Source organism: Hyphomonas sp. (assembly GCF_041689225.1).
Lineage (GTDB): Bacteria > Pseudomonadota > Alphaproteobacteria > Caulobacterales > Hyphomonadaceae > Hyphomonas.
On sequence record NZ_JBDNGN010000168.1, the window covers coordinates 56,234 to 97,634 of the forward strand.

Here is a 41,401-nt window from a genome sequence, read left to right on the forward strand (position 1 = left end):
GCTGACGACCGTCGCCTCCGCCGTATACGGCTCAATCGAATATTGTGCTGCGCTTGCAGCCGGGCACGCCCCGGAAAAGTGGATTGGCGTCGATTGCTGCGAATACCACAGAACCTGGACCAAACAGGCCAGGCCGCAACTCGATCATTCGTTCTGTGTCGATGATACGGCGCTCACAGCCGCTGCCCTGAAAGAAGGACTTGGGGTTGGATACCTGCCCTGTTTCATGGGTGACAGAGAGCCGACACTCGTCAGGTTTCGTGAACCTGAAAAACGACACGAACTTGGATTGTGGCTGCTCTATCACAGCGATTTGCGAAGCACGAAACGCGTGATCCTTTTCAGGCAGCATATGCGACGCGAGATGGAGAGAATCAGCACCCTGTTCGAAGGCACGGCGCCCACGGCAACAAAGCTTTAAGCTGTCGTCATCGAGATGATGTCGACGCCTGTACGTTTGCCCCACGAAGCACCCTCGGCATGGTGGCATAGACTCCTTCTTTTCCTCCCCCTCTCCGCCTGCGCGTATAATACGCCGCGATGCCAGCCTTCACCGTCCTCACACCGATGCTGGGCCTCCCTTGGTACCTGCTGCCGTTCTGGCCGCTGGTCTTCTGGCGCATCCAGCGCCTGAAGGCATAGTTCCGAGCGAACGGCGGACCAGGCTCGCAAATGCTCTGGGGTGTGATGTGGACTGGCCGTGTCGTGATCATCCGTCTGTCGGATGACCTGTCCGGGCAACGTTCGTATACTTTTCGTGCACCCGTATCGGGAAAGCTGAACAGCGCTTTGATCGGGGAATTGCCCGCGTCAAATCCGTGTCCCCGGCAACCGCCGGGGCCTCAGGCCATCCTGTCCGGAACTGTTGCACGAGATCCCGACCTGCGCCGGGAATACGGGTTCAATATTCCCGACACCTGACCCGGATTCAGCCTCAAAATCCCATCCCCCGAATGCAAGCGCCCCCACAGGCGTCAAACCTGCAGGGGCGTTCAAATATGAAAGAAACAAGCCTGTATGAGGATCAGGAACTCAGCGCGGCGATGGCGTCATCAATCGTGGCGCGTGGCTTGTCGAGGATGGCGGCGATCTGCGCGCGCTGCTCGATGGCCAGCCAGAGGCCGAGCACTTCGACATCCACGACGCGCCATTCGCCATTACGCTCCATCACGCGCCAGCGGACGGTCGTCGGGTCTTCGCCCTTCTGCGTCACACGCGTTTCGACAACCGAGTCTTTCTCGTTGCGGTCAACCGAGCCGATCACGTCGACCTTGGCATTCTTCAGCTTGTTCTTCTGGTTCTCCAACGTGCCGACGAGGAATTTCTCGAACGCGGCCGTGAAGCGCGCTTGTTCATCCTCGGTCAAACGACGCGAGTGCTTGCCCAGTGTGAACCGGGCAATGGCCTGGATGTCCAAGGCCTCCGTCAGCGGTCCTGCGCCAGTCTGGGTGTTGGAAATCTGGGTGGCCGTTCCGGCGATCAGGGCCTCGGCTTCGGGGCTCGCCTGTGTGGAAAGCGCCATTATGGCGAAACTGGTCGATACGATAAGCGTGCGCAACATTGTGTCTTGTCCTTCAAGTCAGACTTTTCTGATCTGCCTTGTAGATATGGTTCGCCGCCCCCTTTTGTTCCCTCAGTCTCCATATAGGTGCCATTCCGGACTTGCATGAGGCCGCCATTGAGATTCTGGAAAGCATCCGCACGGATTCCGCAAAGTGTGACTTTTGCGCTACATTTTTCGCGATCTGGTGGAGAATGGTGCGGACGGCCGGGCTTGAACCGGCAAGGCCTTGCGGCCGACAGATTTTAAGTCTGCTGCGTTTACCAATTTCGCCACGCCCGCACTGGCTTGCCTGAGTATTCGCGCCCGCCTGTCTTGGCAAGCGGGCGCCCGGCTCAGCTCACCCGTTCGAACACCGCGGCCAGCCCCTGACCGCCGCCGATACACATGGTTTCGAGGCCATAGCGCGACTTCCGCCGCTCCATCTCGCGCAGCATCGTGGTCAGGATCCGCACACCCGTCGCGCCGACCGGATGGCCGAGCGAAATGCCCGAGCCATTGACGTTCAGCCGGTCCATGTCGTCTTCGCCCAGCCCCAACGCCTTGGTGCAGGCGAGCACCTGCGAAGCGAACGCCTCATTGAGTTCGATCAGATCGAGGTCCTTGAGCTCCAGCCCGGCCTTTTCCAGCGCCTTCTGGCTCGATGGCACCGGCCCGATACCCATGACTTCCGGCCCGACGCCCGCGACCGACCAGGAGACCAGCCGTCCCAGCGGCTTCAGGCCATACTTCTCCGCCATCTCGCGCGTACAGACGATACAAGCGGCGGCACCATCATTCTGGCCGGACGCATTGCCCGCCGTAACTGTTGCTTCAGGATCAGTTCGGCCCTGGATCGCCCGCAGGGACGACAGTTTTTCCAACGTCGAGTCAGCGCGGATATGCTCGTCCTCGGATACGATTGTATCGGCCTTGCGGCCTTTCACTGTGAACGGCACGATCTCGCTAGCGAACTTACCGCTTTTCTGCGCCGCAGCCGCTTTCATGTGCGAGTTGAAGGCATATTCGTCCTGCGCAGCCCGGCTGATCTGATAGTCGCGGCGGAGGTTCTCGGCCGTCTCGATCATGCCGCCCGGAACCGGGTGGAACTTGCCCCCCGCCGTATAACGTCCGCGTGAGAGGCCATCATGCAGCATCAGGCCTTCACCCTTGATATCCCAGCGCATATCGATGGAAAAGAAGGGCGCATTCGACATGCTTTCGGCCCCGCCCGCGATGACCAGATCATTCGCGCCGGTTGCCACCTGCATCACGCCATTGATCACCGCCTGCAGGCCCGAGCCGCAGCGCCGGTCGATCTGGTAGCCGCCGGTCGATGTCGTCAGGCCCGCATCGAGCGCCACCATCCGGCCGAATGCCGGCGCTTCCATGGTCGGATAGCATTGCGCGAAGATACAGTCCTCGACAGCCTCCGCCGGCAGCTTGGTACGCGCCATCAATTCACGGATGACATGGCTCGCCATATCGTGCGCATGGACCGTCTTGAATGCGCCGCTAAAACCGCCGACTGCCGTGCGAAGCGGCTCACAGATTACAACATCTCTCATGGGATCGTCCTATTGATCTAGTTCAGGCCGCGGCCGCGTTCGGTGACCTGCTTGCGCGCCGCTTCAACGCTTTCGGCGGTGACATTTGCGGCGTGCGCGGCGGAGCGGCGGATCTCTTCCTTCAGCGCTTCGCCGAATGGCATGGCAAAGCCGTCATCGATCATCTTCTTGTAGCCGCGCAGAAGGACCGGATCACAGCTGGTCATCTCGTGTGCCAGCTTGCGAGCGGCGGGCAGCAGGTCGTCGGCCTTGTAGACGCGATTGACGAGGCCCCAGCGTTCGGCGGTTTCCGCATCAAGGAAGTTGCCGGAGAAGGAGAGTTCCTTGGCGCGGCTTATGCCGATCAGGCGCGATAGTTTCTGCGACAGGCCCCAACCCGGCATGATCCCCACGCGGGCATGCGTGTCGGCAAACTTGGCATTCTCCGATGCCAGCAGGACATCGCACATGAGGGCGAGTTCGAAGCCGCCGGTGATCGCAAACCCGTTGATTGCGCCAATGACCGGCCACGGATAGGCGCCAATCGCCTTGGCGATATCGATCTCGCCGCCATCAGCGCCGAGGGCGAAGCCCTTTTCGCCGGCTTCCTTGAGGTCGACGCCCGCCGTGAATGCCCGGCCCGCGCCGGTCAGGACGACCGCGCGAATGTCTTTGTCCGCCGCAAGCGCGGTGAACGTGCGCGAGATTTCCGCGCGCAGGGTCCGGCTCAGCGCATTCAGCGAGTCAGGCCGGTTCAGGGTGACAATCGCAACCGCTCCGTCGCGTTCAACTGTGATGATATTCTCGGCCATGCAGGCATTCCTTCCAGTCTTCGTTTCGAGTGTGCAGCGGGTGCCCGTCAGGCCTTCCGTTTGCGGAAAATGTTTACGACGGCAATGACCAGCGCGATGAGGGCGATTGCCGCAGCCATGTAAAATAGTTCGAATTTCAGCGGGGTCAGCCAGGCCTTGGTGTCGAGCGCATCAGCGGCGCCGGACAGAGCGAGCGCCTGGACCGTATTCTCGGTCAGGTCGACAATCGCCGTCGCCAGTGCAGGCAGCGCAGCAATCCGCCCATACTTGCCAAAGAACCGTAGCGCCATCGCGGCCAAGAATCCGCCATAAGCGACCGGGAAGGCCGTATCGAGAAATATGGTCACTCGGAAATGCGCCGAACGTTGGGCCTCGCTCAGGCCCGCGATCAGGGTTCGGCTGCGCTCCCCATTGGCAATCGTGTCGAGGAATGTGCCCCCAACCGCTTCAGCGAAGATGCTGAAACCCAACCAAATCAGGATCGCCGCGACAAACAGCCCCCAGATCACGGGCGTTCGCTTCAGGAGTGTCGTCACTTCGCGTCCTCCACGATGCGTTCGGGTTTGACGCCGGTTGCCGCGATGATGGCTTCAAGCCGCTGCGTCACCTCAGAAATCAGGTCTTCACGGATCGTGCTGGCGACGAGATGTACGCCATTGTCGCCGACAGACCGGAACCACGGATAGGAGCCGAAGGCCACCTCCGGAATTTCCTGCGCCAGTGCGCCGAGTGGTTCGGCGATATCACCTTCACGCAGGCCAAGCCCCCGGATTGTGACCTTGTGAACGACCGCGCCGGTGCGCAGGCGGTGGCCGATGTCTTCCAGCATAGCCCGGGCCACCTGCGGCACACCTGCCAGTGTGAAGACATTCTCCATCTGGAAGCCGGGCGCGCCGGACACAGGATTGGAAACCAGTTGCGCACCGTGAGGAATGCGCGCCATGCGGCGGCGCGCGGGCGTGAACTCCGTCTTCATCTCGGCACAACGCTCTGCCAGCATGGCGATGACCTCGGGATGCTCGTCGATCCCGACGCCAAAAGCGGCCGCAATCGCGTCCGCCGTGATGTCATCATGCGTCGGGCCAATACCGCCGGTCGTGAAGACGTAAGTATAAGCTGCGCGCAGCTCGTTCACCGCCGTCACGATGCTTTCCTGGAAATCAGACACCGTGCGCGATTCATGCACCTGGATGCCCAAAGGCGCGAGATACTTCGCAATCTGCTGCAGGTTGATATCCCGGGTACGCCCGGACAGGAGTTCATCGCCGATCAACAACACGGCAGCAGTGGGTGAAGGCTGGGTCATCGCACTCACATCGCGCAGTGTGGCCTATTCCACAAGCGCGTCATAAACAACGTGCGCCGAATTCCGACGAAAATCCACTTCCGGTCCGTTCCAGCTAAAGCGCTGGATCATTCCGATGAAGAAGAGATCGTTCTCCGGATCAATCCAGAACCATGTGCCTGCTGCCCCGCCCCAGAAATATGAACCGGCAGCTTGCGCCATCTCTGACGCTTCAGGGTCGAGGACCAAACCGACGTTCAGCCCAAACCCGAGGCCATCGGTCTTGAGGTTTTGCTGAGCGCCATCAGAAAACAGTTTGGCGCCGTCTGGCAACATATTGGTGCGCATCAGATCCACCGTCTCCGGCTTCAGAATACGCACGCCGTCCAGTTCACCGCCGTTCAGCAGCATCTGGCAGAACCGCGTATAGTCTTCCATCGTGCCGACAAGGCCGCCACCACCGGACTCCATCCCGATCGTTTCCTTGCGGAACTGCACCGTCGGCCGGTCATATTTCACGAGACCGAGTTCAGGCTGGTCCGGAACATAGCCGAAGGCATCGCTGAAGCGGTCAAGATCATCGGCCGGGACGTAAAAGCCCGTATCCGTCATGCGAAGCGGTTCAAACAGGCGGGTGTCCAGGAACTCGCCGAACCGCATGCCCGAGATTTGCTGGACGACATAGCCCTGCACGTCGACCGATGCGCTATAGGACCATTTTGTCCCCGGCTGGAACAGCAGCGGCACGTCCGCCACCTTGTCGATGAACGTATCCAGATCGGGAGACTGCATGATCGCCTGGTCCCGGAACATGTTGTTCGCCACGTCGTCTCCGAACAGGCCATAGGCAAATCCGGCGGTATGCGTCATCACTTCCCGCATCGTTGGAATGTGGTCCGGATCGGTCAAAAGCGGCGCGCCCGCCTCGTCGACACCGGTCATCACTTTCAGGTTCGCGAATTCAGGCACGAACTTCGTCACGGGATCGTCCAGCGTGAACGCGCCTTCCTCGTACAGCATCAACAGCGCGACGCCGGTAATCGGCTTCGACATGGAATAGATGCGATAGATCGTGTCCTCGGTGATGGGGGCACTGTCTTCGACGCGGCGCACACCCGCCTGCATATCGCTGACGATTTCACCGTGCTGCACAAGGCGCGTGGCAATGCCTTTGACGTGGCCAAGCGCAACTTCATTCGCCATCGCTGCTTCCAGCGCAGCGATTCCTTCCGGTGTAAAACCGCCTGGTTCGGTCAGGGATAATGTGCTGGCGGGCTCGGCAGCTGGCGCACTGGTACAGGCACCCAGACCAAGAGCCCCTGCTAAACCGAAGCAGACTGCAGCCGATACAAAACGTGTTGCCAATGCCATGACTTTCTCTCCCGCACAGATTTTGCGCGCATGGTTAGTGAGATGGCGCCCGCCTGCAAGCCGAACCTCGGGTAAGGCTTCGCTGATTTGACCGCGATCAGCTTCAAACCGCCATGAAAGGTGGAAATTTCGGCCACAATCTGCCACATAAGGAAACAGATATCTGAAAGCACGATCCATGAACGATATAACAGCTCTCCTGCCCATGCGCACTGGCGAAATCCGCATCCATGATGCGGAAGGTTTTGAAGGCATGCGCAAGGCGGGCCGCCAGGTGGCCGAATGCCTCGACATGTTGGTTGGTGAGGTCAAACCGGGCGTCACCACGAAGCATCTCGACGACCTCGTGCGCGAATTCGTCCTCGATCACGGCGCCCAATCCGCGACGATCGGCTATCGCGGCTACCGCCACGCCTCCTGCATCTCGGTGAACCATGTGATCTGCCACGGCATTCCGGGCGCGAAACCGCTAAAGGAAGGTGACATCGCCAATATCGACGTGACTTGCATTCTCGATGGCTGGCACGGCGACCATTCGCGCATGTATGCCGTCGGCGGTGTGAAGCGGAAAGCCGAACGCCTGATGGACGTGACCTATGAAGCCATGATGGCCGGTATCAACGCCGTGAAGCCCGGCGCACGTTTCGGCGACATTGGCGGTGCCATCTCCGAAATCGCCCATCTCAACCGGATGTCAGTCGTTGAGGATTTCTGCGGGCATGGCTTGGGCCGCCTTTTCCATGACGAGCCGAATGTTGTTCATTCGTCCGCCTATGGCACGGGCCCGGAACTGAAGCCCGGCATGTTCTTCACCGTTGAACCGATGCTGAATATCGGTCGCAAGGATGCTGCCATCCTGCCGGATGGCTGGACCGCCGTGACACGGGACCGCCAATTGTCGGCCCAGTTCGAGCACTCGATTGGTGTGACGGAGACCGGGTTCGAAATCTTCACCCAGTCGCCGAAGGGCCTGCACACGCCCCACACGGTCAAGCAATAGGCCATGCCGGGGGGCGACGGCCAGCCGACCCCAAACCCCATTGGCAAGGCCATCGCGAACGCCTGCGCGGAAAATTGCTGAAACGCGGCGCCGGCGCGCTGGAAGATTATGATGTGTTGGAAGTCATCCTCATGGCGTTCATTCCCCGCCGAAACGTCAAGCCCATCGCCAAAGCGCTGATGACGCGGTTCGGCAGCCTGTCGGGCGTGCTGGCGGCACCCTCCACCGATCTCGTCAAGATCGACGGCATCGGTGAAACGGTGGACGCCTATCTCAAGGCGATCGCCGAATTGCAATCGCGTGCATCCCGCGAAGAGATAAGGAAACGCCCCGCCATCTCGTCCTGGTCGGCGCTGATGTCCTATGTCCGCAAGGAATTGCAGCATGAAGGCCGCGAACAGTTCCGGGCCCTGTTCCTCGACCGCAAGAACCAACTCATCGCTGATGAAGTGCTGGGGCACGGCACGGTTGACCATGCGCCCGTCTATCCTCGCGAGATCGCCCGGCGGGCCCTTGAGCTTCAGGCGTCCAGCCTGATCCTGGTCCACAATCACCCCTCCGGCGACACGACCCCTTCGCGCGCGGATATCGACATGACCCGCGAGATCATCAATGTACTCTACCCTTTGGGGATCACGGTTCACGACCACCTGATCGCCGGAACCGGCGGCGTAACGAGTTTCCGGACGGCGGGCCTGATCTTACCATAACGCGACGATAAGGCTTGCGGATGGTCGGTAGGCCGCTACCGTGTCGAAATAGAAAACGCGCCGTCAGAGTGCGACACTTTCAGGGAGGCTGACAGCGCATGACCGACACCACTGCGAGTAACACCGCTTCGCAAGGTCACATCACCGGCTACGGAACCAAGAGCTATCGCACCTATGTGCTTTTGGTGCTCATGGCCGTTTACACGTTGAATTTTATCGACAGAAATTTGATGGGCGTTCTAGCACAGCCCATCAAAGAATCATTCGGATTGAGCGACGGGCAGTTCGGTATCTTGGCCGGTTGGCCTTTCGCGCTGTTTTATGCGGTGATGGGCTTGCCAATCGCAATGATGGCAGACCGTTCAAACCGAGTCAGGATAATCGCGGCATGCATCATATTGTGGTCGATCATGACTGCCCTGTGCGGGTTTGCAGCAGGTTTCTGGACGCTTCTGATCTTCCGCGTTGGCGTCGCCGTAGGTGAGGCCGGCTGTACGCCGCCCGCCAACTCCATAATCGGCGACTATTTTCAGGCTCGCAGTCGCGCCACTGCGCTTGGCATATACTCGATGGGTGTCACGATTGGTGGCGTTCTGGCAAACCTCTTCGCCGGGCCGATCTCCGATATGGAAGGTGCAACCTTTGGCAACTGGCTGGGTTCGATCGGATTAGGGGGCATGTTCCGCGGAATCGATTGGTCAAGCGTAGAAGGATGGCGGATCGCGTTTGTCGTCATCGGCGTTCCGGGAATTCTGATTGCCGCTCTCTTGCTATTCACGATCAAGGAACCGCCCCGCGGCTACTCGGATCCTCCGCAAGCAACACCTGTAGAAAAAGCAAACCTCCGGGAAACGCTGAAGGAACTCTATAGCAAGCCGAGCTTCTGGTGGATGACAGCCGGAGCGTCGCTGGTCGCCTTTGTCGGCTACGGATTGTTCACTTTTCAGATCCCGTTCCTGGTCCGCGAGCACGGCCTGACAAACGGAGAGGCAGCCGTCCATTACGGCGCGCCCCTTGCTGCTCTCGCCGCAGCCGGAACATTTTTTGGTGGCTTCCTTACTGAAAAGCTCACGTCTTGGTCAAAAACCGCCGTCGCTTGGATTCCAGCCATCGGACTCCTCATCGCCGTGCCCGCATATATTGCTGCGTTCTATTCTTCGAACCTGACAATGGTCTTCATTTTCTGGTCCATCGCGGCAGTCAGCCATTACGCGTATCTCGGCGCCCAATACAATATCGGACAGGGCGTTGTTTCAAGCCAGTCTCGGGCCACGGCAATTGCGGTCCTGCTGATCATCGTTTCGATCATCGGCAACGGTATCGGGCCGCAATTCGTGGGGATGGTAAGCGACTATCTGATGACCCAGCATTTGGCCGCGTCCAGCATGCCGGACCTCACACAGGCGATGTGCCTGGATAAGGGACTGGAGAAGTCTGTAGAACAACTGGCTGTTTGCGCCAAAGCAACATCGGAAGGCCTGAAGCAGTCAGTGTCCATTACTGTATGCTGGTTCATTGTTGCCGCTGGCTGCTTCCTGATGTCCGCTCGCACGCTAAAGCAGGATTTCGTCGCTGAACTTGGTTGATGCTAAAATATGGCTCACCCGACACGCTGACACGATCAATATGACCGATTTCGGAGACTTGAAATGACGACACCGACCGCCGCAACCATCGCAGCGCCCAACTCCGGCTATGGCACAAAGGGCTATCGGTCCTTCGTTCTCGGCGCGCTGCTGATCGTCTACATCTTCAACTTTATCGACCGCACTATCATCAATATCCTTACCGAGCCGATCAAGGCATCGTTCGGCTTGGAAGACTGGCAAATGGGCCTGCTCGGCGGCCCGGCCTTCGCTGTGCTCTACACGTTCCTAGGCATTCCCATCGCGCGTTTCGCGGAACGCTACAATCGCGTCTGGATCATCGCGGGTGCCGTGTTCCTGTGGAGCCTGATGACGGCGCTGTGTGGCTTTGCGACCTCGTTCCTGATGCTGTTCCTGTTCCGCGTCGGTGTCAGCATCGGTGAAGCCGGCTGCACGCCCCCAGCCAATTCGCTGATCGCCGACTATTATGACCCCCGCAACCGCTCCACGGCTGTGTCCATCTACGCGCTTGGGGTGCCACTCGGTGGCATGTTCGCCGCTATCTTTGGTGGCTTCATTGCGGGCAATATCACCGGCGACAATGCCGAGGCACTGTTCCGCGCATGGGGCTGGACCTTCGCGGTCAACGCCGTGGACTGGAGCCAGATCGAAGGCTGGCGCATCGCCTTTGTCATCGTTGGCCTGCCCGGTTTACTGATTTCCCTGATCGTCAAACTGACGGTCAAGGAACCGGCGCGCGGCCATTCAGATCCCGTTGCCCTGCAAGGCATGGCGATGGCAGGTTTCACTGACGCTTTCAAAGTTCTCCTGAGCAAACCCACCTATTGGCACATCACGATCGGTGCGACGATCGCTTCCTTTGTCGGCTACGGCGTTGGCCAGTTCACCACATCCTTCCTGATTCGAACGCATGGCCTGACAATTCAACAGGCGGCCCTGTTGTTCGGCATTATTCTCGGACTGATGGCAGCCATCGGCGTATTCACCTCCGGCTTCCTGGCTGACAAGGTGGCCAAGCGCCATCCGACAGCGCTCTCCTGGATCCCCGCGCTGGGCATGCTGCTGTCGGTGCCCTTCTACCTGTTCGGCTATTCGGCCGACAATCTCTGGGTCGCGATGCCACCGCTGATGATCGCGGCGATGATCCACTATTTCTACCTCGGCCCGATGTATGCCGTGGCCGGCGGTGTCGTCGACAGCCGGATGCGTGCGACATCCGTGGCAATCACACTATTCGTGGTCAACCTGCTCGGCTATGGCCTCGGCCCTCCCGTCATCGGCATCCTGTCATCCTTCCTCAAGACGGTCGCCCTGTCCGGGGCCGATCTCGGCCTGACGCTGGATGCCTGCAAGGCGGTTGCGGAACTGAACGCCGACGAACTGGCCGCCTGCTCCAGCGCCAATGCCAAAGGCCTGCAATGGTCCATCCTGATCTTCAGCTGCGGCTATGCTTGGGCAGCACTCCACTACCTGTTGGCGGGCAAGACCTTGGTGCGTGACATGCTCGCCAAGGGCAGCTAATCCGGCCTGATGGCTGTTTATACGCAGGTTTCCGACGAGGCTCTGGCCGCGTTCCTAGCTGAGTACGATCTCGGCAAGCCCTTGGCTTTCAAGGGCATAGCCGAGGGCGTGGAGAACTCGAACTATTACCTCGAGACCACGACGGGCCGCTATATACTGACCCTGTTCGAGAGGCGGGTGAAGGCAGATGACCTGCCCTATTTCATCGGTTTGAAACAGCATCTGGCCGCCAAGGGCTATCCCTGCCCCGAGCCGATCATCGGAAAGGACGGCGCCGCCCTGCGTATGCTGGAAGGTCGCCACGCCGTGATCATTTCCTTTCTCGAGGGCCTTTCGCCCCGTCGCCCCAATATCGCCCAGTGCCGTGGACTGGGAGAAGGCCTCGGCCGAATGCATGTGGCCCTCTCAGACTTCGCCATGACGCGCGAAAATGCGCTGGGCCCGGCGTCATGGCCGCGCCTCTGGCAGGGCCGGGAAACGGGCGCTGACGCCTTGCAGGACGGACTGGCAGCGCTCGTCTCCGCAGACCTTGCCGCCATCGCACAGGCTGATCCTGACACACTCCTCCTTCCCCGCGGGACGATCCACGCGGACCTGTTCCCGGACAACGCCTTCTTCCTCGAGGACGATTTTTCCGGCGCCATAGATTTCTATTTCGCCTGCACGGACGCGCTCGCGTACGATCTCGCCGTCTGCCTCAATGCCTGGGCCTTCGAGGATGGCAGCGCCAGCGAAGCTTCCGGCCTGCAATACAATTTCTCCAAGGGCGCATCCCTCATCGCCGGCTACGAAAGCATACGCCCGCTGGAAACCGCCGAGCGTGACGCCCTGCCCGTCCTGGCGCGCGGCGCGGCGCTCCGCTTTTTCCTTACCCGCCTCGTCGACTGGACTGATACGCCCGAAGGCGCCCTCGTAAAGCCCAAGAATCCCCTCGAATATGCCGGACGCCTCGCCTTTCATCGCAAGGTGACCAGCGCCGCCGGATATGGCGCCTAGCAGCAAAGCAGGGCCGACCATGACTGGAGAGCCCAGAGCCCCCCTGACACCCGCCTATGAAGATCCATTGCGGCGGACTCATATCAAGCGGCTCAAGCTGGCCCTTGTTCCTCAGCGCGCTCGCGGCCTGCCTTGGCGTCTTCCTGATCGGGGGGGTCGGTCTTGCACTAGCCTTGCTGGTACAAAGTCTCATCGGACTTGACCGGGTCGGCATGTTTGATACCGGTTTTGCAGGGGGTATTGCGACGGGCCTGCAATTATCGGCCATGAACTTCTTCCTCTTCCTCATCACGGTGCCGGCCGCCTGGATCGCGCTTGGCCTGTCGATCGGGCGGATGCCGCACCGCGGAATTGCTGCGCGGCGACCGTACTTGAGATGGGCGGCGATCTTGGGCCCAATCCTTGTCGGCGGAACGACGTGCTTCTTTGGAATGTCGGTCGCTGGGCTTGCAACGGGCGCTGGTGCCCTGCTTTCCGGCGCAAGTGTCGGCGCGCTGTCCGGCATCGGCTGCGGATTCCTGTTCTACATGATCGTGGGCCCTGACGAGCAATTGCGAGATGTCGACATCAGCGTGTTCTGACCTGTCTTGACGCATCCGGCAAAGCCCATCACCTGACACCCATGACTGATCTGATCGAAATCTGGACGGATGGCGCCTGCAGTGGCAATCCCGGGCCTGGCGGCTGGGGCGCGCTCCTCATCGCGGGCGAAAATCGCAAGGAATTGTTCGGCGGCGAAAAGCAGACGACGAACAATCGGATGGAAATGATGGCGGCCATCGAGGCTCTCAACGCCATCAAACAGCCGTCGAAAATCACCCTCCATGTTGACTCCACCTATGTGAAGGACGGCCTGACCAAATGGATCAATGGCTGGAAGCGCAATGGCTGGAAGACGGCAGCCAAGAAGCCGGTCAAGAATCAGGACCTTTGGCAAGCGCTCGACGAAGCCTGCCAACGCCATGACATTACCTGGAAATGGGTCAAGGGACACGACGGCGACCCAGGCAACGAACGGGCCGACGAACTCGCGCGGATGGGCACGGACCAGGCGCGCGGGCGCTAGGCGCCTTCGAGAATGGCTTTCGCCGCGCCAGCAATGTCGTCCGGCGACAATCCCGCAAGCGGGACTACCAGAACGGGCTTGTCCTCGCGCCGCTTGCGACTGCGCGCATAGAGCGGATCATAGTGCTCCAGCATCAGGACCTCGGCGAGTTTGCGGTGGTCGCCCGAATCTGCCAGCGCTTGCCATTCACTCAGCGTCTCTTTCGAATGAAACGGCTTGAGCAGATCCAGCGACCGGGCAACGCTATCGCGATCGCTGACGGCATCGCCATAGGCCGAGACAAGGAACGCGCTGCGAACAGACGCGGGCACGTGGATCTCGATGCGCGGCGCAGCCAGCATCTCGTGCCATAGTCGACGGGGCACGCGGCGAACGCCCACGCGCGCGGATTCAGCCTCGACATAGACGGGGCGCGACAGGTTAAACCGGCGCAGCCGGTCCCATATTTCCGTTTCGAAAAGACGCTGGGCTGGCTGTGGCAGATCGTCAAATCCGCCAAAGGCCGAGCCGCGATGATTGGCAAGGCCTTCAAGGTCGATCACCTGCCCGCCCTGCTCCGCGATGGCTTGCAGGATTGCGGTCTTGGCGCTGCCTGTCGGCCCGTCAATCAGGATGATCGGCAAGGGGGCCGTGTCGACGTCGAGCCCCTGAACCACGTCGCGCCGCCAGGTCTTGTAACCGCCTTTGACGAGACCAACCGGCCAGCCAACTGACGAGAGGATCGTCGCCATCGCGTTCGAGCGCATGCCGCCCCGCCAGCAATAGACAAGCGGGCGCCAGCCACGCGGCATGTCCGCCAGGGCTGTTTCCAGATGCTCAGCAATGTTCCTCGCGACGATGGCACCGCCAATTCGATTCGCCTGAAACGGACTTTCCTGCTTGTAGATCGTGCCGACTTTGGCCCGTTCGGCATTGCTCAGCAAGGGCAGGTTGATCGCGCCTGGCATGTGGTCGTCGGCGAACTCGGCGGGCGAGCGCACGTCGATGATGGCATCGAAGCGCAACAGGGTTTCCGGGCCAAGGTCTGTAACGGTCTCAAGATAAGGCATTGCATGCACGCTTAGCAGGTTTTGATTGCCTCGCCAGAGGCGGGCGCGTTAAGCCCGTCAGGCAGACAAGGACACACCATGCCCGATACGAAGACAGAGCCACCGCTGACCTCCCTCGCCCATGGTGGCGGGTGCGGCTGCAAGCTCGCACCCAACGTGCTGGCCGATATCTTGAGCGAGATGCCGCTGGCGCTAGGAAACGCAAACCTGATTGTCGATGCGGCGACCAGCGATGACGCAGCTGTGTACCGCATGAATGACACGACGGCGCTTGTGGCGACGACGGATTTCTTCACCCCCATCGTCGATGACCCGCACACGTTCGGACGCATTGCGGCCACGAATGCCCTGTCTGACGTGTTTGCGATGGGCGCGACACCCATTTTCTCGCTGGCCATCGTCGGCATGCCGATTGGCAAAATTTCGAACGAAACTATCCGGGCCATCCTCGCAGGCGGGCAATCTGTAGCGGAAGCGGCAGGCGCACCGATTGCAGGCGGACATTCGATCGATGCCGCTGAGCCAATTTACGGTCTTGTCGCAATGGGCCTGGTGCATCCAGACAAGTTGCTACTCAATTCCGGCGCAATGGCTGGTGACGTGCTGATCCTCGGCAAACCGCTTGGCGTGGGCATCTACAGCGCGGCGCTGAAGCGCGGAATCATCGAGGATGCGGACTATGCCGAGATGATTGCCTCGACCACGCGCCTGAACACGCCGGGCATTGATCTGGCAGGCATGGAAGGCGTACATGCCGCGACGGACGTGACGGGATTCGGATTTCTCGGGCACCTGTCGGAGATGTGCCGTGGCGCAGGCGTGGGCGGTGTGATTGAAACGGAACTGGTGCCGGTGTTCGCAGGCGCGCGTCGACTGGCCGAGGCGGGAGTCAAAACGGGCGCTTCGGGCCGCAACTGGGACTCGGTGAAAGAGTCTGTCAGTCTCGATCGTGCGCTGTCCGATGCTGAGCTCGACATCCTCTGCGATCCGCAGACAAGCGGGGGGCTGCTGGTGTCGTGTGCGCCCGAGGCGGTTGAACGGGTGCTCGGCGTATTCGCGAGTCACGGACACGTAGGCGCTGCTGTTGTCGGACGCATGGAAGCCACCAAAGCCGGTGTGCGCGTCGTCTGACGCCTATTCCGTCGCCATCTGAGATGCTGCCTCCGGGGGCAACGCGCCATTGCCACAATCTGTTTCGGCGCTGTCCGTTGAGCTGGCCTGGACGAGCGCGTCCTTGACGTCGAGCCACAGAAGGTCGTTGGCGGCGCAGGCCTGTGCAAAACTGAACAGGTTCCGCATGCTCGCGGTTTCAAAATCAAGCGATCCGGCAAAGCGCATGGCCACCGGAATACTCGCAAATTTGAGTTTCATGCCGTGCTGCGACGCAAAGGACGCAGTCAGCGCCAGTTCGGTACGGGCCATATGCATGAGCACCACGGAAAAGCCCCGCATCGTAATCGGAACCGTGCTCACCGGCGTCGCCCGCGGTAGGGTTCCGAGCTGGCCATTGATAATGACGTAGATGTTCACATCCTTCAGAGCGGCCACTTCTTCTTCGGTAACGAAAGCCGCATGAGGCGCGATGAAAAAGGGCACCGTCGTACCGCCGTCGACATGCATTTCCTGATAGGTCCCGCTGGCCGCGTCGACATCGAACATGACCGGTGGGAAAACCCCTGGTACGCTGGACGATGCGACGAGCACATTCACGAACAGTTTTCGTGCCGGTTCGCCGCCGCGACGGGCGATGGCGCCCATATCCCAGATCACCGTCTCCTCGCTGTCGAGATTGGTCGTTGCGACAAGCAGCATACGCCCGTCGGTCGCTTCCGTCGCGACCGCATCGACAAGTTCCCTGGTGACGAAATGATCGATAAGGCTGCGCAGCGATGCGTCGTCGAACACCCCGACCCGGAACATCGTGCCGATACCGGGGCGACCGACGATGCCGGCGCTCATGCCACCCGTATAGGCGTCGGTCAGTTCGTCGTCCCATTCCGGACCGAGAAAGGCGAAAGGCGCGATCAGGGCACCCGTGCTGACACCCGTCACGATTTCGAACTCGGGCCGCTTGCCCGAATAGGTCAACCCAACGATGGCGCCGGCACCGAATGCACCACCGGCACCGCCACCCGACAGTGCGAGAATATCGATGGCATCGTCACCGGAACGGGCCTGAAGGCGCTCAATCGTGCTGCCCGTGCGCGCCAGGAATTCCGCATTGTCCGAGCCGGACATGCGCACGTCCGGCGCAAAGCCGGCGATATAGGCGTGCTGGGAGAGATCGAGGACCGGGGCGTCTCCCCGCACCAGCGTAACGCAGCCCCCGAGCGCGAGCGCGGCAAAAAAGAGGATTGCTGGCTTGATGAACATCATATCGTTATCCGGTCCGTAAAATATCCACGCCATTACCCGCTCCAGGACAAGGTAATGGCGACGATCTCATACTGCGAGGCACTGGACGCCTGCATCTGCCATTTGACGTCTTTCCATGTCTTCCGGAGCACGTTTTTGCGCCGGGCACAAAAAAAACCCGGCCTTGTGGCCGGGCTTTCCAGAATTCTGTCTGTCGTCGAGCCTCAGGCGGCTTCTTCGACTTCGTTGACGCGCGAGCTTGGGCGCGGATCGCGCAGCACATAGCCTCGGCCCCAGACAGTCTCGATATAGTGGTTTCCGCAAGCCTGCTGCAATTTCTTGCGGAGCTTGCAGATGAACACGTCGATGATCTTGAGTTCCGGTTCATCCATGCCGCCATAAAGGTGGTTCAGGAACATTTCCTTGGTGAGCGTCGTGCCCTTGCGCAGGGAAAGCAGCTCGAACATCTGGTATTCCTTGCCGGTCAGATGGACGCGTTCTTCATCCACTTCGACGGTCTTGGCATCGAGATTGACCAGGATATCGCCGGTACGGATAACGCTTTCGGCGTGGCCCTTCGAACGGCGCACAATGGCAGTGATCCGCGCAATGAGCTCGTCCTTGTTGAACGGCTTGGTGAGATAATCATCGGCGCCGTAGCCGAGTGTCTTCACCTTGGCTTCGATGTCCGGGTTGCCCGAAAGGATCATCACAGGCGTGTTGACACGGCCCATGCGCAGCTGTTTAAGCACTTCATAGCCGGAGATGTCTGGCAGCGACAGGTCGAGCACGATCATGTCGTACTCGTAGACCTTGCCGAGGTCGACGCCCTCTTCTCCGAGATCTGTTGTATAGATAGTAAAGCCAGCGGCTTTCAGCATCAGTTCGATGGAACGCGCTACAGCGCTATCGTCTTCAATTAATAGGACGCGCATGGCTCGTCTCCCGAATCATTCTCGCGACCAACCTAGTCGCTTTGTTTAACCTTGTGAATCCTACAGGCTGTTTCTTTAACTAAGGTTAACGGCGTGTAGGCCCTGCCTCAAATAATTCCAATTTATTCACACTGATTAATAGCCAAGCTCTGCCGCTTGGGCATTGCCTGTCAGCATCTGAGAGATGGCGATCACGTCCTGGATCGGCTGTGCTTGCTGGTCTGTGGAGATCAGCGTCTTCTGACACCGGATGGCATCCCGCACCTTCGGATCGCGCATGACGATGCCGGCAAGATGTGGACGAAATCCGAGGAAAGTCTGGCAGGCTCGCGCAATCGCTTCATACGTGCGCTGGCCTGCAGCACGCGTATCCGCCTGGTTGATACAAATCACGGGTTCAACGTTGGGTGCATATCCGCGCAAGACCTTGATGAAGGCATAGGCGTCGGTCATCGATGTCGGTTCATCGGTGATCACCATCAATGCCTTGTCCGCTGCGCGGGCAAGCCGCATGCAGTTGGCTTCGATACCGGCACCAAGATCGAGCACGACCTGGTCATATTGCAGGGCGAGTGCGGAAAGCCCCGCAGCGAGACGTGCCACTTCTTCCGGCGGCAGTTCCGCAAGAGCACCAGAACCGGACCGGCCGGGCAACACGTCAAAGCCACCGCCGCCGGCACCGCCGTCAACTGGCGTCACGGCATCGTCAAGCTCGACCCACCCAGCAACAACAGCCGCGAGATCCGTTTCCGGAGCAATACCGAGCTGAACGTCGACATTGGCGAGACCAAGGTCGCCGTCGACCAGCAAGGTCCGCTTACCAGCCTGCGCAAAGGCACTGGCGAGTGTGATCGCCACGAAGGTTTTGCCGACCCCGCCCTTGCCACTGGCAACTGCGATGACGGATGCAGGAGCGACACGCGGTGTCGGGCGCGCTTGCGGACGATCCTGAGATTTTCGAAGCATGAAACTCATAGGGCTACGCGGCTCCTTTCATGGCGATAACATCGCCGGGGGCGTCTTCCATTAACAAGGCGGCCAGGCGCGACGGCGCGGCCGGAACGAGGCCGCCACCGATAAACGGCGTCACGGCCAGATGCGAGAAGGCAATGCCAGCGGACGACAGCGCGGCAATCGCGCCGCCGCGACGTCGGACAACGTCCAGCTTGGTCAGGATGGCGCGCTTGACGCCAGCCCGTGCGAAAGACTTGGCCGCCTCGGCCTGGTCTTCGGGATGTCCTTCGGCCGACATGACGAGCACTGGCTCGGCACGGATCACGGCTATCAGGTCCTGAAGGCTGGCCATGTCATCATCGTCAAACGGGTTGATGGCGGGCAGGTCGATGACGCAGCGGCGATTTTCGTTGCGCAATGTTCTGAGCGTACCGAACAAATCCTCCGGCGTCCGGGCGACGCGGATCTGGTCTTGCTCGAGTTCGAGATAGGCGGCGAGCTGATAGCCACCCGCCGTGCCGTCAAGATCAGCGGCGACAGGCATGATTTCAGCACGCGCAACCGATGCGCGGCGGGTCAGCTTTGCGGCTGTTGCCGTGCGGCCATGTCCCGGAGGTCCGACAAGAACGATGTCGCGATCAAGGCGCGGAAGAATGGGATCACATGCGACGAGGCGCGAGACGCCCTCGGCGATGGCATCTTCCGGATCGGTGTGCTGGATACCAGAGCGGCCAGCGCTCTCTGCGGCCACGCGGTCAGCGAACCGCTGCGGGGCACCATGCCAGAGCAGAGCGTCGCGCACCCGGCTGAAGAGAGGGTTTTCGATGCCGCGGCCATGATTGTTGCCACGTGCCTCACGCAGGAACAAGGGTTCGTTCGGCACCATGCCGCCCCCCATCTTGTCGGTGGCCGCGCGCACTTCCACGCCACCATCGATCTCCCGTTCTGAAAGGATAACAGCGTCAGACCCCATTTCGGCGAATATCATTGCCTTGGCGGCCTCGAAGGACTCGGCTGCAAACATCTTCATGCGCATATGGGCGGCATCCTCGTAAACATTTGGACCTTCCCGCGCAGCCCTTACCACGTGACAAGTCGGTTCATTTTGAATGATCAGTTAACACTCGAAAAGGTTAACAACTTCCTTTTAGGCGTTAGGGTTTGAATAACATGACAGTAGATTCATGAATGGTGGCTGTGCATCTGGACGCACACCGCGAAGCCACTGAGTTTTCTGGAAAAGCCTAGGCGGCCGCTCGTTCATCAACGATTTCGGACAGTGTCACACCCAACTGGCCGTCGGCAACGACAAGGCGTCCGCGCGCCATCAGGCGGTCTGAAACGTAAATATCAATGGTTTCATTGGTGCGGCGCTCGAGTGCGATGACCTCACCGGGAGACAGCGCCATGAGCTCCTCGATCGGCATGCGCACTTCGCCCAGCACAATGTCCACACGCACGGGCACGTCCATAAGTGACTTTTGCAGGGCGGGGTTGGCTGGTTGCATGAACTGATCGATCCTGAGTGCTGCCGCAGGCCTAGAGTGTAGCGACTGTGCGTGTCAAATCCTTAACGCTCGGCAAACAGGTCGCCCTGACCGTCGACAATACGCTGGGCGGTGGCGTTGATGAGGTCAAGCGCAACCGCGATATCGAGCCCCTCATACGCACCCGCTTCAAGGTGCCGTGCGAGCGAGACCAGATCGGCGAGTGCGTCGTTGAGGCTGTGCGTCACGGCATGGAGGCGCTCTTCAGCCTGCGATGATTCGAGGCGGGCCGCCGCGGCAAGGCCCTCGGAGCGGGCTTCGGACAGTAGGCGCGCGAGCTCGGGTCCGGTCAGCGTCAGCTGGCCTTCAGTGGGCGGGGGCCGTTGTTCGGGTTCTGGCGCGAGTGTGAAATCGCTGCGAAATTCGAACGGCTGCACAGATTTGACAGCGCGCTGTGTCATTCCACCAGATCCTCGTCTTCGATCTGGTTCCCGACTCGAATGTCGCCCTGTTCGATCAGCTTGCGGGCCAGCGAGACAAGCTCCTGGCGCGCCGCGTCCACTTCGCTGCGGCGAGTGCCGCCCCGGGCAGATATTTCTTCGCGCAGCAGCTCTCCGGCACGACGTGTCATGTTGGCAAAGAAGGCCGCAGCCGTTTGCTCGGACGCGCCTTTCAAGGCGGTAACCAGCGTCGCGCGGGCACCTGCCGACAACAGCGTCTGTAGACCGGCCGCATCAAGGCGGGCAAGATCGTCAAACGTGAACATGAGCGCGCGGACCTTTTCGCCCGAGCCGGGCTCGGCGTTTTCGAGCGCCTCTAGGAAGACCTTTTCCGTGCGGCTGTCGAGACCATCAAAGATGCGCGCGACGCGCTCGTGGCCGCTGCTATTGCCGTCTCCGATTATACTGTCGAGGCGTTTTGCAATGAGCGATTCGAGGCTTGCGCAGGCTGCCGGGTGAACCTGATCGATGTGCAGGAGCCGGTGCATGGCGTCGATCGCCACTTGGGGATTAAGCGCGCGCAGCAGCCTCGCGGAGGCGTTGCCGCTCAGTTGCGACAGGATAAAGGCGATCGTCTGGGGATGTTCGTTGGCGAACAGCGCAGCGAGCGTTCCCGTGTCGATCGCCGACAGGCGCGACCAGACTGAACCGGTCGTGGCTGCAGCCGGACGCAGACGGCGGTGCGCTTCGACAAAACTGCGCGCCGCTTCCGATTCCCCGTCCATACTGTCGCCAAGGGCATTCATGGCGGAAGTGAGGGCGCGGGCTTCGTGCGGGTCGAGTTCGGCCCATATGCCAGCGGCTTCAGGCCCGAGGGCGCGCATCAGGCGCGCGGACCGCGCCAAGCCTTCACCTGCAGGAACAAGGGCGAGCGCGCTCATGCCGCGTCGGTCCTGTTGGTCATCCATCCGCGCAGGATGTCAGCCGCACGGGCGGGATCCTTGCGGGCTAATTCGGCGGCATCGCTGGGCGGCAGCGCCGTCCTGACAGGATGAATGGGAGTCGGGGCAAGGGTGCGTTCGGGGGGGGAACCAAGGGCGCGGTGCGGCCGTTCTTCAACGGTTTCGAAGACCATTTCGGCGCGAGGCACGAAAGCCAGCCAGCCGAGCAGGCCGGCGAGCAATGCGAGGAAGGACAGTTCGCCATAGGCCGCCGCGTCTGGACGCCCGGGCGCACCTTTCGCAAACACAGCTTGCTGCATCACGAACAGGTCGCCGGTCATGACATCGAGACGGGCCGCTGCAGTCACGAGACTTTCGATGGTCGAGGCCTGTGCGCCTGCTTCAGCGTCAAGCAGGACGAATACGGTGCGTCCGCCAGTCGCCGAAGTGTTGACGCTAATGCGGGCATTGCCGGGGCCTACGACGGGCTCGATGATGTTCATCAAGGAGGCATCGAGCGGCGTCGCTGTCGTCGGAAGCGGATTGTCGGAGGTAAGCAGCTCGCTGCCGCGCCAGGCCAGAAGGCCAAGAGCGATTGCAAACGCAGCCAGTGCGAGCGCCCTTGGTGAGGGCCCCGCGCCGGGATCGAGTTTGCTGGATCTGCCTGCCATCAACCGCTCCTGAATTCTCCGGCTATCCGGAGTCCAGTCATGGTGATAGCCGCCCGCCCGTAAATTTGTCTTTAACGGGCGGAGCTTCGATAATCAGGAGACCGCAAGCTTAGCGGCGGTATTTCTGGAGCCGCGTCGTCCGCAGTCCCTTCACACCATGACGGGAATACAGCTTTTCCCAGCCTTCGAATTCCTCGTCCGTCAGGTTGTAGCGGTCGCACGCGGCTGAGCGCGAAAGCAGGCCGCCCGAGACGGCTGCGACGACTTCTGCCTTGCGGCGCGTAACCCAGCGCGAAATGCCGGGCGATGGCAAGTCTGCCAGGGTGAGCATCTGCCCGTCAGGGCCTTTGACGCTCGTCAGTTTTGCGTTCTGCGTATCCATATCCACACACCATCTGCTTCGGTAATGCCACGACCCGACTGCTTCGGACCCTCTGGCAACAGGCTTACACGAGCGGATTTAAGCTCACGCATAAGCGGACGTGTTAGTTTCGCACCGCGCATTAGGGGGATGTTCGCAAACCTGTCCCGCACCGGGACAAATCACCGATTCCGCCGGATTTTCTGCAGATTGGATTAAAAAAAGTTCAGGTCAGAAGGACTAGCGCGTCATTGTCGCGCGCCTGCGCGGCATGCCTGCGAAGCATGGTGAGGAACATCTCATCGCCGCGCTCGGTCTGCTTCACTAGCATGGCCGCGCCGAAGGCGACCGACATGCCATAGAAGGAATACCAGCGATAATGATCGTACAGGTCCTCGAAACTGTAGCTGGAGATGCCAGCCTCTATGAGGCGCGCATGATAGTAACGCAGCAATGCCTGCTCATGCTTCGGGCGTTCCTCGCGCGTCAGCCCGGCCCCGATGAAATAGGCGACATCATTGGCCGGGGCACCTTTGGCGGCTGTCTGCCAGTCCACCAGGGCAATCGGCTTCGGTGCGCCCGGCTTGCCGAACAGCATGTTGTCGAGCCGGAAATCATTGTGCGTCAGCGCAAACGGGCCAGGATGCACTTCGCCCCAGCGCGGCAGCGCAGCCGAATAGGCATCACCGACCTCAATCACGTCTGTCGTCAGCTGCGCCGCATAACGCGCCTTGAACCCGGTCCACAAGTCGGCAACCTGCTCTGACGTCAATACGGGTGGCGGCGAGGTTTCAGAGCCCTGAAGCCAGTCATGCTGATCAAGGCTCTCATCTCCCCAGTATGCGGCGTGCAGGACCGCGGCAGAAGCCAGGGCCAACTCGGCCTCGGCGACCGAGCATCCCTTGAGCTGGTCACCCTGTTCGGAGGGCGCCATGTCTTCCATGATCAGGGCGAACCGGTTCGTCGCTTCGTCATAGTCTGTGTAATAGGCCGCCGGGGTGATCTTGCCTGCCACTTTCGGGAAGGTGCGGTAGAACATGACTTCGCGCTTGTAATGGCCGAGCATCGCAGCCGTCGCGAGACTGGCTTCACTGCCTGACGGGAACTTGCCGACCAGCGTGTCCGGCGCATCGTCACCCTTGCGGGCATAATCGAATACGAAGCGGACATTCTCACCGATCTGGCCCGTGCCAATCGCCTTGGCCGTCAGGCCTTTGACGCCGGCATCGATACCGATGGTTTCAAACAGGTCGTTGAACCATGCTGGCGTCAGTTCCAGCGGGTTACCGTCGAGTCCCGGACGGGTCATATATACTACTCCCTTGTGGCGCCGTTTTCCGGTGCATCATTTTCTTGTTCTGGTTCTTGTTGTTTCGTGGCGGACTTTCCCGTGAAGCGGGAGACCCAGCCCATGCGTTCTTCGGCCGTGCGCAGTGACTTGTCGAGCGCGGCCATGGTGAGCGCGAAGTCGCCGCTGGTTTCCTTGCGCCAGGCGCGTTCGGTTCGGCCGATCACGAACGCGATGGCCAGCACTTTCAGGCCGAGCGGCGCGCCGCTGTCATCATCCAGACCCGCAGAGGCGAGCGCCCAGCGCGCCGACGCAGCGCGGGCCGCTGGCAGGCGCAACAGGATCGACGGCTGGGCTTCGCGATAGCGCAGAAGCGACTTCAGTCCGTCGCGATAGTCTTCCATCGCCTCGAAGCGCAACATGATGACTTCAAACAGGCGTTCGCGTGGCAGGTCATCGGTTGCAATGGCCTCGGCGGACATGGCCCGGTCGAAATGCGCGTCGACCGCATCGGCCAGCGACTCGCGCGTCGCGACACCATGGAAATCGTTGAGGGTGAGCCCGGCCTTTGCCGCAATCTCGCTAAGCGTGAGTTCGGGCCAGGGCTTCGTGGCGGCGAGATCGAGCGCGGCGAGCATTCCCTGCTCGATGATACTTGTCGTTCGCGCCATGACCTCTCCTGCGTCAGTCCTTTTGGCGAGAGAGGTCCCGTTCGCGGTTGGCAGCGGCGCGCAGGGCCTTTCTCATCAGGACCGCCATCCCACCCTCATCCATGAGGATGTCAAGGGCGGCCTGGGTGACTCCGTTGGGTGAAGTCACTGCTTTACGCAGGGCGTCCGGGGCTTCGTCGGTGGATGCCATAAGGGCAGCTGCGCCTTCGACAGTGCGGCGGGCCAGCCGAGCGGACAGGTCTGCCGGCAGGCCTTCGGCCTCGCCCGCCATCGCCATGACTTCAGCCAGCAGGAAGACATAGGCCGGGCCACAACCTGATACGCCTGCCGCCGCCGAGATAAGCTTTTCGCCTATCGGGCCTTCCACGACACCCAGTGGCAGGAGCAACTCGGTTGCCAAATCAATGTCGCCAGGATCAGCGCCCTGCGGCGCGGTAGTCACGGTGACACCCTGCCCGATGGCGCCCGGTGTGTTGGGCATGGCCCGCACCACGCGGATCGACTCGAATGACGCCGCCAATTGCTTGAGCAGGACGCCGGCCATCACCGAAACGACGAGCGTATCGGGGCCAATAAGTGGTGAAGTGTCTTCGATGGTGGAGGCGAAGACTTGCGGTTTTACCGACAGAACGCCGAGACCTTCGGGCGCAGGTTCCGGGTTGAGCGTGATCTTGCCAGCCGCCGCCCAGCCGGACACTTCGTCCGAAGGTCTCGGCGTGACGATGATGATTTGTGATTGGGTCCCGGCGGCCAGCCAGCCGCGCACAAGGGCTGCGCCCATCCGTCCGGCGCCGATCAGGGCAATGATCGGTGCAGGCATTCTCTAATTCTCCGTGGAGGCAGTGTCAGGCTTCGCCGTGGGTTTCGAACATCACGGCTTCGATCGCTTCGCGCGGTGACTTGCCAGCCCAGATCAGGAAATTGAAAGCAGGCACGAACCGGTCTGCCGCGCTGATCGATGCCGCAATCGCGGCGCGGGCTTCGCCCGGCGAGACTTCATCGCGGTCGAGCATCGAGAATGTGTAGCGGAAAATGATGACGCCTTCGTCGGCCCAGTAATCAAAATGACCGAGCCAGAGGCGTTCATTCGCCATCATGATGAGTTCAGCAATCGCCGCGCGGCGCGCAGGCACCGGTTTCACATCAAGCGTCATCGAATAATGGATAGCGGAGGGATCAGGGCGATAGGCAAACAGCGCGCCCATGTCGCCCCACTTGGTTTCCGCCACGGCCTGGATCGTGCCGTCCTCGTCGCGGTCGTACTGCCATCCAGCCGTTTCGAGGGCTTCTTCGACCCGCTCAAGCGGATCAGGCAGATCGATCTCGGCGCGGGAGAGATCAAGGCTCATACGGTTCCCCTTTCGGTCGCTCGTGCACGGTGCAGGATTCGCACGAGGACGCCAAGGACCACTAAGCAAGCGAGCGGACGCGCGTCCACCCGGTTCTGCAGGCTTTGTTGCTTATTCCTCAGCTTTTGCCTTTTTCGGCTTCGCCGCTGCTTCCAGTTTTTCGATACGCGCTTCGAGCGCTTCGACGCGCTCAAGCGCGGCTGTGGCGAGGGCTTTCAGGGCCTCGACTTCGTCGCGTCCGGCCAGGTCCATGTCGGCGATCAGGGCCCGCACACGCGACTGGGCGGCGGTCTTGGCCTCCTCGCCGGCGGCGCGGGCAGCGCCCATCACGCCAGTCATCAGACCGGCAATGTCATCGAGCAGTGGATTTGTGTTCGCCATGAGGCTACTCCTTCGCGCGGGGGCGGCTGGGCCATGATTGGCAGCTGCCTAACAGATAGGACGCGTTCCAGACAGGGAAAAGACGCCGCATGACAGACCTCCTGACACTGATCGCCCTGCCCATGGCAGCCGGCGGCCTGCCTTTTCCGGAATTCAGCCCGGCGCTGGTCTCGATCGACTTCGGTTTTGTGGGCCTCGGCACCTTTCACCTGCGCTGGTATGCCCTCGCCTATATCGCCGGCATCATGCTGGCCTGGCAGTACGCAACGGCGCTGATCAACCGGCCGGCCATGTTCGGCGGTACCAGTCAGGCGACAAAAGACGATCTCGACGACACCATGTTCTGGATCATCCTCGGGATCATCCTCGGCGGACGGTTCGGCTACGTCCTCTTCTACATGGTCCCCTACCAGCAGGATGTAATCGCGGCGAACCCGCTGAGCGTGCTGAAGATTTGGGATGGCGGTATGTCGTTCCATGGCGGCCTGATCGGTGTGACGCTGGCCATCGCGATGATTGCGCGCCGGCGGAAGCTGAGTCTTCTACCCCTGGGCGACATTGCTGGCGTCGTGGCGCCGATCGGCATCATGTTCGGGCGGCTGGCCAATTTCATCAATGCCGAGCTCTATGGTCGCAAGACAGACAGCGCGCTCGGCGTGATCTTCCCGGAAGGCTATGTCCCCGGCTCGACTCCGTCGGCCTATGACTGGGTTGCGAAGCAATGGGTCTATACGGGCCACGAATTCGCTCGTCATCCGAGCCAGCTCTATGAAGCCGTACTGGAAGGCCTACTGCCGGTGGTCGTGGCATCGCTCCTGATCTGGAAATTCGGCGCATTGAAAAAGCCCGGCCTGATCGCGGGCCTCTTCCTGCTGATGTATGGCACGGGCCGCTCCGTGGTCGAGAATTTTCGCCTGCCGGACTCCTTTGCCAGCAACCTGCCATTCGGCCTGACCATGGGCATGATCCTGTCGGCACCGATGTGGATCGGCGGCGCGTGGCTGGTTTGGAATGCTCTCAAGCCAAAGCCGCTTCACTCACCCGACTAGACTGACATGACCCTTAAAGAGCGCCTCATTCGCCTGATTGAAACTGGCGGCCCAATTCCGGTTTCGACCTATATGCAGCTTGCCTTGCACGACCGGCAGGATGGCTATTATGCGACGCGCCCCGGCCTTGGGCGCGACTTCATCACCGCGCCGGAAACGAGCCAGGTATTCGGCGAATTGCTGGGCCTTTGGGCCGTGCATGAATGGCAGGCGATGGGGTCGCCAGACGCCTTCTGCCTGGTCGAGATCGGCCCAGGTCGCGGCGTGCTGATGCAGGACGCCCTGCGCATGGCCTTCGTCGCGGGTGGCAAGCCATTTGCCGATGCGATGCAACTGGTACTGGTCGAAGCGAGCCCGGCGCTGCGCGACGTGCAGGTGGAACGGCTCGCGATCTACGAACCACAATTTGCCGAGCAGGCGTCCGAAGTGCCGGACCTGCCGACCATTATCCTCGCCAACGAATATCTCGACTGCCTGCCCGCGCGCCAGTTCCGGCGCGACGGGGAGGAATGGCACGAATGTGTCGTGGGCCTTGATACAGACGGCGCGCTGGCGTTCGGCCTCGCAGCTGACGGTCGCGCAGCGCCCGAAGGCGCGGCAAAGTCAGCGGCCTGCGTGGAAGTCCAGACCGGACTCGACATTCTCGTCGCCGAACTCGCGACGCGGGCCGCGAAGGGCGCGCCCGTGCACGCGCTGTTCGTCGACTATGGTCCGGTCGATGCAGCGCCCGGCGACTCCCTGCGCGCTTTCAAGGACGGCGTGCAGGTCTCGCCGCTTCACGCACCGGGCGAGACGGACCTCACCGTGGACGTGGATTTCGGGCGGCTGAAACGGCTGGCCGAAAGTGCGGGTCTCGATGTGACCGGACCGGTGCCGCAGGGCATGTTCCTGCTCGGCCTCGGCGCGCAGGCGCGGCTCAACCAGCTCGTGAAAGCAAACGAGGACGATGGTGACGTGATCTTCAGCGCCGCCCAGCGCCTGATCGACCCGAAAGACATGGGCGAGCGCTTCAAGGCGATCTGTATTTCCAGCAAGGGCCTGCCCAAACCGGCAGGATTCTAGGCGGGCAGCTTGATCGCGTTGGCATCGTCCAGCAACACAACGGTCGGGGCATGCTGGCGGGCCTTTTCGGCCTCAACGCTGGCAAAGGCCGCAATGATCACTTTGTCGCCCACGGCGAAGTGACGCGCAGCCGCGCCGTTGACGCCGATCGTGTGCGAGCCGCGCGGGGCTTCGAGCGCATAGGTCTGGATGCGCGCGCCATTGGTGACGCTCCAGATGTCCACACGCTCGTGCGGCAGGATGCCGGACGCGTCCAGCAGGTCCTGGTCAATCGAAACGGAGCCTTCATAGTGCAAGTCACACTGGGTGACGGTGGCAGAATGAAGTTTGGCTTTCAGCATGTTGAGCAACAAGATGCGCCCTCCCGGCGATTAGACAGCGTGGCGAATATGCTCATAATGAGTGTATGGGGTTCTGCTGCCCCGTCGGCAATGGGTTTATTGCATTGCAGCATACGTTCGGTAAAGCGCAATCTGCAATGGGCCGTGCACCTGTGCTCCAGTATTCAATACAATATTGAGGGCGAATACACGTGATGCCCGAATATTCGGGAAATAGCTCGCCTTGACCGCGCAACCCTATTACCGTTCTGTTAACCACACGACGCACGCTCAGGGGACGACGGCAATGAAGTACAGTCAGATCAGCATTCTCGCACTCACTCTTGTTCTGGCAGGCTGTGCCTCGCAACAGGTCGAGCCGGGCGGCTCGGCGCCGCAATCTGAAGTTCCTCCACCTCCGCCGCCCCCTCCTCCTTCACCCGTGTATGAAGAGGAGGAAGCCGCAGGGTATCCACCGCGTCCCATGGTCGGTTCGGGTGGCCCCAGCCGCGGATTGCCAGGCGGCGACGACGATTTCGATATCAACGATCTGCCGCCCACCGCCGCTGGCGCACCATCCCCAACGCCGCGCCGGTCCACCGGACGCGCCGTCAGCAACGCCAAACCGGCCAAGGACTATCTGCCGTTCATTGATGTGGCGATAGACGAGAACGCCCTTTACTCAGAATACGGACTTATGTTGCAGGACCGCTATACGCGCATCCAGATCGTCACCCTCAAGCCGGATGCCTATGACATAGAGGGCGTCTCCTCCGGCGCGCGTAAGGAGCCGCTCGACACGCGCAACTATAACAAGGAAAGCCGCAACTGGCTGTCACGCATGATGGGCTCGCGCAATGTCACGCGCACGCTGATCGCCGAGTTCGATGTCACCAAGCCGGACATCAAGGCGACCAAGGCGCTTTTCTCGGCAACCTTCTCGTCCGACAGCAGCGAAGGCGAATCCTGGACAACCAATGAGAGCATCGCTCTCTATGCCACGCCCTATTTCAAGGTCGGTCCGAATACGACGATCGAAGGCCGGTTCCGCCTTCAGCTCTCCGATGAGCGTCAGGGGAGTGCCGGGGCCAACGTGATGGGCGCGCTGACGACCGCCGCCAACCTGATCGCACCGACCTCGACATTGGTAACATATTTCAACCAGCCGCTCATGCTCGAAGCATCGAACTTCCTGAACACGTCCTCGACCACGCTGTTCGGCCAGTCGATTACCGAGCAGTCGACCAGCGCCTTCTCGGTCAAGTCATGGAGCGATACGCCGATCCTAGTTGTCTCTGCTGAGCTGCCGGAAGCGAGCAATATCAAGCAGACCAAGGGCAAGGGCGCCATCGGTCAGTGGGCAGTCTATCTCGATCAGCCGATTCCCTCGATTTTCACCGCAGCCACGTCCGACTATGACGGTCAGATGCCGGACTATACCGGCATCCCGTCTGGCGACATCCTGGCCTTTGAAGTAGGTGAGGACCTGACGGTATATGACTATATCTTCTCGCGCCTCGACCTGGCCGACCGGATCGCCAGCCTCAACGACACAGCCGACGCAGACACAGCTCGCCTGATCTGCAGCCGGATCGAACGCGGCATGTCGGAAATCGGGTTCACGAGTTTTGATGCCGCCGCCGCCGTATGGGCCGCGTCCGCCAGCGACCAGTTCAACTTTGCCGCCCAGACCGCCCTGCAACAGGAAGGCATCTGCGAGGGCATGGACCGGTGGCACGCAATGGGCGGCTGAGGCCACCTGGTCGGGGAGGGACTGGACTGCGCACGGAACGTAGCCCCGGACGTGCACACGCGAATACTTCCCTTTTTATTTGTCAGGGGCGCTGGACAGAAAGATTAACTAAAAGTAAACGTCACCCATGGGACCGGGGACGAAACGTGCGAATACAAGATGTTCAGGACGCGCTAACTGCGCTGCGTACACGGTGGACGGCACCGGGCCATAGCGCGCGCTGCGTCTATGGCGTGTATCTCGCGGCGGGTCATGACCTCCCTGGAATCGCGGTTTCAGACAGCGGACTCCTCTTCATCGGCAAGACCGAAACCGGCACGTCACCGCAGGATCATTTCGACCCGCCCGGCAGAAACAGCGGCACCAGCACCGAACGCCGGACCCTCGGCGCCCTGCTGCGAGAAGACCTCGACCTGACGGCGCAGCCAGGATCGTTCGACATCAACAGCGGGAACGTGTCGAGCTTTTGTTTCTCCCGGACAGGCGAGGCGCGCCTGTCCGACTGGATCCGGGCATCGCTGCTCGTGTCGCGCTTACCGTTCTCCGGCGACGTGGCGTCAGTAAAATCCCTGCTTGTCCGCCATCTCGAGCCGCCGCTGAATATCACCAACTGGCATAATCCACAGCGCGACCACATCATGAACATGCGCCGAATCTGCGCCGAAGAGGCCCTTCTCTGCCTCGACTGACGCGGCGCTTGGGTCCCCGCGAGCGGGCCGATGTAGGCCCCATCCATATTTTCAAATCGGACACCGCGTGCCACGCAGGCATGCTCGGCAGCGGCAAATTGGTGTCGGCCTATTCCCGGACGAAAGGGCCGCATCTGGCTCCCAGCAGGCACCACGATATATGTGAGCCGGAATACAAATGGCCCTCGATATCGAGCCCGCAAGCGGGAATGCACCGGTCGTCCGCATCGGTTTGATCATCGCCCTCGCGATCGTCTTACAGGGCGCCCTGCTCTGGCTTCTGGCCGATAGATTGGGAATGCGCGCCTCATACGCAATGCTGATCGCATTCCTGGCTGCCATTGCAATCGGCTATCGCGCTTGCGACCATTTTGACGTCCATCCCGAACGTTTCCGCGGAAAGGCCAGCCCCGGCTTCGGCCTGACGGCCTGCGCAGGCGCCTGCATCAATGCACTGGTTTTCACCATGATGACCGATGTGTTCGGCGCCAGCCGCTGGCTTGCATTTTCTGTCGCCACATTGGTGCTGCCTCCGGCCCTGTTCGTATTGGCAAACAGTCTGGCCGGATCGGGCGATGAACGACCGGACGCCTGTTGGCATTCGCCTGCTCGTCTGGCCCGCCATCTTTTTTGCTGCGGCAGCGGCTTACACGCTCATCTTTCACTATCAGGCACCCCATTTTCGATGATTGGGAACTCGTACCCGTCTGGAGAGACGTACAGACAGGTTCACTCGAACCCGCACGCTTATTTGTCCAACATGGCGGCCATTGGGTCGCAAGCGGCTATGTCGTGATGCTTGCGAATGCTGAGCTGATAGACATGGCCCATTGGCCTGTCGTCACCATCAGCCTGCTCATTTCCGGAATTGGTTTTATTGGCCTGTTCGATATCCTGCGCCGCACGCTATCCGAGCTGGACGAGATGCGATCCCTGCCCCTGGTCGCCGCGTTCGCGGCCTTCATCTATTTCTCGCTTGATCAAAGCGAAAACTGGCTCTGGACGTGGCGGGTCTCACTCTTTGCCAGCATAGCGGGTGTTGTCTGGTGCATCGCACTTTTGATGCGCCCGTCATTGAGTTGGGCACGTCTCGTACTCGCCTGCACCTCCGCAGCAATCGCCGTGTATGGCTTTGCCACCGCCTGGTGCCTGCTGCCCATCGGATTCTTCCTGATTGCGATTGTGCCGAATACCAGCCGCCGCCGCCGCGCCGTTGCCGCGCTGGCGGCGGCGTTGTTGTTCGGTCTGCTCTTGTGGCATTTCACGTCCGTACGCGCTGACTATACGGCGGCCATGCTGCCGGACAGGTCAGCTCTCAAAACTCTGATCGGCATCGCCCAATATGTTGCCAACTATTTCACAAGCCCGGTCTTCAGGGGCTACAAGCCCGCCGCTGCTCTCGTTGCACCGGCAGCCATTGTCCGCCGTCCTTGTCATGCTCTGGCTCACCTGGCAGCATTTCAGGACACGCCTGATCGCCTATCGCGGCGTCGTGGCCCTGATTGCCTTCAGCATGGGCGCGGCGCTTCTGACCGGGCTCGGACGCTGGGGTACTTTTGGCGCAGAACAGGCTTTTTCAAATCGCTACATCACGATATCGAACTTTGCCTGGCTGGGCGGCATTGTCGCGGCACTGATCCTGTTGCCGAAACTCAACAGGAACATGCGGGCCCTGTTCCTGTTAGGCCTGATCGGTTTCACGACCGCCAAACTGGTCAACAATGTCTCGGCCTACAGCATGCGCGGCTCGCCATGCGCGTGAACGCCGCCGCCTGCGAGCTGGCGCCGCATACGTCTGATACACCGGAAGAGGCGATGCTCATCCTGTCAGCGCCGCAACAGGCGATCGCGTCGAGACTGCGCATGTTGGAAGCGGGCGAAGTAAGCCTGTTCCGGCCCGCCGCCGTCAAGCACTGCAAGGCGCGGAGTGACAGTCCACGAGACGCACCTAGCGTGAAACAGTAAGGGCGGCCCGCGGGCCGCCCTTTGAAACCATTATGTATCCAGGAAGCTGCGCAGCTTGCGGCTGCGGCTCGGATGCTTGAGTTTTCTCAGCGCCTTGGCTTCGATCTGGCGGATACGTTCACGCGTCACACTGAACTGCTGGCCGACTTCTTCCAGCGTGTGATCGGTGTTCATGCCGATGCCGAAGCGCATGCGCAGCACACGTTCCTCACGCGGGGTGAGCGATGCGAGCACGCGGGTGGTGGTCTCGCGCAGGTTCGACTGGATCGCGGCATCGACGGGCAACAGTGCCATCTTGTCCTCGATGAAGTCGCCGAGGTTTGAATCCTCGTCGTCGCCAATCGGTGTTTCTAGACTGATCGGCTCCTTGGCGATTTTCAGCACCTTGCGGATCTTCTCCAGCGGCAGGCCCAGCTTTTCGGCCAGCTCTTCCGGCGTCGGCTCGCGGCCGATCTCGTGCAGCATCTGGCGCTGGGTGCGGATGATCTTGTTGATCGTCTCGATCATGTGCACCGGGATACGGATCGTGCGGGCCTGGTCCGCAATGGACCGGGTGATCGCCTGACGGATCCACCAGGTGGCATAGGTCGAGAACTTGTAGCCGCGACGGTATTCGAATTTGTCGACGGCTTTCATCAGGCCGATATTGCCTTCCTGAATCAAATCCAGGAATTGCAGGCCGCGATTGGTATATTTCTTGGCAATCGAGATCACGAGGCGGAGGTTGGCTTCGACCATTTCCTTCTTGGCAATACGCGCTTCGCGCTCACCCTTCTGGACGGTCTGGACCAGCACCCGGTAATTATCGATCGGAATGCCGATTTCCTGGGCAATTTCCGAAATCTCGCCGCGCACGTCTTCGATGTCTTCTGTCTTGCCGTCGACGAAGCGTTTCCACTTTGCCGACAGGGCCCGGACGCGGTCGCTCCACTCCGGCTCCAGTTCGTGGCCGAAATAGTTCTCGAGGAATTCCTTGCGCGGCACGCCATGGGCGTCGGCCATGCGCATCAGCTTGCCTTCAAGGCCCATCAGCTTCTTGTTGATCGCGTACAGCTGCTCAACCAGTGCCTCGATACGGGCATTGTTGATGTGAATCGTCTTCAGGCTCTCGACGATATTGTTCGAGAGTTCGTCATATTCGGCCTGTGCCTTCGGGGTCAGGTCCTTGCCTTCGAGACGGCGGTTGACGAGCTTGTCCTGGAGCTTGCGGTAGCGTCCGAACCCGTCTGCGATCTCGTCGAGCTTGGCCAGCACGCCGTCACGCAGTTCGGCTTCCATGGCCGACATAGACATCGCCGCGGCGTCATCCTCGTCGTCGTCCTCGTCGTCGTCGCTGGTTTCGCCTTCCGCGCCTTCGGCCTTCGCCTTGGCTTCGTCCTCGTCTTCCTCTTCCTTGGGCTTGGGCTCCGGCGGCGGGTTTTCCGCGCCATAGGTGGCTTCAAGGTCGATCAGGTCGCGCAACAGAATGCGCTCGTTCATCAACTCGTCGCGCCACACCATCATGGCTTCGAATGTCAGCGGGCTTTCGCACAGCCCCCGGATCATCGCATCGCGGCCGGCCTCGATACGCTTGGCAATCGCGATCTCGCCTTCACGCGAGAGCAGTTCCACGGCGCCCATTTCGCGCAGGTACATGCGCACGGGGTCGTCGGTGCGGTCAGAGCCGCGTGCGTTGCCCTTCTTGGTGACAACTTTCTTGTCTTCAATCTTGGTGAGCGCCTTGCCTTCGGCTTCGGCCTCTTCCTCGCTCTCGACCACCGCGATCCCCATTTCGGAGATCTGGCTCATCACGTCCTCGATCTGGTCAGACGTGATCTCGTCGGCCGGAAGCATGGCGTTGACTTCGTCATGCGTAATGAAGCCGCGCTTTTGAGCGCGCTTGAGCACTTTCTTGACGTCGGATGCGTTGAAGTCGACAAGCGTGACGTCGCCGTCCTTTTCATCTTCGCCTTCACCATCGCCTGCGGTGTTCTTTTTCTTCTTGGTGGCTGTTGCCATTCAAATATCTCCCATGGGAATATCCGCCGCTGCCCTGGTGGATTGCCCAAAAAACTGACCTGCGCCTTAGCTTTCGCCGACTTTTCCTGCTGCCTCGTTCATGCGGGCCCTCAGGGCCCGGCGTTCTGCGACAAGCTGGTGACGCCGGCGCCACGCTGATGGCGACGCCGTTGACTCCCCGCTCGCAGCATCCATGCCAGAGCCGGGTTCCTGCCCGTCGGAACTTCTCACCGCCATGTATTGCTCGAGGGCTATTAGCCATTCCCGTGCCTCGGGCCCATCGGCCGCTATCTGAGGCGTATCAGGATAATCTTTGAGCAATCTGGAAGCGCGCATGTTCCCTGCTTCAAGTAAATGGGCGCTCAGGGCCTTGCGGTCAATAGGTTTCCCTGCGTTCACAAAGTCGAGGATGCAGTCGCGTATCTGGCTGACGTCCGGATCGGGAAAGGCCGAGACGGCCAGCGTTTCGGCGCCGAAGTCGAGCAGGTACGGGCTGTCGACGGCGCGAACGATCGCACCGAGGCCGCGCAGCTTGGCTGGCGCGCCGCCCTTGAGCGCCGCCTGGCCGGAATCTCCTGACGCGGGATTGTGTCCCGTTCCGGGGCGTTTCTTGCTGTTATTGCTGCGATTTGCCTGGCGCACCTGCCAGAAATGATCGCGCATGCGCGCCTTGAGGTCACGCTCATAGGCCGCCCGCACGCCGGGGTGCTTGACCTGCGCCGCCGCCGTCGCGAGACGCGCCTCGAGACCGGCCTGGCGTTCGGGCGTGTCGAGCGGTTCGACGTCGCGTTCCCGGCGCCAGAGCAATTCTGACAAGGCAAGCCGGTTTTCGAGTGCTTTGGCCATCGCGGCCGGTCCGCGCTCGCGAATCAGGTCGTCCGGATCCATGCCGTCCGGAAGCAGCACGAAATACAGCGACCGGCCGGGCTCGACGTGCGGCAGGGCCCGGTCGAGCGCCCGGAAGGCGGCGCCGAGGCCGGCCCGATCGCCGTCAAAGCAAAGTACCGGTTCCGGCCCGGCGCGCCAGAGCAGCGCAATCTGGTCTTCGGTCAGCGCCGTGCCCAGCGGCGCCACGGCATGGCCGAAGCCCGCTTCGGTCAGGGCGATGGCATCCATATAACCTTCGCAAACGATCAGCCCGCCGCCTTCGCCATGGCCCAGCGCTTCGCGAGCCGCCTTGTAGCGATACAGGACGCGGGATTTGTGGAAGAGTGGCGTGTCACCGGAATTCAGGTATTTCGGCTTGGCGTCGGGCATCAGGCCCCGGCCGCCAAAGGCAATGACGCCGCCCCGCGAATCCGGGATCGGGAACATCAGCCGCCCGCGGAAGGCGTCATAGGGTTCGCCGCCCTTGTCGCTTTCCTTGGCGAGGCCCGCCTCGAGGATTTCCGCGATCGTGAAACCTTCAGACTTCAGGTGCTCGGTTGTCTTGCGCCAGTCGTCCGGCGCGAAGCCGAGCCGGTGCCTGCGCCAGGCGGCTGGCAACAGGCCGCGCCCTTCGAGATAGATCCGTGCCGCCGCGCCCTCGGAGGCTTGCAGGCAGTCCTCGAAATAGGTTGCAGCCGCCTCGCACGCCGCCTGAAGCCGCTTGCGGTGGTCATATTCCTCTGCGGCTTCCGGGCTCGCCTTGGGCAGGCTCATGCCTGCTTCCTCGGCCAGTTTCTCGACCGCCTCGATAAAGGAGAGACGCTCAGTCTCCATCACGAAGCTGATGACGTCGCCGCCCATGCCGGACGAGAAGCATTTGAAGATGCGCTTCTGGTCGTTGACGTAGAAGCTGGGCGTCTTCTCAGCAGTGAAGGGCGAGAGTCCGACCCATTCCTTGCCCTTCTTGACCAGTTTCACCTTGCGACCGATCACGTCCGAAGGCCGGATACGGGCCTTCAGTTCGTCGACGAAGCCATCAGGAATGCGGACAGTCTGGGACATTAAAGCGAGTGTAGCGCGTCGGGCCGGATTCGGGAACGCACAGAATACCGGAGAGACACGGGCAAAAAAATGGCCCCGCCTTCCGGCAGGGCCATTCCTTGAGTGCGAAATGGACTCAAACGGCGCCTTAGGCGTCGTTCAGGACCGGCGCGGTTTCCAGCTGTTCCGGCGTCATGTTGACCATCACTTCAACATTGCTGTCGCCTTGGACGACCGTGATCGCATCAAAGGCAATCACGAGGCGGTCCGCCGTTGCGCCGCCAGACATGCCATCGGTCACGACGGCATGCTTCACTGACCCGTCAGAACTGGTGATAAGGTCGGTGATACGCGTGCAACTGTCGGCGACGGCGAGTTCGGCATTGGTGCCGATCAGTTCAGACGCCAGGCGGTAATCGTCGGCACCGTCGAGCGATTCATCGACGAGTGCGGCCGAAATGGTCGGCTCACCGTCAGCATTCAGTTTCACGGCTACCGCGCTGAACGGCAGTGTGCCGAGGTCACCGGCAACACCCAGGATGCCGCCATCACGGAAACGATATGGCTCGGACTCATGTCGTTGCCGATCAGCACGTCCGCCACGGTGGCGATGGTCTTGCCATCTACACCGACGATATTGTCGCCGATCAGGTCCGAGGCTTTGAATTCGCCAGCCGCCATGACGTAGGCAGGGCGCGCCAGGACCGTTTCAGTCAGTGCCGTATTTTCGACGGTAGCGTCCGCCGTCACTGGGCCGGCATCCGCCGATTCAGTGTAGGCAGAACTGTTCGAGTCAGCTATTTCAATGGAGGCGTCGGCACCGGAGCATGCAGCCAGGGCGGCCATCAGGGCAGCGGGGGCAATGAGGTATTTCATAGGATGTTCCTTTCCTTGCGAGAACACCCATTAGACGCGAGGGGCGCGCGCAAGGTTCCGGAAAGTGCCTGCAATTTCGAGCATGAATAATCGCGCGGCGCCTGGCACGCGCAACATTTTCAAAAGAAGCAATGGGTTGCCGCGTCAGGACCGTGTCAGGGCGTCGCGGACAGCTTTGCCGGCAGTGCCGGATTCGACCATGCCCGGGAACTTGTCCTTGAGCGCCGACATGCAGCGGCCCACATCTTTCAGCTTGGACGCGCCAAGGTCCTCGACGATATCCTGGACGGCTGCATTTAGTTTGGCCCCACTGAGAGGAACCGGCAGGAATTTCTCGATGACCTCGATTTCCTCACGTTCGCGGATCGCGTCCTCGATCCGGCCAGCTGAGTCGTGTTCGCGCGCGGAGACTTCGCGTTGCGCCACCATGGTTTCGAGCACGGCGCGGACATCGGCGTCCGGGCAGCCTTCACCCACGCCCCTGCCACGTGCGCAGACGTCACGGTCACGCACAGCGCACTCGATCAGGCGCAGCGTGGCAAGTTCCACGTCGCTCGCGCCCTTTTCGGTTTCGGATTTGAGTGCCTGAACGATGCGCGCCTTCAGCGACATGGTCTCACTTGTGTCCTCTCGGCCCATGCCGCTATTGCCTTTCACATACCGCGAACGCCAGTTTGCTTGACGATGCGTAGACTCAGCCCCATTAACCGGACAAAATATCGGTCGGTTGGGTTAACGACCGGAAAACAGTCCGGAAGCAAAACGAGATATGACTAAAGACACGAAAATTCAAGCGGGCTCGCCTGCGACGGGAGCAGTTGCCCTTGCGGATGGCACAGTTTTTCTGGGATTCGGCGCAGGCGCTGCAGGTACGAATATCGGGGAGCTCTGCTTCAACACGAGCATCACCGGCTATGAGGAGATCCTGACCGACCCATCCTATGCGTCGCAGATTATTCTTTTCACGTTCCCGCATATCGGCAATGTCGGTGCAAACTTGGACGATCATGAAGAATCCTCGCCTGCCGCAGCCCGCGCGGCGCGCGGGGCGGTATTTCGCGAGCCCATCACAGCGCCTTCTAGCTGGCGTTCAACCCACCATTTCAATGACTGGCTGAAAGCGCGCGGCATTATCGGCCTGTCTGGCGTCGATACCCGGGCCATGACTCGGCTGATACGCGAACGCGGTATGCAGAAGGCCGCCATCTGCCACCAGCCGGAAGGCGGCATCGACACCGATGCGCTGATCGCGCAGGCGCGTGCGTGGAAAGGCCTCGACGATGCCGATCTCGCCGCCGATGTCGACAGCGACGCCAATTATCACAACACTCAGCAGCTCTGGCAGGCGGGCAGCGGCTATGGCGCGCTCCAGGACGCAAAGTTCCACGTCGTCGTCGTCGATTTCGGCGTGAAGAAGAACATCCTGCGCAACCTGGCCAGCGTTGGCGCCCGCACGACGGTCGTGAATGGCGATGCAACAGCAGCACAAATTGCGGCGGTCAAGCCGGACGGCGTGGTCTTCTCGAATGGCCCGGGCGACCCGGCCGCTACGATCCTGCGTTCAGGCGACATGATCCGCGATGTGATTGCCAGCGGTACGCCAATCCTCGGTATCTGCCTCGGCCACCAGCTGCTCGCCCTCGCCCTCGGTGCAAAGACGATGAAAATGGCGCAGGGCCACCATGGCGCGAACCATCCCGTGAAAGACATCGCGACCGGCAAGGTCGAGATCGTCTCGATGAACCATGGCTTCACGGTTGATCCGGCCACGCTGCCAGCGGGCGTCGAAGAGAGCCATCGCTCGCTATTCGACGGAACGAATTCCGGCCTCAGTGTCGCAGGCAAGCCGATCATCTCGGTTCAGCACCACCCTGAAGCCTCTCCTGGCCCGCAGGACAGTTTCTACCTGTTCGCGCGGTTCGCCGGACTGATGGAAAGCCATCGCGGGTGACGCCTCCGGTACGTACCGGGCTGCCCGGTGCGTCAGACCCCATCTATACCCCCATCCCGGTTCCCGAAGACAATCGCCTTGCCACCATTGCCGGCGACATCGCGGCACAAGGCTGGAGCTGGCAACCTGACTTCCTGCCTGACGACCTGACGACCGCCCTGAGATCCGAGATTTTCGCGCGCGATGCCGAGCAGGATCTCCCAATGGCGGGGATCGGACGGGAGGACGCCTTCCAGCTTGATCGCTCGGTGCGCCTCACCCGCATTTCCTGGATGGACGGATCGAGCCCCGCACAGCGGGCGTTCTTCGACTGGGCCGCACCGCTTCGGAGAAGCCTCAACCGCGCCTTGATGATTGGACTGTTCGACTTCGAGTCCTGCTTTGCGGTCTATCCAGAGGGCGGCTTCTATGATCGCCACCTCGACAGTTTCGAGGGCGCCCGAAACCGGGTCTTGTCGCTAATCGTCTATCTCAATGAAGACTGGGCGGACGACAAGGGCGGCGCTCTGGTCATCTGGCCGGAACGCGCCAGCGAGACAGATGCGCCATCGGCCCGCCTGTTGCCCCACGGCGCGGGCGTGGCGTTCATGCTGTCAGAAACCGTGCCCCACGCGGTCGAAGTCACACACGCGCGGCGCTACGCAATTGCAGGCTGGTGGCGCGTCAACCAGTCCGGCGACACCCGCATCGATCCGATAAGCTAGCGCAGGCCGCGCAACAATTTCTCGAAGGCGTCGAACAGCGTATCCGCCGTAATACCGGGGTCCTTGCGCGTCAGGGCAAAGCCAGCGCCATTCAGGGCGTTCAGCAGCATGACCGACAGGGGCACGACCCCTTCTTCGCTGATCAGGCCTTTCCGGGCCAGGTAGCGCATGCCCTGTTCCACATTGTTGCGGCCAAGCCGGTCATCGTTTTCCTGCCAGCGCGCGAGGCCCATGACGGCGCGCCCGTCGATCAAGACAATCTGTTGGTAGGCCGGGGTGGCGGCCCACTTGAAATAGGCCCGGGTGCCGGCGAGCATGGCCGCATACGGGTCCTCTTTCGATCGACCCGCCGCTGCGGCTGCGCGGGCCTCTAAATCCATCTTCAACTGAAGTGACTTCCACACTTCCAGGAATAAGGCTTCCTTGCTGGCGAAATGGTGGAAAAGGGCGCCCTTCGTGGTACCGGCCGCTGCGACGATGCTTGAGATGGAGGCGCCAGCATAGCCTTCCGTTTCAAACTGTTGTCGCGCCGCATCGAAAATGGCGCGGCGGGTTTCACCAGCTTGTTCCTGTGTTCGTTTTGGCATGGGGATTTCTTGTATTGAACGTCTATCATACCAGTGGTATGTAAAACTTACAAATGGGTGCGCCTCATCCGTTGAATTTGAATAAAAGCAGGCTGGGTGGGGACCCGTACAGGCTTGCCGATGGTGGACGAGATGGCCGCTCCGTTTCCTTTTCAGGATACCGGGGCGGCCATTTTCGTTTCGACATGGCGGAAGCACCTTA

47 protein-coding genes and 1 tRNA gene (1 of these 48 only partly in view) are annotated in these 41,401 nt (G+C 61.0%); 18 read left to right on the forward strand and 30 right to left on the reverse strand.

Features of this window, described 5'->3' with window-relative positions; translation table 11 throughout:
- Positions 1-421, forward strand: the 3' end of a protein-coding gene (locus tag ACESNB_RS16825) for a LysR family transcriptional regulator (protein WP_373009433.1). 467 nt of this gene lie to the left of the window's left edge; 421 of the gene's 888 nt are visible here — the last part of the coding sequence; its start codon lies beyond the left edge, outside the window; its stop codon occupies positions 419-421.
- A 603-nt stretch (positions 422-1,024) separates the two neighbouring features.
- On the opposite strand, the gene ACESNB_RS16830 is transcribed toward ACESNB_RS16825, so the two are convergent.
- From ACESNB_RS16830 to ACESNB_RS16860, 7 genes are all read right to left on the reverse strand, one after another.
- Positions 1,025-1,561, reverse strand: a complete 537-nt coding sequence (locus ACESNB_RS16830) for a phospholipid-binding protein MlaC (protein WP_373009435.1) — start codon at positions 1,559-1,561, stop codon at positions 1,025-1,027.
- A 195-nt stretch (positions 1,562-1,756) separates the two neighbouring features.
- A tRNA-Leu gene (locus tag ACESNB_RS16835) sits at positions 1,757-1,843 on the reverse strand.
- Positions 1,844-1,896: 53 nt separating this feature from the next.
- A complete protein-coding gene (locus ACESNB_RS16840; protein ID WP_373009437.1) occupies positions 1,897-3,108 on the reverse strand; it encodes an acetyl-CoA C-acetyltransferase in 1,212 nt (403 codons plus the stop codon).
- 17 nt (positions 3,109-3,125) lie between these two features.
- Positions 3,126-3,899, reverse strand: coding sequence for an enoyl-CoA hydratase (locus tag ACESNB_RS16845; RefSeq protein ID WP_373009439.1), 774 nt, complete (start codon positions 3,897-3,899; stop codon positions 3,126-3,128).
- Positions 3,900-3,946: 47 nt separating this feature from the next.
- Entirely contained in the window at positions 3,947-4,435 is a 489-nt protein-coding gene (locus ACESNB_RS16850; RefSeq protein WP_373009441.1) for a hypothetical protein, read from the reverse strand.
- Entirely contained in the window at positions 4,432-5,205 is a 774-nt protein-coding gene (locus tag ACESNB_RS16855; RefSeq protein WP_373009443.1) for a competence/damage-inducible protein A, read from the reverse strand. The genes ACESNB_RS16850 and ACESNB_RS16855 overlap by 4 nt, the downstream gene beginning before the upstream one ends.
- A gap of 24 nt (positions 5,206-5,229) precedes the next feature.
- The gene (locus ACESNB_RS16860) at positions 5,230-6,555 is read right to left on the reverse strand and encodes a serine hydrolase domain-containing protein (protein WP_373009445.1); all 1,326 of its coding nucleotides are present in this window, start codon (positions 6,553-6,555) and stop codon (positions 5,230-5,232) included.
- A 178-nt stretch (positions 6,556-6,733) separates the two neighbouring features.
- Between ACESNB_RS16860 and map the strand changes: the two genes are divergently transcribed.
- From map to rnhA, 7 genes are all read left to right on the forward strand, one after another.
- Positions 6,734-7,555 carry a type I methionyl aminopeptidase gene (gene map, locus ACESNB_RS16865; RefSeq protein ID WP_373009447.1) on the forward strand — a complete coding sequence of 274 codons (822 nt, stop codon included), beginning with the start codon at positions 6,734-6,736 and terminating at the stop codon, positions 7,553-7,555.
- Entirely contained in the window at positions 7,552-8,265 is a 714-nt protein-coding gene (gene radC, locus ACESNB_RS16870; RefSeq protein ID WP_373009524.1) for a DNA repair protein RadC, read from the forward strand. Before map ends, radC begins: the two co-directional genes overlap by 4 nt.
- A 98-nt stretch (positions 8,266-8,363) precedes the next feature.
- Positions 8,364-9,851, forward strand: a complete 1,488-nt coding sequence (locus ACESNB_RS16875) for a spinster family MFS transporter (RefSeq protein WP_373009449.1) — start codon at positions 8,364-8,366, stop codon at positions 9,849-9,851.
- 63 nt (positions 9,852-9,914) lie between these two features.
- Positions 9,915-11,393: a spinster family MFS transporter gene (locus tag ACESNB_RS16880; RefSeq protein ID WP_373009451.1), complete on the forward strand. Its 1,479-nt coding sequence runs from the start codon at positions 9,915-9,917 to the stop codon at positions 11,391-11,393.
- Between the two features lie 9 nt (positions 11,394-11,402).
- Positions 11,403-12,389 carry a homoserine kinase gene (locus ACESNB_RS16885; RefSeq protein ID WP_373009453.1) on the forward strand — a complete coding sequence of 329 codons (987 nt, stop codon included), beginning with the start codon at positions 11,403-11,405 and terminating at the stop codon, positions 12,387-12,389.
- A 56-nt stretch (positions 12,390-12,445) separates the two neighbouring features.
- A complete protein-coding gene (locus tag ACESNB_RS16890) occupies positions 12,446-12,970 on the forward strand; it encodes a hypothetical protein (protein WP_373009455.1) in 525 nt (174 codons plus the stop codon).
- A 41-nt stretch (positions 12,971-13,011) separates the two neighbouring features.
- Entirely contained in the window at positions 13,012-13,455 is a 444-nt protein-coding gene (gene rnhA, locus ACESNB_RS16895; RefSeq protein ID WP_373009457.1) for a ribonuclease HI, read from the forward strand.
- Here the strand turns inward: rnhA and mnmH are convergent.
- Positions 13,452-14,504 carry a tRNA 2-selenouridine(34) synthase MnmH gene (mnmH, locus tag ACESNB_RS16900; protein ID WP_373009459.1) on the reverse strand — a complete coding sequence of 351 codons (1,053 nt, stop codon included), beginning with the start codon at positions 14,502-14,504 and terminating at the stop codon, positions 13,452-13,454. The genes rnhA and mnmH overlap by 4 nt on opposite strands.
- A 78-nt stretch (positions 14,505-14,582) precedes the next feature.
- On the opposite strand from mnmH, the gene selD reads away from it, so the two are divergent.
- Positions 14,583-15,635: a selenide, water dikinase SelD gene (gene selD, locus ACESNB_RS16905; protein WP_373009461.1), complete on the forward strand. Its 1,053-nt coding sequence runs from the start codon at positions 14,583-14,585 to the stop codon at positions 15,633-15,635.
- 3 nt (positions 15,636-15,638) lie between these two features.
- On the opposite strand, the gene ACESNB_RS16910 is transcribed toward selD, so the two are convergent.
- From ACESNB_RS16910 to ACESNB_RS16975, 14 genes are all read right to left on the reverse strand, one after another.
- Entirely contained in the window at positions 15,639-16,913 is a 1,275-nt protein-coding gene (locus ACESNB_RS16910) for a patatin-like phospholipase family protein (protein WP_373009463.1), read from the reverse strand.
- 170 nt (positions 16,914-17,083) lie between these two features.
- Positions 17,084-17,794: a response regulator transcription factor CtrA gene (gene ctrA / locus ACESNB_RS16915; RefSeq protein ID WP_373009465.1), complete on the reverse strand. Its 711-nt coding sequence runs from the start codon at positions 17,792-17,794 to the stop codon at positions 17,084-17,086.
- 135 nt (positions 17,795-17,929) lie between these two features.
- On the reverse strand, positions 17,930-18,769 hold the full coding sequence (locus ACESNB_RS16920) for an AAA family ATPase (RefSeq protein ID WP_373009467.1): 840 nt from the start codon (positions 18,767-18,769) through the stop codon (positions 17,930-17,932).
- Between the two features lie 4 nt (positions 18,770-18,773).
- Positions 18,774-19,784 carry a flagellar biosynthesis protein FlhF-like protein gene (locus ACESNB_RS16925; RefSeq protein WP_373009469.1) on the reverse strand — a complete coding sequence of 337 codons (1,011 nt, stop codon included), beginning with the start codon at positions 19,782-19,784 and terminating at the stop codon, positions 18,774-18,776.
- 208 nt (positions 19,785-19,992) lie between these two features.
- Positions 19,993-20,256: a flagellar motor switch protein FliN gene (fliN, locus tag ACESNB_RS16930; protein WP_373009471.1), complete on the reverse strand. Its 264-nt coding sequence runs from the start codon at positions 20,254-20,256 to the stop codon at positions 19,993-19,995.
- Between the two features lie 62 nt (positions 20,257-20,318).
- Positions 20,319-20,696, reverse strand: coding sequence for a hypothetical protein (locus ACESNB_RS16935; protein WP_373009473.1), 378 nt, complete (start codon positions 20,694-20,696; stop codon positions 20,319-20,321).
- Positions 20,693-21,616: a flagellar motor switch protein FliG gene (locus ACESNB_RS16940; protein ID WP_373009475.1), complete on the reverse strand. Its 924-nt coding sequence runs from the start codon at positions 21,614-21,616 to the stop codon at positions 20,693-20,695. The genes ACESNB_RS16935 and ACESNB_RS16940 overlap by 4 nt, the downstream gene beginning before the upstream one ends.
- Positions 21,613-22,287: a hypothetical protein gene (locus ACESNB_RS16945; protein WP_373009478.1), complete on the reverse strand. Its 675-nt coding sequence runs from the start codon at positions 22,285-22,287 to the stop codon at positions 21,613-21,615. Before ACESNB_RS16945 ends, ACESNB_RS16940 begins: the two co-directional genes overlap by 4 nt.
- A gap of 109 nt (positions 22,288-22,396) precedes the next feature.
- Positions 22,397-22,669 (reverse strand): DUF1153 domain-containing protein, encoded by a 273-nt coding sequence (locus ACESNB_RS16950; RefSeq protein ID WP_340691744.1) that lies wholly within the window; start codon positions 22,667-22,669, stop codon positions 22,397-22,399.
- A gap of 205 nt (positions 22,670-22,874) precedes the next feature.
- Positions 22,875-23,957 carry a phosphotransferase gene (locus ACESNB_RS16955; protein WP_373009480.1) on the reverse strand — a complete coding sequence of 361 codons (1,083 nt, stop codon included), beginning with the start codon at positions 23,955-23,957 and terminating at the stop codon, positions 22,875-22,877.
- A gap of 5 nt (positions 23,958-23,962) precedes the next feature.
- The gene (locus ACESNB_RS16960; protein WP_373009482.1) at positions 23,963-24,607 is read right to left on the reverse strand and encodes a hypothetical protein; all 645 of its coding nucleotides are present in this window, start codon (positions 24,605-24,607) and stop codon (positions 23,963-23,965) included.
- A 13-nt stretch (positions 24,608-24,620) separates the two neighbouring features.
- Positions 24,621-25,427, reverse strand: coding sequence for a pyrroline-5-carboxylate reductase (proC, locus tag ACESNB_RS16965; protein WP_373009484.1), 807 nt, complete (start codon positions 25,425-25,427; stop codon positions 24,621-24,623).
- Positions 25,428-25,452: 25 nt separating this feature from the next.
- Positions 25,453-25,956 (reverse strand): YbjN domain-containing protein, encoded by a 504-nt coding sequence (locus tag ACESNB_RS16970; RefSeq protein WP_340691739.1) that lies wholly within the window; start codon positions 25,954-25,956, stop codon positions 25,453-25,455.
- 111 nt (positions 25,957-26,067) lie between these two features.
- Complete coding sequence (locus tag ACESNB_RS16975; protein WP_373009486.1) at positions 26,068-26,337, reverse strand: accessory factor UbiK family protein; 270 nt, start codon at positions 26,335-26,337, stop codon at positions 26,068-26,070.
- An 89-nt stretch (positions 26,338-26,426) separates the two neighbouring features.
- On the opposite strand from ACESNB_RS16975, the gene lgt reads away from it, so the two are divergent.
- Positions 26,427-27,386 carry a prolipoprotein diacylglyceryl transferase gene (gene lgt, locus ACESNB_RS16980; RefSeq protein WP_373009488.1) on the forward strand — a complete coding sequence of 320 codons (960 nt, stop codon included), beginning with the start codon at positions 26,427-26,429 and terminating at the stop codon, positions 27,384-27,386.
- 6 nt (positions 27,387-27,392) lie between these two features.
- A complete protein-coding gene (locus ACESNB_RS16985) occupies positions 27,393-28,448 on the forward strand; it encodes a class I SAM-dependent methyltransferase (protein WP_373009490.1) in 1,056 nt (351 codons plus the stop codon).
- Here ACESNB_RS16985 and panD read toward each other — a convergent pair.
- Entirely contained in the window at positions 28,445-28,801 is a 357-nt protein-coding gene (gene panD, locus ACESNB_RS16990) for an aspartate 1-decarboxylase (RefSeq protein WP_373009492.1), read from the reverse strand. The two genes, ACESNB_RS16985 and panD, sit on opposite strands and share 4 nt — an antisense overlap.
- A gap of 274 nt (positions 28,802-29,075) precedes the next feature.
- On the opposite strand from panD, the gene ACESNB_RS16995 reads away from it, so the two are divergent.
- The 3 genes from ACESNB_RS16995 to ACESNB_RS17005 all read left to right on the forward strand — a co-directional run bounded on the left by ACESNB_RS16995 (position 29,076) and on the right by ACESNB_RS17005 (position 32,006).
- Positions 29,076-30,521 (forward strand): hypothetical protein, encoded by a 1,446-nt coding sequence (locus tag ACESNB_RS16995; RefSeq protein WP_373009494.1) that lies wholly within the window; start codon positions 29,076-29,078, stop codon positions 30,519-30,521.
- 146 nt (positions 30,522-30,667) lie between these two features.
- Entirely contained in the window at positions 30,668-31,210 is a 543-nt protein-coding gene (locus ACESNB_RS17000) for a GIY-YIG nuclease family protein (RefSeq protein WP_373009496.1), read from the forward strand.
- Positions 31,211-31,388: 178 nt separating this feature from the next.
- Positions 31,389-32,006, forward strand: coding sequence for a GtrA family protein (locus tag ACESNB_RS17005; protein ID WP_373009498.1), 618 nt, complete (start codon positions 31,389-31,391; stop codon positions 32,004-32,006).
- Between the two features lie 184 nt (positions 32,007-32,190).
- Here the strand turns inward: ACESNB_RS17005 and ACESNB_RS17010 are convergent, their stop codons facing one another.
- Positions 32,191-32,370: a hypothetical protein gene (locus ACESNB_RS17010; RefSeq protein WP_373009500.1), complete on the reverse strand. Its 180-nt coding sequence runs from the start codon at positions 32,368-32,370 to the stop codon at positions 32,191-32,193.
- Positions 32,371-32,645: 275 nt separating this feature from the next.
- Here ACESNB_RS17010 and ACESNB_RS17015 point away from each other — a divergent pair, with 275 nt between their 5' ends.
- Entirely contained in the window at positions 32,646-32,972 is a 327-nt protein-coding gene (locus ACESNB_RS17015; RefSeq protein ID WP_373009502.1) for a hypothetical protein, read from the forward strand.
- Complete coding sequence (locus ACESNB_RS17020; RefSeq protein ID WP_373009504.1) at positions 32,963-33,175, forward strand: hypothetical protein; 213 nt, start codon at positions 32,963-32,965, stop codon at positions 33,173-33,175. The genes ACESNB_RS17015 and ACESNB_RS17020 overlap by 10 nt, the downstream gene beginning before the upstream one ends.
- 30 nt (positions 33,176-33,205) lie before the next feature.
- Here ACESNB_RS17020 and rpoD read toward each other — a convergent pair whose 3' ends face one another.
- The 5 genes from rpoD to ACESNB_RS17045 form a co-directional block, all read right to left on the reverse strand.
- Entirely contained in the window at positions 33,206-35,173 is a 1,968-nt protein-coding gene (rpoD, locus tag ACESNB_RS17025; RefSeq protein ID WP_373009506.1) for an RNA polymerase sigma factor RpoD, read from the reverse strand.
- A 66-nt stretch (positions 35,174-35,239) separates the two neighbouring features.
- Complete coding sequence (gene dnaG / locus ACESNB_RS17030) at positions 35,240-37,102, reverse strand: DNA primase (RefSeq protein WP_373009508.1); 1,863 nt, start codon at positions 37,100-37,102, stop codon at positions 35,240-35,242.
- Between the two features lie 127 nt (positions 37,103-37,229).
- Positions 37,230-37,571 carry a hypothetical protein gene (locus ACESNB_RS17035; protein WP_373009510.1) on the reverse strand — a complete coding sequence of 114 codons (342 nt, stop codon included), beginning with the start codon at positions 37,569-37,571 and terminating at the stop codon, positions 37,230-37,232.
- A gap of 2 nt (positions 37,572-37,573) precedes the next feature.
- Positions 37,574-37,957 carry a PRC-barrel domain-containing protein gene (locus ACESNB_RS17040; RefSeq protein ID WP_373009512.1) on the reverse strand — a complete coding sequence of 128 codons (384 nt, stop codon included), beginning with the start codon at positions 37,955-37,957 and terminating at the stop codon, positions 37,574-37,576.
- A 144-nt stretch (positions 37,958-38,101) separates the two neighbouring features.
- On the reverse strand, positions 38,102-38,596 hold the full coding sequence (locus ACESNB_RS17045) for a GatB/YqeY domain-containing protein (protein WP_373009514.1): 495 nt from the start codon (positions 38,594-38,596) through the stop codon (positions 38,102-38,104).
- A 130-nt stretch (positions 38,597-38,726) separates the two neighbouring features.
- Between ACESNB_RS17045 and carA the strand changes: the two genes are divergently transcribed.
- Positions 38,727-39,908 carry a glutamine-hydrolyzing carbamoyl-phosphate synthase small subunit gene (gene carA, locus ACESNB_RS17050; RefSeq protein WP_373009516.1) on the forward strand — a complete coding sequence of 394 codons (1,182 nt, stop codon included), beginning with the start codon at positions 38,727-38,729 and terminating at the stop codon, positions 39,906-39,908.
- Positions 39,905-40,612 (forward strand): 2OG-Fe(II) oxygenase, encoded by a 708-nt coding sequence (locus tag ACESNB_RS17055; protein WP_373009518.1) that lies wholly within the window; start codon positions 39,905-39,907, stop codon positions 40,610-40,612. Before carA ends, ACESNB_RS17055 begins: the two co-directional genes overlap by 4 nt.
- Here ACESNB_RS17055 and ACESNB_RS17060 read toward each other — a convergent pair.
- Entirely contained in the window at positions 40,609-41,199 is a 591-nt protein-coding gene (locus tag ACESNB_RS17060) for a TetR/AcrR family transcriptional regulator (protein ID WP_373009520.1), read from the reverse strand. The genes ACESNB_RS17055 and ACESNB_RS17060 overlap by 4 nt on opposite strands.
- Positions 41,200-41,401 lie beyond the last annotated feature (202 nt).

What these genes read in the sequence shown, in the direction of transcription:
- dnaG (WP_373009508.1), bottom strand. Translation starts at nt 37,102, where the DNA reads ATGTCCCAGACTGTCCGCATTCCTGATGGCTTCGTCGACGAACTGAAG.
- ACESNB_RS17020 (WP_373009504.1), top strand. Translation starts at nt 32,963, where the DNA reads ATGCGCGTGAACGCCGCCGCCTGCGAGCTGGCGCCGCATACGTCTGAT.
- ACESNB_RS16840 (WP_373009437.1), bottom strand. Translation starts at nt 3,108, where the DNA reads ATGAGAGATGTTGTAATCTGTGAGCCGCTTCGCACGGCAGTCGGCGGT.
- rpoD (WP_373009506.1), bottom strand. Translation starts at nt 35,173, where the DNA reads ATGGCAACAGCCACCAAGAAGAAAAAGAACACCGCAGGCGATGGTGAA.
- ACESNB_RS16925 (WP_373009469.1), bottom strand. Translation starts at nt 19,784, where the DNA reads ATGCGCATGAAGATGTTTGCAGCCGAGTCCTTCGAGGCCGCCAAGGCA.
- ACESNB_RS17015 (WP_373009502.1), top strand. Translation starts at nt 32,646, where the DNA reads ATGCTCTGGCTCACCTGGCAGCATTTCAGGACACGCCTGATCGCCTAT.
- ACESNB_RS16970 (WP_340691739.1), bottom strand. Translation starts at nt 25,956, where the DNA reads ATGAGCCTTGATCTCTCCCGCGCCGAGATCGATCTGCCTGATCCGCTT.
- ACESNB_RS16890 (WP_373009455.1), top strand. Translation starts at nt 12,446, where the DNA reads ATGAAGATCCATTGCGGCGGACTCATATCAAGCGGCTCAAGCTGGCCC.
- ACESNB_RS16910 (WP_373009463.1), bottom strand. Translation starts at nt 16,913, where the DNA reads ATGGCGTGGATATTTTACGGACCGGATAACGATATGATGTTCATCAAG.
- rnhA (WP_373009457.1), top strand. Translation starts at nt 13,012, where the DNA reads ATGACTGATCTGATCGAAATCTGGACGGATGGCGCCTGCAGTGGCAAT.
- ACESNB_RS16985 (WP_373009490.1), top strand. Translation starts at nt 27,393, where the DNA reads ATGACCCTTAAAGAGCGCCTCATTCGCCTGATTGAAACTGGCGGCCCA.
- ACESNB_RS16880 (WP_373009451.1), top strand. Translation starts at nt 9,915, where the DNA reads ATGACGACACCGACCGCCGCAACCATCGCAGCGCCCAACTCCGGCTAT.
- ACESNB_RS16995 (WP_373009494.1), top strand. Translation starts at nt 29,076, where the DNA reads ATGAAGTACAGTCAGATCAGCATTCTCGCACTCACTCTTGTTCTGGCA.
- ACESNB_RS16845 (WP_373009439.1), bottom strand. Translation starts at nt 3,899, where the DNA reads ATGGCCGAGAATATCATCACAGTTGAACGCGACGGAGCGGTTGCGATT.
- ACESNB_RS16975 (WP_373009486.1), bottom strand. Translation starts at nt 26,337, where the DNA reads ATGGCGAACACAAATCCACTGCTCGATGACATTGCCGGTCTGATGACT.
- ACESNB_RS16860 (WP_373009445.1), bottom strand. Translation starts at nt 6,555, where the DNA reads ATGGCATTGGCAACACGTTTTGTATCGGCTGCAGTCTGCTTCGGTTTA.
- lgt (WP_373009488.1), top strand. Translation starts at nt 26,427, where the DNA reads ATGACAGACCTCCTGACACTGATCGCCCTGCCCATGGCAGCCGGCGGC.
- ACESNB_RS16950 (WP_340691744.1), bottom strand. Translation starts at nt 22,669, where the DNA reads ATGGATACGCAGAACGCAAAACTGACGAGCGTCAAAGGCCCTGACGGG.
- ACESNB_RS16855 (WP_373009443.1), bottom strand. Translation starts at nt 5,205, where the DNA reads ATGACCCAGCCTTCACCCACTGCTGCCGTGTTGTTGATCGGCGATGAA.
- ACESNB_RS16935 (WP_373009473.1), bottom strand. Translation starts at nt 20,696, where the DNA reads ATGACACAGCGCGCTGTCAAATCTGTGCAGCCGTTCGAATTTCGCAGC.
- ACESNB_RS16945 (WP_373009478.1), bottom strand. Translation starts at nt 22,287, where the DNA reads ATGGCAGGCAGATCCAGCAAACTCGATCCCGGCGCGGGGCCCTCACCA.
- ACESNB_RS17045 (WP_373009514.1), bottom strand. Translation starts at nt 38,596, where the DNA reads ATGGGCCGAGAGGACACAAGTGAGACCATGTCGCTGAAGGCGCGCATC.
- ACESNB_RS16885 (WP_373009453.1), top strand. Translation starts at nt 11,403, where the DNA reads ATGGCTGTTTATACGCAGGTTTCCGACGAGGCTCTGGCCGCGTTCCTA.
- ACESNB_RS16875 (WP_373009449.1), top strand. Translation starts at nt 8,364, where the DNA reads ATGACCGACACCACTGCGAGTAACACCGCTTCGCAAGGTCACATCACC.
- ACESNB_RS16960 (WP_373009482.1), bottom strand. Translation starts at nt 24,607, where the DNA reads ATGGCGCGAACGACAAGTATCATCGAGCAGGGAATGCTCGCCGCGCTC.
- ACESNB_RS17010 (WP_373009500.1), bottom strand. Translation starts at nt 32,370, where the DNA reads ATGGGCAGCAGGCACCAGGCGGTGGCAAAGCCATACACGGCGATTGCT.
- selD (WP_373009461.1), top strand. Translation starts at nt 14,583, where the DNA reads ATGCCCGATACGAAGACAGAGCCACCGCTGACCTCCCTCGCCCATGGT.
- carA (WP_373009516.1), top strand. Translation starts at nt 38,727, where the DNA reads ATGACTAAAGACACGAAAATTCAAGCGGGCTCGCCTGCGACGGGAGCA.
- fliN (WP_373009471.1), bottom strand. Translation starts at nt 20,256, where the DNA reads ATGCAACCAGCCAACCCCGCCCTGCAAAAGTCACTTATGGACGTGCCC.
- ACESNB_RS16940 (WP_373009475.1), bottom strand. Translation starts at nt 21,616, where the DNA reads ATGAGCGCGCTCGCCCTTGTTCCTGCAGGTGAAGGCTTGGCGCGGTCC.
- ACESNB_RS16830 (WP_373009435.1), bottom strand. Translation starts at nt 1,561, where the DNA reads ATGTTGCGCACGCTTATCGTATCGACCAGTTTCGCCATAATGGCGCTT.
- ACESNB_RS16955 (WP_373009480.1), bottom strand. Translation starts at nt 23,957, where the DNA reads ATGACCCGTCCGGGACTCGACGGTAACCCGCTGGAACTGACGCCAGCA.
- ACESNB_RS16920 (WP_373009467.1), bottom strand. Translation starts at nt 18,769, where the DNA reads ATGAGTTTCATGCTTCGAAAATCTCAGGATCGTCCGCAAGCGCGCCCG.
- ctrA (WP_373009465.1), bottom strand. Translation starts at nt 17,794, where the DNA reads ATGCGCGTCCTATTAATTGAAGACGATAGCGCTGTAGCGCGTTCCATC.
- ACESNB_RS17040 (WP_373009512.1), bottom strand. Translation starts at nt 37,957, where the DNA reads ATGAAATACCTCATTGCCCCCGCTGCCCTGATGGCCGCCCTGGCTGCA.
- mnmH (WP_373009459.1), bottom strand. Translation starts at nt 14,504, where the DNA reads ATGCCTTATCTTGAGACCGTTACAGACCTTGGCCCGGAAACCCTGTTG.
- map (WP_373009447.1), top strand. Translation starts at nt 6,734, where the DNA reads ATGAACGATATAACAGCTCTCCTGCCCATGCGCACTGGCGAAATCCGC.
- proC (WP_373009484.1), bottom strand. Translation starts at nt 25,427, where the DNA reads ATGCCTGCACCGATCATTGCCCTGATCGGCGCCGGACGGATGGGCGCA.
- ACESNB_RS17005 (WP_373009498.1), top strand. Translation starts at nt 31,389, where the DNA reads ATGGCCCTCGATATCGAGCCCGCAAGCGGGAATGCACCGGTCGTCCGC.
- ACESNB_RS17060 (WP_373009520.1), bottom strand. Translation starts at nt 41,199, where the DNA reads ATGCCAAAACGAACACAGGAACAAGCTGGTGAAACCCGCCGCGCCATT.